This is a genomic window from Corynebacterium sp. 32222D000AT (assembly GCF_053546955.1).
In genome coordinates, this window is the sequence record NZ_JBPPVW010000003.1 from 170,627 (window position 1) to 218,627 (window position 48,001).

The window sequence follows — 48,001 nt, forward strand, 5'->3', positions numbered from 1 at the left end:
TCGAGACGACCCGTGGCAAAGGCCTGCATGGTCGCTTCCGGAAGGACCACCAACTGCGCGCCTTCCGCCGCCGCTTTGCGTATCTGACCTTCGGCTTTGGCGAGGTTCTCCGCCCAGTCAGGGCCCGTGGTTACCTGGACTGCTGCAATCTTCATGGTCTCCACAGTAGGGGGATATCCGCCCGGTTGCGAGAAAAATTCTGGCACTAGATCCGTGACAGCCCTAGCGCCCGCGGCGCAAAGGGGCCCAGACTAAAGGCATGAACCAGTTAACTATTAGTAGCTCTGCCCGTGAATTAGTACGCCAGCAATTAGCCACCACCTACCCCTACCCGGCGGCGGAGACCACCCCGCACCTAGGGCGCTACGGCGCCCGGACGGCGGCGGCCCTCCACCGCGCGCACGCCGCCTGGAGCGCCCGCACCACCGGCTGGGAGGCGCGCCGGAGGGCGCAATTAGCCGACCTGTCCTACTTCCTCGACCACGTGGCCGACACCGATGAGACACTGTCCGCCGCCTTCGAGAGAGGGCAGCACCGATGACGACCTCGCTCGCCCTGCGCCAGGCCGCCGGGACCCTAGACGCGGCCAGCGGAACGCTCGCCGGCCGCTCTGCACTACTTACCCATGATGGGGCCGCGCTATTGTGGGCTGGACTAAGCGGCGACGCACCGCTGGTGGCCAGCCAAAACCTGCGGCACTACGCCCGGCAGCTCGAGCCCGAAGCACAGCAGATGCGACTGGCGGCCGGGCTCCTGGAGGCCTACGCGGAGCTCCATGCTCGCCTCGAAGACTTGGAAGGCCGCGCCGTCCTAGCGCTGGGCGGGACCGCGGCCACGCCGCTGCTGCTGGCCCTGCGCGGCATCGGCGACGGGCTGGACTGGGCGTGCGCGCGCAGCATCGACGCGCTGTGCACGGGCACGCTGCCGGAGCCGCCGCAGCGGCTGGGCGATTTCGAGGACCTGAGCGTCGATGCCATCCACGAGCTCAACCTGGTGACCTCCTCCGAATTCGTCCAAGAACTGGCCCGGGCCAACCCGGATATCCGGCTCCTGGAGGTCTCGAAAGGCCGGATGGTGGCGATTGTCCCGCCGCCCGGGGAGCCGGTATCCACCGAGCCGGCCAGTGTTACCACCTTCATCGAGGGGGTCGGCTCGGCCGAGCCGGAGAAATGGCAACGCACCATCGACAGGACGCGCCAGATAGCCCAGGCCACGGGCGGGACGGCCGTCGCGTGGGCCGGTTACGCCGCCCCTCCCGGCCTCGCGCACGGGGTCCACGCGGAGCCCGCCCAGCGCGCCGGCCGCGACCTGGCCCGCTTCCAGCGCTCACTGCGGCAGCGTTACCCGGACGCGCGGCATACGGTGGTCGGCTACTCCTACGGCAGCGTCGTCGCCGGCTCCGCCGCCACCCAGCCGGAAGGCCTGGCGGCGGACGACCTGGTCCTGCTGGGCAGCCCCGGCGCGGTGGCCGAAAACGCGCAGGACTACCGCCTGCACGGCCACAACCCGCAGGTGCACGCGCTCACGGCGAAAGGGGATCCGATCGACGCGGTCGCCTCACCGTGGGGCGGGATCCACGGTCCCGATCCCACCAGCCGCGGTTTCGGGGCCCGGCCCTGGCCCGAGCCGGTGTACGGCGATCACGGCGCGTATTTCTCGGATCCCCGGTTCTTCGCCCACCTCGGCGACATCGCGCGAGGTAAGACAGGAGGTGCTTAGAACAGGCCCGTCGGCTTCTCGGAGTAGGACACGAGCATGTTCTTGGTCTCCTGGTAGTGGTCCAGCATCATCAGGTGGTTCTCGCGACCCAGGCCGGACTCCTTGTAACCGCCGAAGGCAGCGTGCGCCGGGTAGTTGTGGTACTGGTTAATCCACACGCGACCAGCCTGGATGGCGCGGCCAGCGCGGTAGCAGATGTTCTGGCTGCGCGACCACACGCCGGAGCCCAGGCCGAAGTTGGTGTCGTTGGCGATCTGGATGGCTTCGTCGAAGTCCTTGAAGGTCGCCACGGACAGCACCGGGCCGAAGATCTCCTCTTGGAAGATCCGCATGTCGTTGGTGCCCTTGAAGACAGTCGGCTCGATGTAGTAACCGTTTTCCAGGCCGTCGAGCTGGTTGACGTTTCCGCCGATGAGCGTCTCGGCGCCCTCTTCCGGGCCGATTTTCAGGTACTCGGTGATCTTGTCCATCTGCTCCTGGGAGGCCTGCGCGCCCATCATGGTCTCGGTGTCGAGCGGGTGTCCGATCTTGATCTTCTTCACGCGCTCGATGGCCAGCTCCAGGAACTTGTCCGCGATGTCCTCGTGGACCAGCGCGCGCGACGGGCAGGTGCAGACCTCACCCTGGTTCAGGGCAAACATGACGAAGCCCTCGACGCACTTTTCCAGGTAGGAGTCGTCCTCGTCCATGATGTCCGGGAAGAAGATCGACGGGGACTTGCCGCCGAGCTCCAGGGTGACCGGGATGACCTTGTCCGCGGCGGTCTTGTTGATGATCTTGCCGACCGGGGTGGAGCCGGTAAACGCAATCTTGGCGATCCGGTCGGAGCCGGACAGCGCGGCGCCGGCCTCGTCGCCTAGGCCGTTGACCACGTTGAGCACGCCCTCCGGCAGGAGATCGCCGATAAGATCGAGCAGGAAGAGGATGGAGGCCGGGGTCTGCTCGGCGGGCTTGAGGATAATGCAGTTGCCGGTGGCCAGGGCCGGGGCGATCTTCCACGCGGCCATCAGGAGCGGGAAGTTCCACGGGATGATCTGGCCCACGACGCCGAGCGGCTCGTGGAAGTGGTAGGCCACAGTGTTCTCGTCCAGCTGGGAGATGCCGCCCTCCTGGGCGCGGATCGCGCCGGCGAAGTAGCGGAAGTGGTCCACGGCCAGCGGGATATCCGCGGCGAGGGTCTCGCGCACGGCCTTGCCGTTTTCCCAGGTCTCGGCGACGGCGATCTTTTCGAGGTTTTCCTCGATGCGATCGGCGATGCGCAGCAGCACGAGGCTGCGCTTGGCCGGGGAGGTCTTGCCCCAGGTCTCGAAGGCCTTCTCGGCGGCATCGATAGCCAGGTTGATGTCCGCTTCCTTACCGCGGGCGACCTGGCAGAAGACCTCGCCGGTCACGGGCGTGATGTTGTCCATGTACTCGCCATCGACCGGCGGGACCCACTGCCCGCCGATGTAGTTGTCGTAGCGCTCGCGGAAGTTGGCGATTGCGTCCGGGGTGCCGGGGTTTGCGTACTGCGTCATGGTGTGGAGTCCTTCAACTGGTAGTCGGCATTGAGTGTGGTTTATGTGAAGACCTTCGCACCAAGCTCTACTTAGTGAGCCCAGTCACGAAATCTTGCACGCCATCATATCCAGTCGTTCCGGCTGCCGCTAGGGGGTGATCCTTTCCTGCTACGAACTACCAGTTGGGACAAGCAAAAATCCCTGCCCCCGGAGTCGGGGAACAGGGATTGACGTGGCCGCGCACAACGCACACGGCGCGGCCTAAACAACACGCAAACGGAGGCGCTTAGGCGGGGCGGTGTTTGCCGCCGCGGCGCGGGGACCACATGACCACGGAGGTCGAGCGCGGCACGTGGACCAGCTCGCCGCGCTGCGGCTGGCTTCCGCGCTTTTGTAATTCGGCGCGCAGCTGCGCGACCTCGTTTTCCAATTCGTCGCGCTCGGCGGCCAGCTTGTCGCGTTCCTCGGTGAGCTCGATGATTGCCTTGATGCCGGCCAGGTTGACCCCGTCCTCTTGGGACAGGTTCTGGATCTTGCGCAGCATCGAGATGTCGCGGTCCGAGTAACGGCGGCCGCCGCCGCTGGTGCGGGCCGGGGTGACCAGCCCGAGGCGGTCGTAGGTACGCAGCGTCTGGGCGTGCATACCGGACAGTTCCGCTGCCACGGAGATGACGTACATGCTAGAAAACTCGCTCATAGCTTTTCACCTCCTAGTTCCGCGTGGTGTCCCCGGCCCATCCGGCGCGGGGGTTGAACCCGGAGTCCTTCTCGGCCTGGGCGTAGGAGCGCAGCGCGCTGGAGGCGGCGGCGTCCAGGTTGTTCGGAACCTTGACTTGGACGGTGACCAGCAGGTCGCCGGACTTGCCGCCCCGGGCCGGGATGCCCCGGTTGCGTACGCGCAGCGTCCGGCCGTCCGGCGTGCCCGCCGGGACCTTGACGCGCACCGGGCTATCCAGGGTCGGCACCGTAATGGTGTCGCCCAACGCTAGTTCCGCGAAGGAGACCGGGACGGTGATTTCCAGGTCGTCGCCCTTGCGGGTAAAGACCGGGTCGGATTTCACGTGCACGGAGACGAACAAGTCGCCGGCCGGGGTGCCGTTGGGCCCGGCCTCGCCCTGGCCCGCCAGGCGCACCTTCTGGCCGTCGATAACGCCGGCCGGGATGCGCACGGTGATAGAGCGGGTGCGGTGGACGGTACCGGTGCCGTTGCAGGTCTCGCACGGATCGGTGACGGTCTGCCCGGTGCTGCCGCAGTTCTGACAGGGAGCGGAGAAGCCGAAGCTACCGCGGTTTTCCGAGGTAAAGCCCGTGCCGTTGCACTTCGTGCAGGTGGTGGTGTGGCCGGTCTTCGAGCCCGAGCCGTGGCAGGTGGTGCACGGGGCCTCGCCGCTGAGCTGCAGCGGGATGGTGCCGCCCTTGGCGGCCTCGCGGAATTCGAGGGTTATTTCCGTTTCGACGTCCGCCCCGCGCGTCGGCCGAGCTGCGTGGCCAGCACCACCGCCGCGGTTGAAAACGCCACTGAAGATATCCCCAAAACCACCGCCTCCAGTTTGTCCAGAGTTCCCGAAGAGGTCGGAGAGGTCGAAGTCTTGCGCCCCGTGCGTTTGGCGAAACCCGCCGGGAAATCCGGCGCCTCCTGCCCGGCCGAAGCCGCCGCCCCTGCGCAGCATGGCCTTAAAATCGTCGTACTCCTTGCGTTCCTTCTCATCGGAGAGGACGTCGTACGCCTCGGCGGCTTTCTTAAACTTCTCCAGCGCCTCCGGGTTGTCCGGGTTGGCGTCCGGGTGGTTTTCCCGGGCTAGCTTGCGGTAAGCGTGCTTAATCTCGCTAGCGCTCGCGGACGAGGAGACCCCCAGATCCGCGTAATAATCTTTGTCTGCCCATTCTGGTTTAGCGCTCACTGGGCATCTCCTCCTTTCGAGGTGAAATAGTGTTTCTCAGCCTCGCTATGTGTTTACTAAAAATTTTATCTAAGACTAAATAAAAGGGGCGCCGAGGATAACCTCCCCCGACGCCACCATTAGGAACTAGCTCTGCTCGGACCCGTGCGAGTCCGCGCCGCCTTCCGCCTCATCCGCGGATGCGGACGAATCACTGGGGTCGGCGATGATGACCATCGCGTTGCGTACCAGCCGGTCGCCGACGCGGTAGCCGCGTCGCAAGACGGTGCCCAGCACCTTCTCGTCACCGCTGGAGAGATCCTGAACTGCTTCGTGGATCTCCGGGTCGAAGGCGTCGCCCTCTTCGCCGAAGGCGGCGAGCTTTTGGCCCTGCAGCACGTTGTTGAGCTTGTCGGCCATCGACTTCAGCGGGCCTTCCTCCAAGTCCCCGTGCTGGCGGGCCAGCTCGAGGTCGTCGAGGATGGGCAGCAGCTGGGCGATGACCTGGGCCTTGGCGTTGTCAATAACGCCCTGGCGCTCACGCTCGGTCCGGCGGCGGTAGTTGGTGTACTCCGCGTTCAGACGCTGCAGGTCCTCGGTGCGCTCGGCCAGCTGTGCCTCGAGGTTCGGCTCGGCGGCCGCCTCCGGGTCGACGTCGCCCTCGACGTCGGCCAGGGCCTCGTCCACATCTGCCTCGAGCGTGGGATCCAGCACGGCCTCTTCGGCGGCGTCCGCTTCCGCGTCGGCCTGGGCGTCCGCGGCTTCGGCCGACTGGGCATCGGCAGCCTCGGCGGCAGCTTCCTCAGCACGGTCCGCCGAGGTAGCCTCCGGATCGGTGTTGTCCGGGTCGCCGGGGTTATCCGGCATTCCGTTGAACTGAGTCATTACTTGTCGCCATCCTTGTTGTCGGTGTTGTCGGTGTCCTCGTCCACGACCTCAGCGTCGACGACGTTCGGATCTCCCTGGGCGCCAGCGTCACCAGCCTGGCCTTCCTGGCCAGCCTCGGCAGCCTGTGCCTCGTAGATCTCCTTGCCCATCTCCTGGGAGACGGTGGACAGCTTCTCCACGGCGGACTTAATAGCCTCGATGTCGTCGCCCTTGAGGGCCTCGTCGACGGCGTCGGCAGCCTCGGTCACCTTGGTCTTGGACTCTTCGGAGACCTTGTCGGAGTTCTCGTCCAGGAACTTGCGGGTCTGGTAGGAGGTGGATTCCGCGTTGTTGCGGGTCTCCTGCTCCTCGCGGCGCTTCTTGTCCTCTTCGGCGTGCTGCTCGGCGTCCTTGACCATGCGGTCAATCTCCTCCTGGGACAGGCCGGAACCATCCTGAATCTTGATGGTGTTTTCCTTGCCGGTGCCCTTGTCCTTGGCGGACACGGAGACGATGCCGTTGGCGTCGATGTCGAAGGTGACCTCAATCTGCGGAACGCCACGCGGTGCCGGAGCGATGCCGCCCAGCTCGAAGGAACCCAGCAGCTTGTTGGCGGAAGCCATCTCGCGCTCACCCTGGAAGACCTGGATCTGGACGGAAGGCTGGTTGTCTTCCGCGGTGGTGAAGGTCTCGGACTTCTTGGTCGGGATGGTGGTGTTGCGCTCTATGAGCTTGGTCATCACGCCACCCTTGGTCTCAATACCCAGGGACAGCGGGGTGACGTCCAGCAGGAGGACGTCCTTCACCTCGCCACGCAGGACGCCGGCCTGCAGGGCAGCGCCCACGGCGACGACCTCGTCCGGGTTAACGCCCTTGTTCGGCTCGCGGCCGGTCAGTTCCTTGACCAGGTCAGACACGGCCGGCATACGGGTGGAGCCACCAACCAGGACGACGTGGTCGATATCGCCGACGGACATGTCAGCGTCCTTGATGACCTGGTTGAACGGAGCCTTGGTGCGGTCCAGCAGATCCTGGGTGATCTTCTGGAACTCGGTGCGGGTCAGGGTCTCGTCCAGGAACAGCGGGTTCTTGTCAGCATCCACCGTAATGTACGGCAGGTTGATGTTGGCCTGCTGGGAAGCGGACAGCTCAATCTTGGCCTTCTCCGCGGCCTCGCGCAGACGCTGCAGAGCCATCTTGTCCTTGGTCAGGTCGATGCCCTGGGCGCTCTTGAACTTCTCGACCAGCCAGTCAACGATGCGCTGGTCCCAGTCGTCGCCGCCCAGCGAGTTGTCACCGGCGGTGGCCATGACCTCGACGACGCCGTCGCCGATTTCCAGCAGGGAGACGTCGAAGGTGCCGCCGCCCAGGTCGAAGACCAGGATGGTCTGCTCCTGCTCGCCCTTCTCCAGGCCGTAAGCCAGTGCAGCCGCGGTCGGCTCGTTGACAATACGCAGGACGTTCAGGCCTGCAATCTGGCCGGCCTCCTTGGTGGCCTGGCGCTGCGCGTCCTCGAAGTAAGCCGGCACGGTGATGACCGCGTCGGTGACATCCTCACCCAGGTAGGACTCCGCGTCGCGCTTCAGCTTCATCAGCGTGCGGGCGGAGATCTCCTGCGGGGTGTACTTCTTGTCATCAATGTCGACGGTCCAGTCGGTGCCGATGTGGCGCTTGACGGAGCGAATGGTGCGGTCGACGTTGGTCACCGCCTGGTTCTTAGCGGACTGGCCGACCAGGATTTCCCCGTTCTTGGCGAAGGCCACGACGGACGGGGTGGTGCGGGAGCCTTCCGAGTTAGCGATAACGGTGGCCTCGCCACCTTCCAGTACGGAAACCACCGAGTTAGTGGTACCGAGGTCAATACCTACTGCGCGTCCCATAGTTCTTTACTCCTTCTAAGTGTTTGTTTCTCGTAAGTTGATTGCCTGTGGCTCAACTTCTGATGAGTACGTCAGCCACTCTAACAGAAGTTTGCTTCAAGTCGTTCCAAACCTGAGTGCTGGCCACTCAATCTACACAACGCACCACTCGTCAAAGTTGTTCCCACTCGACTCAACTTTTTAAATCTTTTTCGTTTTCCCAGTTCAGAACACGTCGTCCACCTTCGGTTCCGCGAGCGTGTCCGAAAGTTACCTCCAACAAGTATCCGAAAGAGGATAGGCAGCAGGCCCAAAACTCGGCAGACTGTAAAGCACAGCAGCCGGGAACGGTCGCAACAGCAACGGGACTGGCTGGTTTTCGACCACCCCGGGCTGCTCCTACTCGAGAGACTCAGATTCTTATACACCGAAAGGAACTTTCATGTTCGACTTCCTGACCGACCTCAGCTCCGCCATCGACTTCGAGCAGCTCATCAAGGGCATCTCCGGCCTGATCGACAGCTCCTCCGAGGGCTCCGAGGGCGAGGGCCTGTCCTCCGCTTTCGAGGGCCTGTCCTCCTCCGAGGACTCCGCTTCTGAGGCTGCCGAGTCCACCGAAGCTGCTTCCGAGTAAGCCTTAAACCTCCACTAAACAGAGGCACGAGACTCTTTCACTGAACTTCCCCCGCCGCCCGAGTTCGCGCCGCTCCCAAAAAGAGCGTCGCATGGGACAGACTCGGACGGCGGGGGTTCCTCTATCTTCAGCCCGACCACAGCCCACCGGCACACCAGCGCTAACGATGCCACCCGGCCCGCACCGGCCGCTCCGCCCCACCGCCCCAGCTCGGCCCATCCGACTCCGCATAGCTCGGACGATTCCTTTACGGACTAACGTTGAATAAAGAACTTTCATCAAGACCGCACCTCGTTCCGCTCGCCAAAGGAGTCCGCATGTCGGCACTACGACCCCTGCCCGCCCTGCGCAAGCTCCGATCCGTCATGACGCTCGAGCGGGCCGCGATCGTCGTGGGCGCCTTTTGCCTGCTACTTACCCTGCTCGGTGCCGCCATGGAGCCGCCGGAACTCCAACTGGTCTCCGTAGTATTGGGAATCGCGCTGAGCTGCGCGACCGTAGGGGCCTACCGCTATCCGCTGGCTATGACGACACTCTTCCTCATCGTCTGGTTGACCGCCTCGCTCAGCACGCACAACACGTATCTCAGCTGTATCTTTATCGTCCCAGTCTTGGCCGCCATCGTGGCCTACCACGGACGGGTGTGGCTCACCGCGGGCGCTGGGCTCACGCTGTGGGTGGCCGGGCTCATCGATCCGGTCTCAGACCAGAGCACCGTCAACCTCCCTACGGCTGCTACCTGGGGTATGTACGTCAGCCTGGGCATCGTCATCGGCAGCGCCTACGGCCACTCGGCGCGGCGCTACAAAGCGGCCATGGTGGAATGGGACCGTGACGTCCGGAGGCGGCAGAACGATCTCGCCGAGATGCTGCATAATTCGGCCGTGTCCAGCATGACGGTCAACACCATGCAGCTGGAGGCCTTGAGCTTGGAATACGCCAAGGACCCCAAGCTGGCCGAGCGCCTCGATGAGCTCAGTGACTCCATGCGCGCGACCATGTCGGAGATCCGCGCCTTGACTAGCGTGCTGCGCAGCTCCAACGACGATCCCCAGTCGGTCCTCGGCATCGGCGACAAGACCGGCAAGAAGCCCACCACGTTCGCGAAGCTGCTGACCGAAGAAGCCTCCCGACTCCAGAAGCTGAACCGCCAGCCTAAGACGACGGTCCAGCTGGACGATTTCGATCCCAGCTTCAGCCAGGACGTCCTCGACGCGGTCGCCGCCATCGTCAACGAGGCGTGCATCAACGCCGTCAAATACTCCCCGCCCGGCGCGGACATCGACCTACTTGTCCGGCCTTATCTGGGATGGATCAGCCTGACGATTTCCAACCCGATCGCCACGTCCCGAGTCGCTGACAACGCCATGTCTTCGGGCATCGGCCAGGCGTCCATGCACCGGATCGCCACCACTATCGACGCCAAGCTCAGCAGCACGGAAAACGACGGCAACTGGGAAGTCACGTTGTCTCTTCCACCACATAGCTATACACGTCGATGATCTCACATAACCTTGGCGGCTATCATTGAGCTAAGTTATGCTAACGCTTGCTACCATCTCGAACACTCTCTAGAGACATCCCTGGAAAGGACCCCAATGAACGCTCTCGCAGGTTTCCTCGCACCTTTGCTCCTCTCTTCGCAGCTGATCGGCGGCGCCCCCGCCCTTAGCTCCCAGGACGCACCGGTTACCGTCGCCCCGTACGAGTCCGCCGCTGAAAAGGCCTTCGGCTGCCCGTCCCCGTTTTGCCCGGGTCGGTAATTAACCTCCTGGTCGTCGACGACGACCCGCTGGTACTCGAAGCGCTAGGACACTACTTCGCTAGCGCGGACGACATGAAGGTGGGCGCTACCGCCGAAAATGGAAAAGCCGCCCTTGCTCTGCTCGGGGAGCAAGATTTTGACGTCATCGTGGCAGATATTCACATGCCGGAAATGGACGGCACGACACTGCTGCGCAAGGTCGGGGAGATGGACAATCCCCCGGTCTTTATCGCGATGACCGCCATGGACAATGACGACACCCTGTTGGACGTCATGTCCCACAAGGCGGCCGCCTATATCCTAAAAAGCTCGAAGCCCGCCTATATTTTGGAAACGGTGCGCGAAGCCGTGAAGGGCGGCACGGTGGTCACGCCGCAGTCGCTGACCCGCCTGGTTGAGCACCTGCCGGAGCTACAGAACACCACCACTATGCGGCCGACGGCGGCGCTCGACAATCACGATGTTCCCCCGGCGCAGCTGCGGGTACTGGAGCTGCTGTGCGAGGGCCAGTCGAACGCGGAGATCGCGGCATCGACGGGCTATGCCGACGGCACGATTAAGAAATACATCTCTTACCTGCTGGCCGAATTCCAGGCCAAGTCTCGTCTTGATCTCGCCATCAAGGCGCTCAAAGCCGGCTACGGCCAGTAAAAGCTGCCCAGCCCCGCCCTACCCCCTAGGTCGGAACTTCCTGCGGAAACAAATCAACCTTTCTACCCCCATCGGGCATTTTCGCCTACCCACTAGCGTCAGTTGTGTGGGTTTCTTATAATGACCGCAATAGCAAGCAGCATTACACCCACCCGCTTGTGGTTGCTTAGGTCACAAGGGGAGTAGGGTGGCTGCACAACATAACGGCCGTTCCGCCCGGGGCGTCCGCAACCACGAGTCTTAGTCTTAGCTCTAGTGCCTGTGTGCTAGCTCCAGACCTAGTTCTATCTCTTTGTCCTCTAGCCAGGTAAGGAAGGTGAGCGTTGAACGTCTTTCTGGCGCGGATTCGCCGCGCGAGTGACCGGCCTCCCGTATAGATAGCCGGCACACTCCGCCAAAAGATTGGTCCAACCTGCGGCACGCGCACCCGCGTGCACGGCAAGCGTATGGCTGCTTCCCCGCCAGAGACTTCTGCCCCAACCCTGTTGGGGCGACGTTTGGCGCGGCGGAAGCGTTAAACAACACTTTCCATTTCCACCCGGCCCGGGTAAGACCCGGGACGCTCGACTAACCCGCATGCCAGCTGGAGATAGCCGCAGCGGGCCACCATCACCGGCCCGGGTCTCACCGCACAAAGAGGTAGAACCACTATGACTTCTCCTGCCAACACCCGTTTGCCCGAATCCGACGACGTCGAAGCCATCGTCGAATCCGCCGTCCGCCAGGCCCGCACCTGGCTCGCCGCTAGCGCCAACGAGAAAGACCAGGCCACCGAGCAGCTCGCGGACCTGCTGCGCGACACCGACGGTGTGAAGTTCACCATGGACTTCGTCGACCGCGTTATGCGCCCGGAAGACGACAAGGTCGCAGCTCACGCGCTGAAGAAGATTAACGAAAACTTCGATCCGGCCTTCCTCGGCAAGATCAACGCCTCCCTGATCGGCTTGGGAGGTTTCTTCGGACCGATCCTGCCGAACCTCGTGATGCCGCTGGCCCGCATGCGCATGCGCCAAATGGTCGGCCACCTGGTCGTCGACGCCGAGTCCGACGCCCTGAACAAGACCCTGGACAAGGCCACCGAGTCCGGCGAGCAGCTCAACCTGAACCTGCTGGGCGAGGCCGTCCTCGGCGAGGACGAGGCCCGCTCCCGTGCCGAGCGCACCCTGGCGCTTATCCGCAACCCACGCGTGACCTACGTGTCCGTGAAGGCCTCCTCCATCGTGGCCCAGCTCAACCCGTGGGACATCGACGGCTCCGTCGAGCGCCTCAAGGAGCGCCTGCGCCCCCTCTACGAGGAGGCCGCCAAGCGCAGCCCGAACGTCTTCATCAACCTGGACATGGAGGAGTACCACGACCTCCACCTGACCATCCGCCTGTTCAAGGAACTGCTCAGCGAGCCGGAGTTCAAGGAGCTGGAAACCGGCATCGTCCTGCAGGCCTACCTGCCGGACACCTTCGCCGCCCTGCAGGAGCTGGCCGAGTTCGCCAAGCAGCGCGTGGCCGAAGGCGGCGCCAAGATCAAGATCCGCCTGGTCAAGGGCGCCAACCTGTCCATGGAGCACGTCCAGGGCGAGGTCCACGGCTGGCCGGTCGCCCCCTACATCACCAAGCCGGAGGTCGACGCCAACTACTTCCGCCTGCTGGACTACATCCTGCGCGAAGAATTCGCTGACTCCGTCCGGATTGGTGTAGCCACCCACAACCTCTACACCGCCGCCCTGGCCGCGGAGCTGGGCAAGAAGCGCGGCGTGATGGACATGATGGATTCCGAGATGCTGCAGGGCATGTCCCCGGCCCAGCAGGAGGCCGTCCGCAAGGTCTTCGGCGGCCGCCAGATCCTCTACACCCCGGTCGTGCACATGGAAGACTTCGACGTCGCCGTGTCCTACCTGGTCCGCCGTCTGGAGGAGAACTCCGCCCCGCAGAACTTCCTCTACGCCCTGTTCGCCCCGGACGAGGCCCGCAGCGATCACCTGACCCCGCTGCAGGATCAGGAAGCCCGCTTCCGCCGCGCCGTGGAAGACCGCTGGGACACCTTCGCCGGCGCCCGCCGCCAGCAGGACCGCACCGCCGAGGAGGGCCAGGGCCGCCAGGCTCCGGTCACCGGCCGCTTCGTCAACGAGCCGGACACCGACCCGGCGCTGCAGGCCAACCGCGAGTGGGCCCTGAAGTGGCTGTCCACCGACCCGGGCGAGCACACCGTCACCCAGGTCACCGATCCGGCCGAGGTGGAAACCGCCGTGGCCAAGGCCAAGACCCTGGCCGAGGACTGGGGCTCCAAGACCGGCCACGAGCGCGCTGAGGTCCTGGAGACCATCGGCGACCGCCTGGCCGATTACCGCGGCCGCCTGGTCAGCGTCATGGCTCACGAGGCCAACAAGACCGTGACGCAGTCCGACCCGGAGGTCTCCGAGGCCATCGACTTCGCCACCTACTACGCGCACTCCGCGCGCCTGCTGGACGAGGCCCGCTCCAAGTTCACCCCGAACCGCGTGACCGTGGTGACCCCGCCGTGGAACTTCCCCGTGGCCATCCCGGTCGGCGGTGTGCTGTCCTCCCTGGCGGCGGGCTCCACCGTCATCATCAAGCCGGCCCCGCAGGTGGTTCACTGTGCCCAGGTGGCCGTGGAGGCCATCCACGCCGGCCTGAAGGAGCATGGCCTGGACACCGACCTGGTCCAGCTGGTCTACACCGATGAAAGCGAAGCCGGCAAGACGCTCATCTCCCACGCGGACGTCGACGCCGTCATCCTGACCGGCGCTTCCGACACCGGTGCGCTCTTCCGCTCCTGGCGCCCGGACATGAACCTGATGGCGGAGACCTCCGGCAAGAACGCTCTCATCATCACCCCGGCCGCCGACCCGGATCTGGCCATCCAGGACCTGTACCTGTCCGCCTTCGGCCATTCCGGCCAGAAGTGCTCCGCCGCCTCCCTGGTGATCTTCGTCGGCGCCGCCGGCACCTCGGAGCGCCTGCGCAACCAGCTGCTGGACTCCGTGCGCACGCTCATCCCGGGCCCGGGCTACGAGGTCAAGACCACCATGAACGGCCTGGCTGAGCCGCCGAGCGAGAAGCTCTACCGCGGCCTGACCCAGCTGGAGCCGGGCGAGAAGTGGCTCATCAAGCCGGAAAAGCTCAACGAGGAGGGAACCCTGTGGTCCCCGGGCATCCGCGACGGCGTCCAGCCGGGCTCCTGGTACCACCTCAACGAGTGCTTCGGCCCGGTGCTGGGCATCATGCACGCCGAGACCCTGGAGGAGGCCATCGAGTGGCAGAACTCCACCGGCTACGGCCTGACCGGCGGCATCCACTCCCTGGATGACGAGGAGATCGACTACTGGATCGACCACGTCGAGGTCGGCAACGCCTACGTCAACCGCGGCATCACCGGCGCTATCGTCCAGCGCCAGTCCTTCGGCGGCTGGAAGAAGTCCGTCATGGGCCCGGGTGCCAAGGCCGGCGGCCCGAATTACGTGCCGCAGATGGGCACCTGGGAGGACGGCGAGCTGCGCGCCCGCGACGTGGACATCAAGGCCAACATCGCCGGCGAGCTGCGCCAGTGGACCGACCGCCTGGACTCCGTGCTGGACGAGGGCGACGCCGCCTGGCTGTTGCGCGCCGCGGAGCTGGACCAGCTGGCCTGGCAGGAAGAGTTCGGTCGCAACCACGACCGCACGGCCCTGATCTCGGAGGCCAATATCTTCCGCTACCGCCCACTGCTGTCGGCCCTGTCCGTCCGCGTCGGCGAGGGCTACAAGGTCCGCGACGTGGCCCGCCAGCTGCTGGCCACCGCCATCACCGGCACCCCGATCGACATCTCGGCCCCGGCGAATATCGCCGCGGACCTGCGCGACATGGGCTTCCGCGCCCGCACCGCCAGCGCCGAGGAGTTCGCCAACGAGGTCGCCGAGATGTCCTCGGCTCGCATCCGCGCCCTCGGTGCGGTGGAGCAGCCGGTCCAGGAGGCCGCGGTCAAGTCCAACTCGGTCGTCCTCGACCAGCCGGTCCTGGCCGACGGCCGCCGCGAGCTGCTGCCGTACCTGCTGGAGCAGGCCGTCTCCGTGACCATGCACCGCTTCGGCATCATCCGCGAAATCGGCGATATCCGCCGCTAGGGGCGGTACCAGCGTTTCCGCGGCCGCCGCTTGTATGGCATAGTTGGTTCCTATGGATAGCCAGCATGACGATATAAGCACCGGACAGGCGTCCGCCTCCCGCCAGGCGGACGCCCAACCGGCCAAGGAAAACGCTGAACAGGACGCTAAGAAGGACCAGACCACCACCCTGGTCAGCCAGGACGACCACGGCCTGGGCCGGGAGACCGCGCGCGATACGCCCGGCGACCCGGACAAGAAGGCCCAGGTCCTGCGCGCGGACTTGAAGTCCGCCTCGCTCACCTCGCTGCAGCTCATCGCTGTCATCGCGGGCGTGGCCGTGGTCGGCTACCTCCTGCGCTTTATCTGGGTCGGGCTCCTGCCGGTCATCCTGGCCATCCTGGTCAGCACCGTGCTCTTTCCCATCACGGCCTGGCTGCGCCACCACAAATTCCCGCGCGCTCTCGCCGCGGTGACCACTTTGCTGGCATTCTTGCTCATCTTCGTCGGCATCTTCTCCGCGATGGCCCCGGTGGTCTCCAACCAGGGCGCGACCCTGGTCAGCCAGGCCGAAAGCGGCATCAATGAGCTGGGCCGCCTGGTCGAAGAATCCCCCATCAACGTCGACGGGCAGCAGCTCGAATCCGTCATGGAAGACGCGGTCAACTTCCTCAAGGGCCAGGCCAGCAACATCGCCACCGGCGTGATGACCGGTGTCTCCGCGGCCAGCTCCATCCTGGTGGCCTTTGTCATCATGCTCTTCGTGACGTTCTTCATCATCAAGGACGGCGACAAGTTCCTGCCGTGGCTGCGCAAGTACACCGGCTCCGCCGCCGGCTGGCACATCACGGAGCTGGGCTCCCGCATCTGGGCCACCCTGGCCGGGTTCATCCAGGCGCAGGCCGCCGTGGCCTTCGTGGACGCCGCGCTCATCGGCCTAGGCCTGTGGGCCCTGCAGGTGCCGCTGGCCTTCGTCATCGCCGTGGTAACCTTCTTCGCCAGCTTCATCCCGATCATCGGTGCGGTGACCGCCGGCGCCCTGGCCGTCATCATCGCGCTGGTCTCCAACGGCCTGACCAACGCCCTGCTGGCGCTGGCGCTTATCGTCATCGTGCAGCAGGTCGAGGGCAACCTGCTGCAGCCGCTGCTGCAGTCCAAGGCCATGGGCCTGCACGCCGCCGTCGTCCTGCTGTCGGTGACCATCGGTTCTACCCTCTCCGGCATCATCGGCGCCTTCCTGGCCGTGCCGGTGGCCGCGACCATCACCGTCATGCTGCGCTACTACGCCGAGATGACCGGCCTGCGCTCCGGCGAGATCGCCCCGGACGAGCTGGACATCTCCACCGGCGAGAAGCAAAAGGATAAAGACTCCGACAGCGACGCCCCCACCCCGCGCCAGAAGGTCGCCGAGCTCTTCCAGTCCATGAGTCCACAGCGCTAAGCACCTGGCCGCCCCAGCCCAGCTGCGCGCGCACTAATACCCGGGTCGGTTTAGACCGGCCCGGGCATTGTTGTGTTTTAGGCGGCTAGGCTAGCGCGGCAGCAGGCCCAAGTCGGTGACGGCGGACATCAGCTGGCGGGCGCCGCGGTCCAGCACGCCGGCCCAGGTGCCCACGGAGGACTCGTCGGCCGGGTCGGAGACCTGCTTGAGCAGGGTGCAGGGCACCTCGAAGCGCTGGCAGACCGCGGCCACGGAGTAGCCCTCCATGTCACACAGCGCGGACTCCTGGGCCAGGCGGTTGCGGGTCTGGGTATCAGAGACGAATAGGTCGCCGGTGGCCAGCGAACGCACCGGCAGGCGCCCGGAGGTAGGCAGCTCAATGCGCTCGGGCAAAAGGTACTTGCCGAGGTCGGACAGGACCTCCAGCTTGAAATCATGCTTGGTAACCGCGTCCACCTCGAAGACGCCGGCCAGGCCGTCGTGTAGGGCGCCGGCGGTGCCGATATTGACCACCCGGGAGGGCATCTCGTCACGCAGGCGGGCCTCGGTCAGAACCTCCGTCAGGGAGATTGCGGCCGGCAGCGTCCCAATGCCGGTAATCAGCAGTGCGGCGTCGTCAGGGACGTGCGCCGCTTCAGCGTCGACGGCAGCCACAAACAGCGGTTTATCAGCAATGCATCTCATACTTTCGATCTTACTTGGACGCCAAGTGACTTAGCACGGCGGCTCGGGTTTAGCCCGCATCCGCGCCTCCACAATCACGCCGCGGCCTCAGCCCTGGTGGGCGAATTGCCACAGGGTGGCTGCCTGGTGCGGATCCACGTCGATGTCGAAATGCTGCTGCAGCGCGCCGCGCAGATCCTCTGGGTCGCTCAGCTCTCGGGTCTCCTGCGCGGTTTTCAGCTTGGCATTGAAGATGGACTCGGTGCCCTCGCCGCGGCGCACCACGACGAGGTTCCCGGTAAACATCTCGCCCTCCCGGGTGGCCGCATACCAGCAGGCCATGTCCAGATCCGCCGGCTTAGGGTGCCAGTTGCAGATCCCGTAGACGTCCTTGTAGCCCGTGGGATGTTTCTCGGAGACCTCGGTGCGTGACTGCAGGATGTAGTCGACCGCGCGCGGGTCGTCGTCGGCCGCGGGCACTAGGCGGAAGCCGGCGCGTTCCGTGCCGTCGAAGGGAACCGCCACGGTGGGCGTTCCCCCGCCGAAGCCGGGATCGATGAGGTAGCGCTCCCCACCAAAATGCGCGATATTGCCGCAGTGGGTGGCCGCGCCCGGCTCCTGGCTGCCGCTGAGCAGCACCCGGGCCAGGAAGCGGTGGTGGTTTACTCCTAGCTCGTCCAAGGCCTGGTGGATGATTTCCGCGTGCTCGAAGCAGAAGCCGCCGCGGCCCTGATCCAGTAGCTTGCGGCGCACGTCGGCGGGCTTAATACTCACCCCGCGGCCCAAGGCCACGTCCACGTTGTCGAAGGCAATCGTCTTGGTGTGGCGGTCTACGACCTCGTCGAAGAAGGCGACGCCGTGGTCCGCTGCGGCATCGACAAGCGCCGCCGGACCTCCGATCCGATCGCGGTAGTTTTCCAGCATTATTCCTCCTCACTCTGGCCCGTCCGGGCGCTATCCGCGAGCTTAAGCAGGTTTGCGGCGTTGGACCACAGAATCTGTTCCTTTTCCTCCTCGCTGAAGCGGGAGTTACGCACGTAGTCGAAGGCGCGGACGTATTTTTCCTGCTGGAAATACGGGAAATCGGAGCCGCCCATCAGCTGCGAGAGTCCGAAGGTTTCCGCGGCGAGCGCTAGCGAGGGCTCGTGGAAGTTGGCGGCGTCGAAATAGAACTGCCGCAAGGTCGCGTTCGGCGATGCCGGGAACGCGTCCCAGTCCTCGTAGTTGTCCTCAATCCGCTGCGCCAGCATAGGCAGGTCGCCGCCCAGATGCGCAACGTGGAACGTAATCTTCGGGAAGCGGCGGGGGATATCGGCTTTCAGCAGCTCCAACGTGGCGGTGGCGTCCTCGACCGGTGCGCCGTTCACCCACTCCAGGTGCTGATCAAGCAGCCACTTCGAGTTCACGCCGCAGCCGGTCGGGTGGATATTGACCACCGCGCCCTTTTCGTTGAGGAAGTCCCAGACTGGGTCGAGGTAGCTTTCCGACAGGTAAGGACGCTGCGCCAGCAGGGTCGGCAGCCCGATGCCGCAGAACTGGCCGGAGCTTTCAATCCACTCCAGTTCCTTTAAGGTCGCGTCGACGTGCGGGAGTGGCAGGGCCGCGTAGTTATAGAAGCGGCCCGGGTACTGGTCCGCGATGTCGATATAGCGCTGATTAATCATGCGCGCGGCATAAGCGGCGTGTTCGGCTTCGGGCAGCGCGGGGCTTTGCGGAGTCACCGCGAGCACCTGGGCCTTGACCCCGGCTTTATCCATCCATTCGATCCGCGCCTGCATGTCCTCGCTACCGGAATCAGCGCCCATGCCCTTGGCGATCTCGGTGCTGCCTTCCGGGGCGCCGTGCGCGCCGAGGTAATCCAGGTAATCGTCCGGGTAGACGTGCGCGTGCGTATCGATGGCGTCGAGAACTCGTTCGTGCTGCATCAACTTCCGTCCTAACTGTCGGTGTTTATTGGCCTATTCCTGCCCACGAGCGCCGCGGGGAGTGCGCGCTGCGGCGGCGAAGGCAACTGCGGCTGCCCCCAAGACTATGCCGATTACTGCGAGCAGGTTGAGGGCGGCTGCGCTCGGGCTGTGTTCTGCCATGAGCGCGGCGGTGACGGCGGAGACCAGCGCGGAGGAAATCGACATGCCGATGGAGCGCATCAGGGCGTTCAAGGCGTTAGCCGAGCCGATCTCCGCCGCCCGGACATGATCGACCAGCATCATCGGCAGGCCGGCGTAGCCGATGCCCACGCCGATGGAAATCACGGTCGCCCAGACAAGGATCCACCCGCCGTTGAAGTCAATAACCAGGCGGCAGAGGTAGCCCAGCGCGGTGATGACGGAACCGATGGTGATGACCATCCGCGCCCCCAGCGCCTGCGCGAGCCGGGCGCTGACCGGGGCGACGAGCAACATGGCGGCGGCGGACGGCAGCATCACGAGGCCGGCCGCGGCGGCGCTCCACTCGTGCCCGCCCTCCGTAGTGGGGTTCTGCAGCTCCAGGGTGGTCAGCAGCAGGTTTGTGAACATGAGGATGCCCAGCAGGATCGAGGCGAGGTTGGTCAGCAGCACCGGCCGGTAGGTGGTAGTGCGCAGGTTGACCAGCGGGAACTCCTGGCGGACCTCCCAGCGGATCCAGGCGGCGAAGAACACCACCGCCAGGATGAAAAGGGCGACGGTCGGCAGGCTGGCCCAGCCCCACGCCGCGCCCTGGGAAAGCGCGGTCAAAAAGGCGCTCAGCCCCAGCGCCAGCCACACCGCACCGCCGTAGTCGAATCGGCCGGCCACGCCGCGGGAAGAGGGAACGAAAACCCCCACTGCCACGAAAGAAATGACCGATATGGCGGCGGCGATCCAGAACATGGACTGCCAGCCGAAGGAGTTAAAAAGCACTCCGCCCAGCGGGATGCCCACGCAGCCGCCGATGCCCAGGGTGGCGCTCAAGATGGCCAGGGCGGAGCCAATCTTTTCGCGTGGCAGGCTATAGCGCATCTCGGCCATCGCCACCGGGATGAGCGCCGAGCCGATGCCCTGCAGAGCACGACCAATGATGAGGGTCGCGATGTTGCCGAGCGGCGCGATGATGGAGCCCGCGACAACGGCCGCGATGGTCACCAGCATGACCGTCTTGCGCGAGTACATATCGGCCAGCCGGCCGATGATTGGGGTTGCCACGGCGCCGGCCAGCAGCGTCGCCGTGACCGCCCAGGACACCGCCGTGCCGGAGGTGCCGAGGATGCCCGGCAAGTTCGGGATCGCCGGAACGACGATCGACTGCAGCAGGGTGACCACGAGGCAAGAAAAGCCGGCGACGGCAATCAAGATCCCCGGCACCGCGCTGACCCCCGCCTGCGGCCTTTCCTGGTGCTTTTGTCCTTCCATAAGTCTGCTCCCATCCTTAGTGGCTCGATTGGGTTAAATGATCTGGAAGCGACACTAAGGAACCGGTGCATAAAGATGCTTATTAAGGCATAGTTTGAGCCATTTTTCTTTCATGCAGCATATATCCGTTACTTTTTCACTCGATGCTGCCTAGTTCCGCCACGGGAACCGGACTACGCTGGAAGCTACGGGGATAATCACCCCGAATGGCATCTGTACACACCTACGAGGAGCCGCCGTGCGCATATCCCCGTCCGCCCTGGACGACTTCGATCATCGCCTCTTATCTGCCCTGCGGCGCGCCCCCACCGCTTCTTTCGCGGACTTGGCGGCGCAGCTGGACTCGGCACCGCGGACCGTCGCGCGGCGCTACCACCGGCTCACCTCCAACGGGATTCTCAGGGTGGTGGGCCGAACCGCGGCAGCGTCGCCGGCCTCCATCGCCTGGTTGGCGCGGCTTTATGGCTCTCCCCAAGAATTGGAAAAGCTGGGGTCGCAGCTCGTGGAGCGCAAAAACACCCGGTGGATCCGTATGGCCATCCACCGCGGGGAGCTCATGTGCGGCTTCGCCACGCCCGCCCAGAGCAAGGAACCGCTCCTCGACCAGCTGCGGACCTCGCTACCCTTCGACCAGGTCGAGACTTTCCAGCTGCTGAAGATCTGGGGAATCCCGGTCGCGAACTCCGGCGCCTTCGCCGCCCTCGATGCCACCGATAAACGCATTCTCGCTGCTCTAGCCGTTAACGGTCGCGCCAGCTCCGTGGAGCTCGCCGAGGCCGCCCACGTGGATCAGGCAACCGCCTACCGGCGCCGGAAAAAGCTGGTGGAGTCCGGGATACTCTATTTCGAGGCGGACATCCCCCGCCAGGCCACCACCCATATCGCGGATGCCATGGCCTGGTTCAAAGTCGCCCCCGGGCACATCGCCGCGCTCGGCGATGCCCTCTCCGCCTCGGGCTCCACACAATTCGTAGCCGCCACGACAGGGCGCTTCCAGCTGGTGGCCAACCTCTGGGCCGACTCGCAGACGGAGCTTTTCAGCTTCCTCGACTCCCTGGCCGGGTTTCACATTGTGGACACCGAGCTCGTGCCGATGGGCCCCTCGTTTAAACAGGTGCCCTTCTGACCCGGGGACGCCGGCCGGCTAGCGCAGGCGCCGGCCCACGAAGCCGGCGGCCAGGGTGTTGCCGGTGCTCGGGTCCACCAGCAGGAAGTTGCCCACCGCGCCGCGGGCGGCGTAGTCCTCGACCGGCAGCTCGACCGGGGTCTGGACCACGACGTGCGCGATCTCGTTGAGGGTGACCGCCTCCGGATCTTCCTGGTCGGCCACGCCGTCTAAATCCAAGATGCGCTCGACCTGGGTGATGCGGGCCTTGACCACGGCGGTGCCGTAGCGCAGCTTGACCATCGGGCCGGGCTTTAGGTCCTTTTCCGTCAGCGCGACGACGGTGGCGGCGAACTCGCGGGTGGCCTCCGGCCGGTCGGTGCCGGCGATGAGGTCGCCGCGGGCCAGGTCCACGTCGTCAGCCAGGCGCAGCACGACCGATTCGCCGGCGCGGGTGGCCTCTACCTCCCCATCGGTGGTGTCGATGTGGGTGACGGTGCTGGTGCGGCCCTCCGGCAGGGTCACCGTGTCGCCGACGGCGATGGAACCCGCCTGCACGCGGCCGGCGTAGCCGCGGTAGTCGCTGGCGTGCTCGCGGATGACGTACTGGATGGGGAAACGGAAGTCCAGATCCTCGGCGCGGCCGCCGGCCACCGGCACGTCCTCGAGCGCCTGCAAGACGGTCGGGCCGGAGTACCAGTCCATCTGGGTGGAGGGCTCGACCACGTTGTCGCCCTTGAGCGCGGAGATCGGCACGACCTGGGTATCGGTCAGGCCCAAGCGTTCGGCCAGGGTGCCGAATTCTTCCTCGATGGCGCGGAAGGTCGCCTCGTCGTAGTCGACCAGGTCGATCTTGTTGACGGCCAGGATGACGTGGCGCACGCCCAGCAGGGCCGCGACGTTGGCGTGCCGGCGGGTTTGCTCGACCACACCGTGGCGGGCATCGATAAGCAGCACCACGACCTGGGAGGTCGACATGCCGGTGACGGTGTTGCGGGTGTACTGCACGTGGCCCGGGGTGTCCGCCAGAATGAAGGTGCGCTTGTCCGTGGCGAAGTAGCGGTAGGCCACGTCGATGGTAATGCCCTGCTCACGCTCGGCGCGCAGGCCGTCGACCAGCAGGGACAGGTCCATGCCGTCGAAGCCACGGTCGGCGCTGCTGCGCTCCATGGACTCCATCTGATCGGCCAGCACGGACTTGGTGTCGTGCAGCAGGCGGCCGACGAAGGTGGACTTGCCGTCGTCGACGGAACCGGCGGTGCACAGGCGCAGCGTCTCGCGCTCTTTGAGCTGATCCACTCCCTGGACCGGGGACGGGCTTTGGGTGGTAGGCATCAGAAATAGCCCTCCTTCTTGCGATCTTCCATGGCGGACTCGGATAGCTTGTCGTCCGCGCGGGTCGCGCCCCGCTCGGACAGGGTGGAAATGGAAATCTCGGCCAGCACCTCGTCCGGGGTGGAGGCGGTGGACTCAACAGCACCGGTGCAGGACATGTCGCCGACGGTGCGGTAGCGCACGGTCTTGGTCACCAGCTCCTCGCCCTCGGCCGGCCCGCCCCACTCGCCCGGGGCCAGCCACATGCCGTTGCGGTTGAACAGCTCGCGCTGGTGGGAGTAGTAGATATCCGGCAGCTGCAAACCGCGGGCGCCGATGTATTCCCAGATATCGGACTCGGTCCAGTTGGAGATGGGGAAAACGCGGATGTTCTCCCCGGCCATCTTGGCGCCGTTGTAGAGGTTCCACAGCTCCGGGCGCTGGCGGCGCGGGTCCCAGCCGCCGAAGGAGTCGCGCACGGAGAAGATGCGTTCCTTGGCGCGGGCGCGCTCCTCGTCGCGGCGCGCCCCGCCCAGCACGGCGTCGTAGCCGCGCTCGGCGATGGTCTCGACCAGCGGGACGGACTGCAGCGGGTTGCGGGTGCCGTCGGGGCGCTCCTGCAGGTCGCCGCGGTCGATCCAGTCCTGGACCTTGGCCACGTGCAGGCGGGCGCCGGATTCCTCGACCAGGCGGTCGCGGAACTCGATGACCTCCGGGAAGTTGTGCCCGGTGTCCACGTGAAGCAGCTCGAAGGGCACGGTGGCCGGGGCGAAGGCCCGGCGCGCCAGCTCGAAGACCACCACGGAGTCCTTGCCGCCGGAAAAGAGCAGCCCGACCTTGTCGAACTGGCCGGCTACCTCGCGCAGGATATGGAGGGATTCGTTTTCTAGATCTTTCAGGTGTGGGGAAAGTGCAGTCATTATTCGTGTAACCCGCATTCTGTCTTGCCGTCAGCGAATACTCGTCCCGAGCGGGCGTCGTCGCCCTCTGCCACGGGGAAGGTCAGGGGCGCGCACCCGATGGAGCGGTACCCCTGCAGGGTAAGGGGGTGGATGATGAGATCGTGGTCTCGGATGTAGGCGTCCGTGCCATCCAGGTCCCAGGTAATCATCGGCGAAATCTTGAGCCGGCCCGTGCGGTCCAGGCTGAGCGCCGGGGCCTCCGCGCGGTGCTCGGAGTCCGCCCGGCGCAGGCCGGTAATCCAGCCCACGTAGTCGTCCATCGCCATGTTCAGCGGCTCCACCTTGCGCATGCGGTTGTAGGAGGCCACGTCCCAGGAGTACATGCGCGGGCCGTAGATTTCGTCCTGCTCCTCCGGGGTCAGCAGGGGCCGGATGCGGCGCAGCGGCAGGTCCGGGTAGCGCTTTTCGACGGCGTCGGCGGTCTCCAGGGTCTCCGGGAAGTGGAAGCCGGTGTCGATGAAGAGCAGATCCCCGTCGAGCCCGGCCTGGTGGGCCAGCTCGGCGAGCACGGTGTTTTCCATGGACATGGTCACCGCCACGCGGCCCGGCGCGTGGTTCACGGTGAAGTCCATGATCTCTTCCGCGCTGGCGTTATACAGCTTGTCCGCCCAGCGCTCCACCAGCTCCTCGTTGGCGGCGGCTACCGCGGGCGACAACGGCGCGGTGTCCCGGGTTCCTTCCGGACTCTGGCTGGCGTCGCGATAATTCTTACCACCACCCAGCAAGTTCACGTTTGTTGTCATTATTTTAAGTGCGCTCCTTTGGGGTCAGTGCACCTTACTCTAGGTAATGCGGGCGGTTCGTGCAGCAGAAATTCCAGCTCCGGACGGCCGTGGGGGCGCTGTACTTGGGGAACGGGCAGAATATAATTGTCCCCATACTGAACCGCTCGGACTATATTTACAGACAGTACGGTCTAGACGAATTGCACTAAGGAGGTCATCATGCCTAGCGCCCTCGGCTCGCGCGTCGCTGTCATCGGCGACGGCCCCGCCGCGCTTTCCGCCACGGAACGACTCATCGGGGCCGGCATGTGTGTCGACCTCATCTCCTCCCGGCCCGCCCCCTTCGGGTTCCTGCGCCACTTCGCCGCCTCGGGCACGGCCACTGACGGCACGCCGCACCTGCGGCTTATCGGCAACGTGCGTGTGGGGGTCGACGGCGACATCACCCACCGCGAGCTGCACGCCCTGAGCAACCACCCCGACCCCGACCTGCTGGTCCTTGAGCTCCACGCCCGCGGCCTGGCGATTACCACCTGGGAGGGCTGCTTCCACCCCGCCGCGACGACCGCGGAACCCACGACGCCCACCGACTGGGACGCCGTCATCAACCGCGCCAGCCTGGCGCCGCTGTGCTTCTAGGATCCCCGGCTTTTAGACTCCCCACCGGCCCGGACCACTTGAGACATTAGCGCTGCACAGGCAGTAAATCCCCGGCGACTTGCACCCACCCAGTCGGGTGTCCCGCCTTAGGCTACTATTGCCTGCGTGGAACTTATCCGAATTATTATGAGCCGCTCGAAGCCCTACGTGGGCTTCGTCATCGCGGTGCTCGTGCTGCAGTCGGCCTCGACTGCGGCGACGCTCTATCTGCCCTCGCTGAACGCCAGCATCATCGATGAGGGCGTCTCCCGCGGCGACGTGCCCTTTATCTGGCGCACCGGCTCCATCATGCTGGGTGTGGCCTTAGTCCAGGTGCTCACCGCCGTCGCCGCGGTCTGGTTCGGCTCCCGCACCGCCATGGGGCTGGGCCGGGACCTGCGCCGGGAGGTCTTTGCGAAGGTCACCAGATTTTCCTCCGAGGACCTGCACCACTTCGGCACGCCGACGCTGATCACCCGGGCGACCAACGACGTGCAGCAGGTGCAGATGGTCTACCTGATGGCGCTCAACTTCATCATCACCGCGCCGATCATGTCCGTCGGCGGCGTCATCATGGCCATCCGCGAGGACGCCGGGCTGTCCTGGCTGGTCTGGGTCTCGGTGGGCGTGCTGCTGGTGGTCATCGGACTCCTGATCGCCAAGCTGGTGCCGCTGTTTGGCCGCATGCAGCTGCAGCTGGACGCGCTGAACGGCACGGTCCGCGAACAGATCGCCGGCATTCGCGTGGTGCGCGCCTTCGTGCGCGAGCGCTTCGAGACCGAGCGCTTTACCGAGGACAACCGCCGGCTGACCCAGCTGTCGCTGCGCATCGGCCAGCTCTTCGTGCTGATGTTTCCCATCATCACGGTCATCCTCAACGTCGCCACCGGTGCGGTGTTGTGGTTCGGCGGCCACCGCGTCGAGGCCGGCGACGTCGCCGTCGGCTCCCTGACCGCGTTCCTGCAGTACCTGCTGCAGATCCTCGCCGCGGTCATGATGGGCTCGTTCATGGCCGTGATGTTCCCCCGCGCGATGGTCTGCGCCCGGCGCATCACCCAGGTGCTGGCCCACTCGCCCAGCATCGACGAGCCGGCCACCCCGCAGGACCCGCCGGCCGCGGGTTCCGGCTGCACCGTCGAGATGCGCAACGTGAGCTTTAGCTACGCCGGCGCCGAGGAGCCCGTGCTCAGCGACATCAGCTTCACCGCGCACCCCGGCCGCACGACCGCGATCATCGGCTCGACCGGCGCGGGCAAGACCACGCTGCTCTCGCTCATCCCGCGGCTCTACCTGCCGGCTTCCGGACAAGTGCTCATCGACGGCGCGGACGCCGCGCTGATGTCGCAGGCCGCCCTGGTCGAGCGCGTCAGCATGGTCCCGCAGAAGCCCTACCTGTTCAGCGGCACTGTGGCCAGCAACCTGCGGATGGGCGACCCGGAAGCTAGCGATGCCGACCTGTGGGACGCCCTGCGCATCGCCCAGGCCGACTTCGTCGACGACCTCGACATGCCGATCGCCCAGGGCGGCACGAACGTCTCCGGCGGCCAGCGCCAGCGCCTGTGCATCGCCCGCATGCTGGTCGCCCGCCCCAAGGTCTATCTCTTCGATGATTCCTTCTCGGCCCTGGACGTGCTCACCGATGCCCGCGTGCGCGAGGCCATGCAGGAACGCACGCGGGAGGCGACCACCATCATCGTCGCCCAGCGCGTGGCCTTCATCCAGGACGCGGACCAGATCCTCGTGCTCGAGGCCGGGCGGATCGTCGCCCGCGGCACCCACGAAGAATTGCTCACCACCTCCCCGACGTACCAAGAAATCGTCGAATCCCAAGAGACTGCGAGGGCCTAAACCATGGCTGATACTCCTTCCACCTCCCAGCCCACCGATTCCCAGCCCACCGACGCGGAGCTGGCGGCCCTCGAGTCCCAGGTCTCCGGCGACGACTGGTCCGGGGCCGCGCCCCGCCAGGCCAAGCACTTCTGGCCCTCGGCCACGCGGCTGGTCGGTCTGCTCGCGCCGTACAAGTGGCAGCTCGCCTTCGTGGGGCTTTTGACCGTCGGCTGCGTCTTCCTCACTGTCTACGCGCCCCGGGTGCTCGGGCGCGCGATGGACGTCATCTTCTCCGGCGTCGTCTCGCGCCAGCTGCCCGCCGGCCTCAGCACCGAGCAGGCCGTCGAGGGCCTGCGCCAGACCGGTCACGACCGGATGGCCGACATGGCGGCCGCGATGGATCTGGTGCCTGGCAGCGGGATCGACTTCACCAAGCTCGGCCAGCTCATCCTCATCGTCATCGGCATGTACGTCGTCTCCTCCGCCTTCCAGCTCTGGCAGGGTCTGGTGCTCAACCGCCTGGTGATGGACACAGTCTTCAAGCTGCGCCAGGACGTCGAGGCCAAGATCCACGCACTTCCGCTGAGCTACTTCGACACCACCCAGCGTGGCGACCTCCTCTCGCGCACCACCAACGACCTGGACAACGTCCAGCAGGCCCTGCAGCAGGCGCTGTCCCAGCTGTTCTACAACCTCCTGCTCGTGGCAGGTATTACCGTCATGATGTTCACGGTCTCCTGGCAGCTCGCGCTCGTCGCGCTACTGGCCATCCCGCTGACCGGCGTCATCATGGCGGTCATCGGCACCCGCTCGCAGCGCCAGTTCGTTTCCCAGTGGCGCTCGACCGGCCAGCTCAACGGGCAGGTCGAGGAGTCCTTCACCGGCCAGGAGCTGTCCCTGATTTTTGGGCGCACCCAGGCCATGCGGGAGGAATTCGATAACCGCAATACCGCGCTCTACGAGGCCAGCGCCTCCGCGCAGTTCCTGTCCGGGATGATGATGCCCATCATGCAGTTCGTCTCCTACCTGTCGTACGTGGCCATCGCCGTCCTCGGCGGCCTGCGCGTGGCCCACGGGCAGATGACGCTGGGTGATGGCACCGCGTTCGTCCAGTACTCCCGCGAGTTCAACCAACCGCTGGGCCAGCTCGGCGGCATGATGCAGCAGATCCAGTCCGGCGTCGCCTCGGCCGAGCGCGTCTTCGAGTTCTTGGACGCCGACGAGCAATCCCCGGAGCCGGCGCCGGCCGAGGGGCGCTCGCCGCAGCGCGCCCGCGGCTTGGTCGAGTTCCGCGACGTCAGCTTCTCCTACGACGAGGACACCCCGCTCATCGAGGGCCTCAACCTGCGCGTCGAGCCCGGCCAGACGGCCGCCATCGTCGGCCCCACCGGGGCGGGCAAGACCACGCTGGTCAACCTCATCATGCGCTTTTACGACATCGACTCCGGGCGGATTCTCCTCGACGGCACGGACACCGCCGAGCTCTCCCGCGGGCAGCTGCGCAGCCAGGTCGGCATGGTGCTCCAGGACGCGGTCCTGTTCAAGGGGACCATCGCGGACAATATCCGCTACGGGCGCCTGGACGCCACCGACGAGGAGGTCATCGAGGCGGCCCAGGCCACCTTCGTGGACCGCTTCGTGCACTCGCTGCCGGATGGCTACGACACCGTCATCGACCAGGACGGCGGCTCGGTCTCGGCCGGCGAGCGCCAGCTCATCACCAGCGCCCGCGCCTTCCTGGCCCAGCCCGCGCTGCTCATCCTGGACGAGGCGACATCCTCGGTCGATACCCGCACCGAGATGCTGGTCCAGGACGCCATGAACGCCCTGCGCGCCAACCGCACCTCGTTCATCATCGCGCACCGGCTCTCTACTATCCGGGACGCGGACGTCATCATCGTGATGGACAACGGGCGCATCGTCGAGCAAGGCAGCCACTTCGAGCTGCTCGCCCGGCGCGGCGCCTACTGGCGGATGAATATGAAATCTTGATTCCACGCCCTACCCTTTAGGCTAGGTTAGGTACTTCCCCCTTGACTTATCCGCAGCCAATGAAGGAGCCCGCCCATGCTTGCCGGCTGGATCGCCGTTGTCCTCTCGTTGCCCGTCTGGGCGTATTTCGGCTACCGCGCCTGGGGCATGTTTACCTTCATCCGCTCCGGCGGGCCCACCCAGCTCAACCGCTTCGACCAGCCGCTGCGCCGCCTGGGCCGCGTGCTGGTGGAGGTCTTCGGGCACGCCCACTTCAAGGGGCGCCCGCTAGTCAACGCCGCGCACTGGCTGGTCATGATCGGCTTCCTCTTCGGCATCCTGGTCTGGTTTGAGGCCTATATCCAGGCCTTCAACCCGGCCGGCGGCTGGCCGCTGTTGAGCGACTGGCCGGTCTACCACTTCCTCGAAGAGGTCCTGGCGCTCGGCACCGTCTTGGGCATCGGCTTCCTCGTCGCCGTCCGCCTGAAGTTGGGCCATACTGAGCGGGGCAGCCGCTTCTATAATTCGCAGACCACCAGCGCCTACCTGGTCGAGGCCATCGTCTTTTCCGAGGGACTCGGCATGCTGCTGGTCAAGGCCTCCAAGCGCGCTACCTACGGCGGTGGGAGCTGGGCTACCGACTTTGTCAGCCTCCCGCTTTCGCAGTTGCTGCCGGCCTCCCCGGGCCTTATCCAGGCCTTCGCGCTGTTCAAGCTGCTGACCGGCCTGGCGTTTATCGTGTTCATCTCCCGCCAGTTCACCTGGGGCGTGATGTGGCACCGCTTCCTGGCGTTTTTCAACATCTTCTTCCAGCGCAACCCGGATGGGGAGAAGGCCCTGGGCAAGCTGCCGACCCCGGATCTGGAAGAAGACCTCACCCCGGGCAGCTGGAAGCTGCTGCTGGACACCGGCACCTGCACCGAGTGCGGGCGCTGCCAGGACCTGTGCCCGGCCTGGAATACCGACAAGCCCCTGTCGCCGAAGAAGCTGGTCATGGACCTCGGCTCGGCCGCGGTGGATAACTACAACCCGCACGCGGGCGTGGACGTGCTGTCCATGGCCGGGGTCATCGATGACGATGTCCTGTGGTCGTGCACCAACTGCGGCGCCTGCGTGGACCAGTGCCCGGTCGACATTGAGCACCTCGACCACGTCGCGGATCTGCGCCGCTTCAAGGTGTTGGCCGAGTCCGATTTCCCCTCGGAGCTGACCGGCCTGTTCAAGAACCTGGAGACTAAAGGCAACCCGTGGGGCCGCAACAATTCTGAGCGCCGCACCTGGGTGGACCAGGCCCGCGCCGACGGCATTGAGGTCCCCATCATCGGTGAGGACGAGACCGATTTCGCGGACCTGGAGTACCTGTTCTGGGTCGGCTGCGCCGGCGCCTACGACGACGCCGCCAAGGTCACCACCCGCGCCGTCGTCGATCTGCTGCACACCGCCGGCGTGAAATTCGGCGTGCTCGCCACCGGGGAGACCTGCACGGGTGATCCCGCCCGCCGCGCCGGCAACGAGTTCCTGTTCCAGATGCTGGCCCAGGAAAACGTCGCCACCCTCAACGAGACCTTCGAGGGCGTGCCCGCCGGGCAGCGCAAGATCATCACCACCTGCCCGCACTGCTTCAACACCCTGCGCAACGAGTACCCGGACTTCGACGGCCACTTCGACGTCTTCCACCACACGCAGCTGCTCAACCGCCTGGTGCGCGACGGGCTGCTCAAGCCGGTGCCCCGCACGGCGGAAAACCGCAAGCCCATCACCTACCACGACCCCTGCTTCCTGGGCCGCCACAACAAGGTCTACGACCCGCCCCGGGAGCTCCTGGAGGCCACCGGCGTCAAGGTCAACGAGATGGACGCCAACCGCGACTCCGCCTTCTGCTGCGGCGCCGGCGGCGCCCGCATGTTCATGGAAGAAAAGCTCGGCACCCGCGTCAACGAGTTCCGCACCGAGCAAGCACTGTCCACCGGCGCCGAGGAAATCGCCACCGGCTGCCCCTTCTGCAACGTCATGCTCACCGGCGGCGTCAAGACCCTCAACGAGGGCAAGACCCCCGTCACCGACGTCGCCCAGATGCTGCGCAGCTCCATCGCTACCGATGCCGACGGCACCCTGCCGCCAGCCCGCCCCAAGGCCTTCCTGGGCGAGCCCATCCGCCTGACCCGCAAGACCGACCAGCCCACCGAAAACACGACCGACACCGCCCCCGCCAAGCCGGCAGAACCAGCAACCCCCGCTGCACCTCAGGCTCCGGCACAGCCGGCAGCCCCAGCGGCGCCTGCTTCCCAGGCCCCGGCAGCACCTAGCGCGCCCGCGGCACCCAGTGCCCCCACTGCCCCGAGCGCTCCAACCGCGCCGGCCGCACCAGCCGCTGCTCCAAGCGCTCCAACCGCACCTTCTGCACCCAAGGCACCGGCTGCCCCAAGCACTCCTTCCGCGCCGGCTGCGCCTTCTGTACCCAAGGCACCTGCTGCCCCGGCATCGCCTGCGGCTTCTGCTCCAGGAGCACCTAGCGCTCCCGCTGCACCAAGTGCGCCGAGCGCTCCTGCCGCCCCGGCAAGCCCCGCGTCTCCGGCTCCCGCAGCTCCCCAGGCACCTTCCGCGCCGGCCGCACCCAGCGCGCCCACTGCCCCTGCGGCACCTGCTTCGTCAGCCCCGGAAGCACCGAGCTCACGCACTGTGCCTTCGGCACCCAAGGCACCAGCAGCGCCTGCAGCACCGGTCGCACCTTCTGCCCCGGCTGCACCAAATGCACCAAATGCGCCTGCAGCCCCGGCCGCTCCTAGTGCTCCCGCAGCACCCCAGGCACCTGCCGCGCCTAGTGCCCCGAGCGCGCCCTCCGCTCCCGCAGCCCCGGCAGCACCTGCACCATCGGCCCCGACCGCGCCGCAGGCCCCAAGTGCACCAGCCGCGCCAAGCGCTCCTGCCGCCCCGGCAGCACCGAAGGCTCCTTCTGCACCCGCTGCTCCCCAGGCACCTGCCGCACCTTCCGCGCCGGCAGCGCCGAGCGCACCCAAGGCGCCCAGTGCTCCTAGCGCACCCGCAGCGCCCGCTGCTCCTTCGGCCCCGGCTGCTCCCCAACCGCCGGCTGCTGGCTCGGCATCGGATGCTGACTCGGACGCTGAGGCAGACGCCGACCAGGACGACTAAGGCGGGCGTCGGCTGCGGCGGCATCGTTAGTGAGCTGCGTGACGCTGCTTGAGTTCTGGGAAAAAGGCCTGTTCCGGCTAAGGTATAGCAGGTGTTCAATAGCGACTCCGGCGCCGCCCTGATTCTGGCGGCGAGTGACGAAGGAATTACGAATTCGCTGGTCTCCTTCGCGTGGATTATGGCCGCTGCGCTGGCCGCACCCCTGGTTTCCTTCATGACTGTGCGGCGGCTGCCGGCCGTGCCGTTGCTGCTGATTTTCGGCATGATTATCGGCCCGTCGGTGCTGGATCTGGCGCACGAGGACCCCGGCATCGAGATGCTCAGCGAGATTGGCGTCGGTGCACTGTTCTTGCTGGCCGGCTTCGAAATCAACATCGCCTCGCTGAAGTCCAAGGAAGCCCGCACGGCGGCCTCCACCTGGGCGCTGTGCCTGGCGGCGAGTCTGCTGGGTGCGTGGGCGATCTTCCGCTTCGATAACCTGCCGCTGGCCATCGTCATCGCCATTGCGGTGACCTCAACGGCGCTGGGCACCATCACGCCTATGCTCAAGCAGAACGGCATGATGGGCACCCAGGTGGGGCGCTCAGTTATGATCCACGGCGCCATCGGTGAGGTCGGCCCCATCCTGGCGATGGCGCTGCTGCTGTCCACGCGTTCTACCTGGCAGACCGGGCTAATCCTGCTGGGCTTTTTCGCCATCGCGGTGGCCCTGGCGATGGTGCCAGGCCTGGTCGCCAAGGCCATGCCGCTGGTGCGCAACGCCTTTCTGCAGGGCGCCGGTTCGACGAACCAGACCATCCTGCGGCTCATCATGCTGGTGCTCGCCGTGCTGATGGCGGTGGCCGCGGTCTTCGAGCTCGACATCGTGCTGGGCGCGTTCGCCGCGGGCATGATTTTCCACCAGATCATCCCCAACGAGTTCCACCAGCGCCTCGAGCACCGCCTGGACGTGCTGTGTTATTCCATGCTCATCCCCATCTTCTTCGTGGTCTCCGGCATGTCGATCGACTGGAACGTCATCACCAGCCGCCCACTGCTCGTAGTAAGCATCCCGCTGCTCATCCTCATCACCCGCGGCCTGCCAGTCTTCCTGCGCGAGAACCTCCACCACACCGGCTCCGAAATCGAGACTGTCCGCGAGCGCCTCCAAGTCGCCTTCTACGCGGCCACCGGCCTGCCGATCATCGTGGCGGTGACCTCCATCGCGGTCAGCTCCGGGATCATGGACAACGAGCAATCCTCGCTCTTTATCGCCGGCGGCGCGCTGACCGTGCTCATCTTCCCCATCCTGGCCAGCCTGTGCCAGGAAAAGGACCCGGTCACCGGCAAGCGTTCCACCTACCGTGCGCGCGTCGTGGAACAGACCCCGGCGCATGATTCCGAACCGACCTCCCTGGCCGAGCTGCGCGACCGCGACAACGCCGAACACGAGAACCTCAAGCGCCACGAGGCCAGCCACAACGGACAGGGGTCCGAGGCGGATAGGTCTGAGTCCTCTGGAGCTGAGGCTACTGGGGATGGTGTCGCACAGGATGGCGACGGCGGCGGCAAGAACGGATAGACTTTTGGGTATGAGCTACGACGATTCCCTGCGCCTGTCTGATGCCGAACGCAACGACGCCCTGACCGCTTTGGCCAAGGCCGTCGGCGAGGGCCGCCTCAGCGTGGACGAATTCGAGGAACGCTCCGATTCCGTCATGGGCGCACGCACCCGCCGCGACATCGTCCCCCTGTTTACCGACATCCCGGACCAGCCCATCGCCGAGCCGAAGATCTATTCCCGCGCCGACGTCGAGCGCGCCTGGGAGGCCGGCCGCAAACCCAAGCTGGCCACCGGGCTCATCGGCAGCCTGCTGCTGACCATCGGCGGGACCTCCGCATTCATCGGCGCCTTCGGCGCGGCCGGGGTCGGCGCCGCGGTGGGGTTGGTGTCTGCCTCCGTCGCTGCCTTCCTGCTCATCCCGGTGCTGTGGATCGCGCTCTACGTGCTCAAGGTAGGCCCCAGCTCCTGGCACGCGCCCAGCCCGCGCCAGGTAGAGCGCCAAAAGCGCAAGGAAATCCTGGCCACCCAGGCCGAGCAGCGCGCCCTGATGTGGGCCCATAACAAGCAGACCGCGGGCGAGCTGACCGGCCAGGCCCTCGACTTCGCCAAGCGCCGCGTGGACAACTGGAGCCAGCCCAAGGACACCAAGAAGCACAGCAATTAGGGCACTTCCCGGCCCAAATTTCGTCACCACGGTCCAAAAGATGGCACAATTGCGGCATGACTACCACGCCGAACCGCCGAATTTTTGACCAATCCGACAAACTCAAGGGTGTCGCCTACGACATCCGTGGGGAGGTCTCGGCCGAGGCAGAGCGCATGGAGCTCGACGGCCACAACATCCTGAAGCTCAACACGGGCAACCCGGCGGTCTTCGGCTTCGACGCCCCGGACGTCATCATGCGCGACATGATCGCCGCCCTGCCCACCTCCCAGGGCTATTCCACTTCCAAGGGCATCATCCCCGCCCGCCGCGCCATCGTCACCCGCTACGAGCTGGAGGACTTCCCGCACTTCGACGTCGGGGATGTCTACCTGGGCAACGGTGTCTCCGAGCTGATTTCCATGACCACCCAAGCGCTGCTCAACGACGGCGACGAGGTCCTCATCCCGGTCCCGGACTACCCGCTGTGGACGGCGGCCACCTCCTTGGCCGGTGGTACCCCGGTGCACTACCTGTGCGACGAGGAGGACGACTGGAACCCGTCTATCGAGGACATCAAGTCCAAGGTGACGGAGAAGACCAAGGCCATCGTGGTCATCAACCCGAACAACCCGACGGGCGCGGTCTACTCCCGGCAGACGCTGCAGCAGATCGTGGAGATCGCCCGCGAGCACAACCTGCTCATCCTGGCTGATGAAATCTACGACCGCATCCTCTACGACGGCGCGAAGCACACCTCCATCGCTTCCCTGGCCCCGGACCTGCTGTGTATTACCTACAACGGCCTGTCGAAGGCCTACCGCGTGGCCGGCTACCGCGCCGGCTGGATGGTGCTCACCGGCCCGAAGAACCACGCCTCCGGCTTCATCGAAGGCCTGGAGCTGCTCGCCGGCACCCGCCTGTGCCCCAACGTTCCGGCCCAGCACGCCATCCAGGTCGCGCTCGGCGGGCGCCAGTCCATCTACGAGCTGACCGGCACGGACGGCCGCCTGCTCAAGCAGCGCAACATCGCCTACGAAAAGCTCAATGAGATCCCCGGCGTCAGCTGCGTGAAGCCGATGGGCGCGCTTTATGCCTTCCCGCGGCTGGACCCGAACGTCTACGAGATCCACGACGACTCCAAGCTGATGCTGGACATCCTGCGCTCGGAAAAGATCCTCATGGTGCAGGGCACCGGCTTCAATTGGCCGGACCCGGACCACTTCCGCGTGGTCACCCTGCCGTGGGCGTCCCAGCTGGACAACGCCATCGAGCGCCTGGGCAACTTCCTGGCCAGCTACCGCCAGTAGCCGCGGTAAGCACGGTCCCAGCCCCGGAGTGATTTTTCGCTGCCGGGGCTACTTTGTGCGCGCACAGAATTGAAAACATTTACTATTAGTGGCTATGGCACGACACTCAGTAAAGCCGGCCGGTCTGAACCTGTGGCAGCGCCTCCTCTTAGGTCTGCTGGGGCTGGTAGTAGCCGCCACCGCCGTGGGGCTCGTCTGGCTCTGGCCTAGCACCGGCCCGGACACGAGCGAAGACTTCGACCGCGCGTACTCGCTGAACCAGCAGCGGGTGACCGGCACCGTCACCCAGGTCGATTCCAACGCCTGCGCTTCCCCGGCTACCGGCACGGCCTTTGATACCCCGCCGCGCACTACCGCCGCGGAGGCCGCCGGGGCCCACGATGATTCTTGCCGCCGCGCCCTGGTGGACCTGGAAGACGGGCCGGATGCAGGGAAGATGACTCAGCTGGTGCACTACGGCGTGGCCGGCGAGCCGGTACTTGAGGTAGGTGACCACATCACCATGACCCTGTCGGAAAACCCCGCCGACGGGCAGGCTCAGTACGCTTTCGCCGACTACGAGCGCAGCTCCGCCCTGTGGGCCTGGGGCCTGGTCATCGTCGCCGCCATCCTCATCTTCGCCGCCTGGCACGGGTTGCGTTCGCTCATCGGCCTGGCCTTCAGCCTGGCCATCGTCTTTTTCTTCCTCCTGCCGGCCATCACCGCGGGCCAGCCCATCATCCCCGTCACGATTATCGCCTGCGCGGCCATCCTGGTGGTGGCCATCCCCTTGGTCCACGGCTGGAACTTCAAGTCCGCCTCGGCGCTGGCCGGCAGCCTGGTCGCCCTGGCCGTGGCCACGGTCGTGGCCATCATCGCCATCCGGACGTCCCACCTGCAGGGCCTGTCCTCCGAGGACAACCTCAAGCTGCTGCTCTACCTCCCGCAGCTGTCCGTGGTCGGCGTGCTGCTGGCCGGGTTCATCGTCGGCGCGCTGGGCGGGCTCAACGATGTCTCCATCGGGCAGGCCTCCACCGTCCACGAGCTGGCGGCCATCGACCCGACGATGCCGCGGTGGCGGCTGTTCGTCTCCGCCATGAAGGTCGGGCGCGACCACATCGCGTCCATGGTCTACACCATCGTGCTGTCGTATACGGGTGCGGCGCTGCCACTATTGCTGCTCATCTCCGCGGCCGATGCCTCCGCCGGCCAGGTCTTGAGCAGCGACGTCATCGCCACCGAGCTACTGCGCTCCGGGGTGGGCGCGCTTTCCCTGGTCAGCGCCGTGCCGGTCACGACGCTGATTGCGGCGTTTACACACTCCGACCCAGGGCCACGAGATCCCAACCGGCCGCCTGCCATTCACGCACATTAAGCACGTTGCGCCCGTCGATGATGTGTTGGCGGGCGACCAGCTTGCCGGCGGCGACCGGGTCGAGCTCGCGGAACTGCTTCCACTCCGTAGCCAGGATGACCAGCTCGGTACCCTTAAGAGCCGTATCCACGTCGGGGGCGTAGTCCAGCGTCGGGAAGACCTTCTTGGCGTTGTCCATGCCTTGCGGGTCGTAGACCGTCACCGCCGCACCCGCCAGGGACAGCGAGCCGGCCACGGATAGCGCCGGCGAGTCGCGCACGTCGTCCGAGTTCGGCTTGAAGGAGCAGCCCAGCACCGTCACGCGGTGGCCCAGCAGGGAGCCGGCGAAAGACTCCTTGGCCAGGTCCACCACGCGGTCACGGCGGCGCATGTTGATGGCGTCGACCTCGCGCAGGAAGGTCAGTGCCTGGTCCGCGCCGAGCTCGCCCGCCCGCGCCATGAACGCGCGGATATCCTTCGGCAGGCAGCCGCCGCCGAAGCCCAGGCCGGCGCCCAAGAACTTGCGGCCGATGCGCTCGTCCAGCCCGATGGCATCCGCCAGGGCCACGACGTCGGCGCCGGCGATCTCACAGATCTCCGACACGGCGTTGATGAACGAAATCTTGGTGGCCAGAAACGCGTTCGCCGAGACCTTGACCAGCTCCGCGGTCTGCAGGTCCGTCACGATGAAGGGAGTGTCCTGGCGCAGCGGCTCGGCGTAAATCTCGCGGGCAATCTCCTCCGCGCGGGACTCGCCCTCCCGGCAGCCGATGACGATGCGATCCGGGGTGATGGTGTCCTTGACCGCGTAGCCCTCCCGCAGGAACTCCGGGTTCCAGGCGATCTCCACCTCGGTGCCCTCCGGGGCCAGCTCGTTAGCCATCTGCTGCAGCTCCGCGGCGGTGCCCACCGGCACGGTGGACTTGCCCAGGATAAGATGCTGGCCTTTGAGCAGCGGGACCAGCTTTTCGATGACCGCGCGGACATAGGTCATGTCCGCCGCGTAGGAACCGTGGCGCTGCGGGGTGCCCACGCCCAAAAAGTGGACGTTGGCGAACTCGGCGGCCGCGGCGTAATCCGTGCTAAAGCTCAGCGTCCCGCCGCCTAAGTTGCGCTCGAGTACCTCCGGCAGGCCCGGCTCGTAGAAGGGAACCTTGCCCGCTGCCAGGGAGTCGATTTTTGCTTGGTCCACGTCCACGCCGAGAACCTCGTGGCCGAGCTCGGCCATGCAAGCGGCGTGCGTCGCACCCAGGTATCCGGTGCCAATCACAGTCATGCGCATAAGCGGTTATCTTAAGCGCCCGAGTTGAACACAGGATTAAATCTGGGTGCCGGATCCTAAAACCTTAGCGAAAGTTCAGGTAGGACTTCGACGGGGTCGGCCCGCGCTGGCCCTGGTACTTCGAGCCCAGCGCCCCACTGCCATAGGGATCCTGCGCCGGCGAGGTCATCTTGAAGATCGCCAGCTGGCCGACCTTCATGTTCGGCCACAGGACGATCGGCAGGTTCGCCGTGTTCGACAACTCCAGGGTGATGTGCCCGGAAAAGCCGGGGTCAATAAAGCCCGCGGTGGAGTGCGTGAGCAGGCCCAACCGCCCCAGGGAGGACTTACCCTCCAGGCGGCCGGCCAGGTGCGGCGGCAGCGTGAACTTCTCCAGCGTGGCCCCCAGGACGAACTCGCCCGGGTGCAGCACGAAGGCGTCTCCGTCGGCCACCTCGACCAGGCTGGTCAGATCCGGCATCTCTTCCTTCGGATCAATATGGGTGTACCGGGAGTTGTTGAACACGCGGAAGTACTTATCCAAGCGCACGTCCACGGACGAAGGCTGGATAAGGTTGGCATCGAAGGGCTCGATCTGCAGCGATTCATCCTCGATGGCGGCCCGGATATCTCGATCTGATAAAAGCACGTGTCCGAGTCTACTAGCAGCTAGGCGACCCGGTTTTCACCCGGGGTCAGCGAGGGTGTAGAGTGTTTCCCAGCGCTTGATGTATGCCCAGCAATGGGCGCACAATTCAGGCTCTGCCGGCGTAGTTTAATGGTAGAACATCAGCTTCCCAAGCTGAGAGCGCGAGTTCGATTCTCGTCGCCGGCTCCACACATGAGCTACACCTTTTGGTGTGGCTTATTTTTTATAGGACGGCAGGTAGGCCCAAACTATCCAACTTTCCCTAGGTCTTCCCACACCGCGTGCGTAGCCGCCGACGGCACCCACCCCTCATGCGTCGTATGCTCCACTCCGGCGGACTTGACCCTTTAGAACAATTATGGATCTTGAAAGCAATGCAGAATACCCTGTTACTTAACCGCAATCATCCACAAGCAAGGACAATCCTGAAACACCGTCTCCTCTCAATCCCCCCTTGCCACGCTCACTGCACTCAGCTTGACAACCGGGACAGCCCACGCCACCGAGACCCCAAGGAAGAGAAGCTAGCGAATCAAGTAATGAACGCTGCTGATCCCAACGAGGAGTACAGCAAGCTCACCAACGAGGAGAAATCCATCTTCTTGAGGGCAATGAATCCCGTCGCAGTCGAACAGAAGGTTACTCAACCGAAACAGACAACCACATCGATTCGATCGGCAGGAAACGAAGTAACAAGCGTGGAGATCACCAACCAAGGTGGAGAAACCAAGACCCCGGGTTACACATACACCGGAGTGCTCAACAGTGGTGCACGACCGGCCGGTCCAGTCGGCCGAGCATATTCAGAGGTTGGCCTCAAACTGGGCGAGAACATTCCAGTAGTCAATCAGCTGCCGGCGCTCACACCGTGCATCAAGCTCACCGGCCATGCCGACGGCCACTCCGAATCGATGGCGGATGTAGGAGCCGGAAACGGATGTAGGGATATCTAATGGAGATACCAGTTACTTATGACGCACTATGGGTAGGAATTCCTCTCTTGTGCATTATCCTCGCTAGCATCGTTGCCATTTGGGAGAAGCAGCGCGGAAGTTCTACCACCCGAATATTCCTGTGGTGTCTTGCCCAATTCGTGATTCCCCTTGCAGGTTTCTTGATTTGGATCGTGTTCCACAGGTTTTCCTCTAAGAGGCAAACCTAAGTAATAAACTGTTTCCCGGTAGCCAACGAGGAATTGATGCCCTGACTTGCCCCGATCGTTAATGCCATCATCCAGCGGGCGCGGATCATGAGCGGCCCGTCCTCGATGACACGTAGTAGCCCGGCGAATTCGGCACGAGAAAAGGCTTGCCCCTCTGTGCTGTTGGCGCGGGACGCATCCATTCGGTCGCGAGGGTTGTGCGGAATTTTGCCCTCTCGTACCGAGTCCTTAAGCGCTCCGCTTAGCGTGAAGAATGTGGCTTAGCAGATGCGGCCGCTAAGTCCGTTCTTCTTCATTGCTTGCAGCATGCAGCAGATGTGATCAGGGGTGATTGTGTTGATGCGGTTTTTGCCGATATGGACGATATGCCCGCGGGTCAAGTCCGCCGGAGTGGTGAATCTACCCGGGCGGTTCTGGCTACGACAAAATATGCCCCTAAAATAATATGCCCCTAAAATAAAGAATTTTGGCAACCGGTATGAATACAGATTGCCGATGGATCACATTTCTTGCAAAGGCTGGGAACCGCTGAGAAAGTGCCGAAAGCTTGAAACTAAAAATGTTTTGACGGTAGTTGGTTTCAATAAGATACAGGATGGTAAACTTTACGGAGTGGTTACCACACGGAGTGGTTACCACCTATTGCGAAGGATTCGACGGCCGTTGCCCCCAGTGGATTATTAACTCTCCACAGATTAAATAACATGTATAAAGCAATGCCTATTTCACGGTCTACTGATTTGGCCGGCAAAGACATTTCTGGAAGAGATATGTCTAATTATGACCTAACTGATATCAACCTTGAAGGAAGCGTGTGCCGGGGATGCTCATTCCGAGGCTCCATGTTGGCATGGGCTAATTTGAAATCAGCAGATTTCACCGGCGCAGATTTTACGGATGCAATCCTTAGTGAATCAGATTTTCGTGGAGCGACGCTAACCCATGCTGACTTAACAGGCGCATATCTAGTTCCCATTATTGCTGATGAGGAACAATTTTCCGACTGCATAGGGGTTGAGGAATCTGCGATTGAGTTTCCCAGTTCTTGATCTGGTTTGTGCTCCCAAAACTCGGCTACAAACTCCGCTGACGCACAACATCGTCGCCGGCTCCATGCGTAAAGGCAGGACACCACTCGGTGCCCTGCCTTTTCTCATGCGGTCTTTAGACCGCGCTGTGGTTGATTCTTGCCTAGCTGCAGGTGACGATCGGCTGCGGGTCGTAGACCGTGGTGGTGGTCTCCCGGGAGATTTCCTGTCCGCTCAGGTTGCGGATGACGCGCGTGTCCGAGGTGGTAAAGCCCGGCGCGCCTGACGACGGCGAGCAGTCCTCGGCATCGACCTGCTTGGGCTGCGGCTGGGTCTGGGCCCACCGGCCGTTGTTGATGGATTCGACCTCGACGGTCTTGGTGCCCTTGAGCTGCACGGTGATTTCGCTGTTGCTGTAGCTAGTCGAAATCATCACTGGGTGCTCGGAGTTGTTGGTGAACTGCAGGTCGATAGCGCCCTCGTACACGGTGGCCTCGCGGCCGGCCGGGTAGCGCGAGATGTAGTAGGAGTGCGGGGTGTGGGCGGTATCTTCCATGCCTGCGAAGTAGGCGGCGTTGTACAAGGTGGTGGCGAACTGGGAGATACCGCCGCCGACGGCCTCGCCCGCGCGGCCGTCGATGATGATGCCGGACTCGACATAGCCCTGCGCGGTGCCGCGCGGGCCGGTGTAGCCGTTGAGCGAGAAGGTCTCGCCCGGGGCGAGGAAGGCACCGTTGACCTGGTCGGCCACGCGCTTGATGTTCTGCCCCGACGCGCCGGAGAAGCCGCCGGTGGTGAACTCCCCGATGACGTCGTCGAAACTGGCGTTTTCGGCCTGCTCGGTGGTGAACGTGGCGGGCTCGTCGCGGTACTCGGCGTCCCACTCGCGGTCCTTGTTGTCCTTGACGCGCTCGTCAAAGCCATCCATGGTCTTGTCCCAGTCGATGACCACGCCGTCGCGGTGCGGGGTGACCTGCTTGGAACCGCCGGCAAAGGAGATGGTGGCGTTCTGCTTGACCTGGACCGAAGGCTTGAGGGCCTCCCCGATCATCTCCTGGGCGCGCTCGTTGTTGATCTTCAGCTCCAGCTTGCCGTCGTGGGGCTCAATCGTGACGAACTGTTCGATCTCGTCCGGGGTGATGCGGGACTCGACGTCGTCGCGGCCGCGGGTGACCAGATCGCCAGCCACGGCATCGGCGGCGTCGCCCTCGGCCATCTTTTCCACCTCGTCCTGGGTGATGGCGGGCTCGGTTTCCTCCGCGTCCACCTCGACGCCCTCGGGGTTGACCCACCCCTCGGAGACCTCCGTGGCCAGCTCCTCGCGGTCGACGGACTGGCCGGTCACGGCGTCAGTGACGTTGACCTTGCCGCCGGCGAGATTAATCGCACCGTCCTTGGGCTCGACGGTCAAGTCTTGGTTGAGGCGATCGACGGTCGGCTGGAACGCAGCCTCGTCAACATCGGTGTCCACGTCGTATTCGCGCTGGGGCGCGAAGAAGCTGTAAACGCGGGCGAACGGGTTGAGGGAAGCGTTCTCGATGCCGTCCACGGCCTTCTTAAAGTCCATCCGCAGGCCGGCCTCGTGGGGGATGAACTCCGTGGTCTTTTCCCCGGCGGTGACCGTCACGGGCTGGTTTTCCACGTCCCCGAGCTCGTCCTCCAGTTTCGCCACGGCATCGCGGCGTTCCATGTTGGAAATATCTACTCCACCGACGGAGACGGCCCGGGGCGTCTTGCCTTGGTTCGCCACGACATCCATGGCGTAGGCAACGCCCGCGATGACGAAAAGGCCGACCAAGATGCCCAGGGCAATGGCCCAACCCTTCACTCCGCGTTTTCCGTTCGCTTTACTCACACGCACTACAGTAATGGCTTACCGGCCCTAATTCCTAGTCAGGAGGCCTAAAGTATTATCAAGACAACCGCGCCGGGGCGGGTAAAGAGGACACCGGGGGTGACATATGTAGCGGCCTCGGCGGCTACTCCGCGGGTGGAGCCGTCCCGGGATCCGCGCCTGGGGCGGGCTCGGGTTCCGTGTGAGATTCGGCCACGCGCAGGGCGGATTCAGCCACCCGCGCGGGCGGGAGTTGGCCGCCATCCACGGCCGCTTCCAGGTGGTTTAGGACGCTCTGGAAATCCACGGCGGTCGACCATAGCGCCTGGTCCGCGCCGGCGGCCAGGGAGGCGGTGACGGCTTCCTCTGGGGACATCTGGTCCGTAATCGCCTTCATGCCGGTGAGATCGTCGGTATAGGTCAGGCCGCGGAAACCGGCGTGCTCGCGCAGCAGCCCGTAGGCGTGGTTGTTGAGACTGGCCGGGGTGACCCCGTCGCCCAGCCCCGGCACCACCAGGTGCCCCACCATGACCCCGGCGCCCGGCGATTGGGGCAGCGCGACGTCGAAGGGCACCAGGTCGTAGCCCACCAGCTGGTCCAGCGGCGGGGTGGTTGCCATTCCCTGGTGCGTGTCCCCGCTGGCGCGGCCGTGCCCCGGGTAGTGCTTGAACACCGGCCGCACCCCGGCGTTGTGCAGGCCCCGGGCAAAAGCGGCGCCGAGCTCACCCGCGGCGGCCGGATCCGGGGAGAAGGAACGGTCGCCCACCACGTTCAGGCCACCGCCGTCGACGTCGATAACCGGAGCGAAGTCCACGGTAACACCGTGGGCGGACAGGGTCTGGCCCACCGCGAAGCCCTGGCGCTCGGCCTCTGCGGTCCCGCCGGCGACCATGTCCCGCGGGGTCGGGAAATCCCCCAGGATTTCCGAGAAACGCTGGACCCGTCCTCCCTCAAAGTCGATGGAGACATCAAAGTCGCGACCGACCGCCGCGCGCAGAGCGTGGATATCCCGCCCCGGGGTCTGCAACAACTCCGGGTCCGCCCAGCTGGTGATGAAGATACCGCCGGCCCCGGCCTTGAGCTTCGCCAGCGCGTCGTCGTAGTTGACCACGCCCGGCATCAGCAACGAGGCGAGCTGCTCGCGCCGGGTGGCCGGCAGCTGCACCGCCGGTGCCGGTTCCGGCTGGCTCGTGGAAGAGCTCGTCTGCGGGGCCGAAGAACTCGTTTTAGTTTCGCTGCTGACCACACCAGCCGGGGGCGCGGCCTGCTCTGCCTCGTCCGACGAGCAGGCGCTGAGCGCGCCACCACCGGCCACGAGGGTTACCACGGCAACCAGCGCGACCCGTGCACACGGGGTACCAATGCGGGTGGCAGCGAGCAGGCGACGACGCCACTGCGCGGGCCGGGGAAACGGAATCATGGCATATAGTCTGCCATTAGTCAGCCACATCACGCCCGAATGCCTACTAAGATGGCGGGCATGAGTAACGGCCAAACCATGTTAATTGCGTTCGACGGCTCGGAGCGCGCCGCCCGCGCCATGCAGCAAGCCGCTCAGCTGCTGCGCCCCAGCACGGTGGAGATCCTCACCGCCTGGGAGCCGGCCGCCCGCCAGGCCGCCCGTGCGGTTAGCCGCACCGGCCTGCACCAGTCGACGGTCTCCCCGGAGGCCACCGAGGAAGACCCGGCCTACGAGGAGGCGCTGGCCATCTGCCGCCGCGGCGTCGAGGTGGCCGAGGGGCTCGGCCTAGCGGGACGCGCCCACCTGGTCGAATCCGCCACGACTATCGCCTCCGCCATCGTGGATGCCGCCCAAGAGCTGGACGTGGACGTCATCGTCACCGGTACCCGCGCGCTGACGGGCTTCCGCTCCTGGTGGACTAACTCCACCGCGGACCAGATCGTGCGCAACGCCGGCATCCCGGTCTTTATTGTCCCGCCGGAAAACGACGAGGACGAAGAAGATGCCCCGGAATACTTCGAGTAGCTGCTAGGATTTGGTCCCATGGCAGTAGAATCCGACTCTTTGACAAAGCGCACGCTGGGCCCGGCCGTCGGCAGCGCCGTGGTCGGCCTGGTGCTCGGCGTGGTCACCATCGTGGGGATCGCCCAGTTCAGCGACGCTGATACGGTGCCTTCCGGCCACGCGGTGCCGGCCGATGACGCCGTGCTGGGCGGGCCTGAGTACGGCTCCCGCCAGTAGGCGTGCCCCGGCTGTCTACTAAACTCCGCCCCCACCTCGCCGGGTGGGGGCTTTTGGCGATCGTCGTCTTTGTCCTGCAGTTCGGGCACAACACCCAGGTCGCGGCCGACACCAAGCACGACCTGCTGGTCGACCCGGCGGGTTTTCTGCGCGGGGCGCTGACCCCCTGGACGGATGTGTTTACCCTGGGGCAGCTGCAAAACCAGGCCTACGGTTATCTCTTCCCGCACGGGCTCTTCTTCCTAGCCGCCGATCCCCTGCCGGAGTGGGTGGCGCTGCGGCTGTGGTGGCTGCTGGTGACCGGCGTGGGCTTTTCCGGGGCCTTCCTGCTGGCCCGGCGCGCCACCGACGCGGGCCCGGGCTGGTCGTTTATCGCGGCGCTGGCCTACGCGCTTTCCCCGCGCGTTATGACCACGCTGACCACGATCTCCTCGGAGACCTGGCCGGTCATGCTGGCCCCCTGGGTCCTGGTGGCTTGCCTCGCCCCGCGGTCGGGGCGCTGGCAGTGGGCGGCCGCGGTCATCCCGGTCGCGCTGATGGGCGCGGTCAATGCCACCGCCACCCTGGCCGCCTGCGTGCCGGCGGCGGTGGTCTTGCTCTGCCAGCGGCGCTGGCGTTTCTTCGGCGCCTGGCTGGCCGGCTGCGCGCTGGTCAGCGCCTGGTGGATCGTCCCGCTGCTGGTGCTGGGGCGCTTTGCGGCGCCCTTTACGGAATTCATCGAGTCGGCATTCGTCACCACGCGCTGGCTCAACCTGGCCGAGATCCTGCGTGGAACTACCAGCTGGTCCCCCTTCGTGGACACCGAGCGCACCGCCGGCGTGCTGCTGGTGGCCGAACCCGTCTTCGTCCTGGCGACCGTAGCCGTGGCCGCCGCCGGGCTGGTGGGACTGTGCCGCCTGCCGCGGACGTGGTCGGTGGTGCTGATAGTGGGCATCGCGGTGCTGGGTACCAGCCTGCCGGCTTACCGGGAGCTGCTCGACGGGCCGCTGGCCGCGCTGCGCAACCTGCACAAATTCGATCCGCTGGTCCGCCTGCCGCTGGTACTCGGCCTGGCGCAGCTAGGCGCGCGCCTCGGCTGGCCGCGGACCTTGCGCCCCGACCGCCGGCAGACCGCCGGGCTGCTGCTGGCCGTGGTGGTCGCGGCCAGCGCGTTCCCGGCCCTGTCCGGGCGCCTGCTGCCGCGCGGGGCCTACGATAAGGTACCAAGCTACTGGACCGCTGCCACTGATTTTCTGAACGAACACGCCGCCGGCACCCGCACGCTCATCTACCCGCCCGCGTCCTTTGCCCGGCAGGACTGGGGCTGGACCCGCGACGAGCCGGCGCAGCCGCTGCTTGAAGTCCCCTGGGCCGTCCGCGACGCCATCCCGCTTATCCCGCCGGAGGCCATCCGCGGCTTGGACGGGATTACCGCGGCCTTGGAACACGACCCGGCCGCGGGGGCGAAGGCCCTACAGCGCCTGGGCATCGGCGCGGTGCTGCAGCGCCACGACCTGGACGAGCCGGCGGCCAGCGATAGCTCGGTGCGCGCGGAAGACCTGCCGGGCACGGTCCACACCTTCGGCGAGGTGGACGTGGTGCTGCTCGACCCGCAGCAGGACCTGCAGATGGCTGACGGCGCCCCGGTGCGCGTGGCCGGCGGCGGCGAGGTCCTCGCCCTACTGGACATGGTGGATGCGCCCGGCGCGCGCGAGCTCGTAGACGCGGACGCCGACATCGTGACCGATACCCCGCTGCTGGTGGACCGCAACTACGGCACGCTAGACGGCCCGGTCTCCGCCCCGCTGGCCAAGGGCGATAGCTCCCGGGTCCACAACCGGCTGCGCGACTACCCCTCGGCAGGACAAACGGTGGCGGTCGAAGAACACGGCGGCCGCGTGGTGGCGGAGTCCTCGGCCGCCGATGCCGACTCCTTCGGCGGCGCCGATCCCGCCCGCTCCGTGACCGCCGCGGTCGACGGGCAGGACGACACCGCCTGGTGGCCGGCCCCGGGGCAGACCGGCTGGCTGGAGCTCCAGGCCCCGCAGGGCGAGGTCTTTGCCTCCCCGGTGCTCAGGCTCACCGCCACCGACGACACCCGCGCGACTGTCTCGTCCGGCTCCGCCTCCGTCGAGGTGGAGCTTAGCGCCGGCGAGGAGTCCACGGTGCGCGTGCCCGGCGGCGACAGCGCCGCGGTGCGCATCACCCCGCACGAGCGCGTCGGCATCACCGCCGCCGAGGTCGCCGGCCACCCCATCGAACGCGTCGTGACGGTGCCGGATACCTCACCTAACGTGGAGGCCTTCTTCTTCCAGCGGCTGACCGTGGACACGGGTGCCATCATCCGGGACTTCACCGCGCCGCGGGAGATGGAGCTTCCCCTGCGCGCAGGCGCTGAATCCGACGCCGACAAAGACGCCGAGGCGCCGGGGGTGCGCATCGACGGCCGCGACTACCGCCCGGGCGAGACGGTGCGGCTGCCGGCCGGCCCGCACCGGCTGGAAACCGCGGCGGCCTGGGTCCAGCTGGGCGAGCTGCCGCGCACTCCCCTTGAGCCCACCGGGGAGGCTATCGCCCCGGCAGACCACGAGCGCCTGCTGATTACCGGGCGAGCGTATAACGCCGGGCTCAACGGCTGGCTGGACTATGCCCCGCTGCAGGCCCGACAGGTGGACGCGGCCACCCAGGCTTTTGTCATTCCGGCGGGCGCGAGCGGCACCTTCCGCCTGACCTTCGCCGCAACGGGCGCGTACCAGGCCGGCCTTCTCGGCGGCGGGGCGCTGGGGCTGCTGACGGTTATCGCCTGCGCGGTGGTCTGTTGGCGCCGGCGCGGCGAGCACGTGCCGCGCTCCTTCCCGGAGCCGCCCCGGGCGCTGTGCCTGGCACTGGCCGCGGGCGGGCTCGCGCTGGTGGGCTGGCC

At 65.6% G+C, this 48,001-nt stretch carries 40 protein-coding genes and 1 tRNA gene (1 of these 41 only partly in view); 24 read left to right on the forward strand and 17 right to left on the reverse strand.

The features are described from left to right. Nucleotides 1-155, reverse strand: the start of a protein-coding gene (locus tag ACEE23_RS02935) for a carbon-nitrogen hydrolase family protein (RefSeq protein ID WP_368519945.1). The gene continues 661 nt to the left of window position 1, outside the view; 155 of the gene's 816 nt are visible here — the first part of the coding sequence; the start codon lies at nucleotides 153-155; its stop codon lies beyond the left edge, outside the window. Between the two features lie 104 nt (nucleotides 156-259). Here ACEE23_RS02935 and ACEE23_RS02940 point away from each other — a divergent pair, with 104 nt between their 5' ends. Together ACEE23_RS02940 and ACEE23_RS02945 are read left to right on the forward strand one after the other, a co-directional pair. Further along, the gene (locus tag ACEE23_RS02940; RefSeq protein WP_368519946.1) at nucleotides 260-541 is read left to right on the forward strand and encodes a hypothetical protein; all 282 of its coding nucleotides are present in this window, start codon (nucleotides 260-262) and stop codon (nucleotides 539-541) included. Further along, nucleotides 538-1,719, forward strand: a complete 1,182-nt coding sequence (locus ACEE23_RS02945; RefSeq protein ID WP_368519947.1) for an alpha/beta hydrolase — start codon at nucleotides 538-540, stop codon at nucleotides 1,717-1,719. Before ACEE23_RS02940 ends, ACEE23_RS02945 begins: the two co-directional genes overlap by 4 nt. On the opposite strand, the gene exaC is transcribed toward ACEE23_RS02945, so the two are convergent. From exaC to dnaK, 5 genes are all read right to left on the reverse strand, one after another. After that, on the reverse strand, nucleotides 1,716-3,236 hold the full coding sequence (gene exaC / locus ACEE23_RS02950) for an acetaldehyde dehydrogenase ExaC (protein ID WP_448872163.1): 1,521 nt from the start codon (nucleotides 3,234-3,236) through the stop codon (nucleotides 1,716-1,718). The genes ACEE23_RS02945 and exaC overlap by 4 nt on opposite strands. Before the next feature lie 268 nt (nucleotides 3,237-3,504). Next, complete coding sequence (locus ACEE23_RS02955; RefSeq protein ID WP_368521290.1) at nucleotides 3,505-3,915, reverse strand: heat shock protein transcriptional repressor HspR; 411 nt, start codon at nucleotides 3,913-3,915, stop codon at nucleotides 3,505-3,507. 13 nt (nucleotides 3,916-3,928) lie between these two features. Beyond that, nucleotides 3,929-5,119 carry a molecular chaperone DnaJ gene (gene dnaJ / locus ACEE23_RS02960; RefSeq protein WP_368521291.1) on the reverse strand — a complete coding sequence of 397 codons (1,191 nt, stop codon included), beginning with the start codon at nucleotides 5,117-5,119 and terminating at the stop codon, nucleotides 3,929-3,931. 126 nt (nucleotides 5,120-5,245) lie between these two features. Further along, nucleotides 5,246-5,983 carry a nucleotide exchange factor GrpE gene (gene grpE / locus ACEE23_RS02965; protein ID WP_368521292.1) on the reverse strand — a complete coding sequence of 246 codons (738 nt, stop codon included), beginning with the start codon at nucleotides 5,981-5,983 and terminating at the stop codon, nucleotides 5,246-5,248. Then, nucleotides 5,983-7,845 carry a molecular chaperone DnaK gene (dnaK, locus tag ACEE23_RS02970; protein WP_368534186.1) on the reverse strand — a complete coding sequence of 621 codons (1,863 nt, stop codon included), beginning with the start codon at nucleotides 7,843-7,845 and terminating at the stop codon, nucleotides 5,983-5,985. Before dnaK ends, grpE begins: the two co-directional genes overlap by 1 nt. Nucleotides 7,846-8,266: 421 nt before the next feature. Here dnaK and ACEE23_RS02975 point away from each other — a divergent pair, with 421 nt between their 5' ends. From ACEE23_RS02975 to ACEE23_RS03000, 6 genes are all read left to right on the forward strand, one after another. Continuing rightward, the gene (locus tag ACEE23_RS02975; RefSeq protein ID WP_368519953.1) at nucleotides 8,267-8,458 is read left to right on the forward strand and encodes a hypothetical protein; all 192 of its coding nucleotides are present in this window, start codon (nucleotides 8,267-8,269) and stop codon (nucleotides 8,456-8,458) included. 317 nt (nucleotides 8,459-8,775) lie between these two features. Then, nucleotides 8,776-9,960 carry a sensor histidine kinase gene (locus ACEE23_RS02980; RefSeq protein ID WP_368519954.1) on the forward strand — a complete coding sequence of 395 codons (1,185 nt, stop codon included), beginning with the start codon at nucleotides 8,776-8,778 and terminating at the stop codon, nucleotides 9,958-9,960. A gap of 96 nt (nucleotides 9,961-10,056) precedes the next feature. Next, a complete protein-coding gene (locus tag ACEE23_RS02985; RefSeq protein WP_168166941.1) occupies nucleotides 10,057-10,221 on the forward strand; it encodes a hypothetical protein in 165 nt (54 codons plus the stop codon). Continuing rightward, nucleotides 10,206-10,874, forward strand: coding sequence for a response regulator (locus tag ACEE23_RS02990; RefSeq protein ID WP_368519955.1), 669 nt, complete (start codon nucleotides 10,206-10,208; stop codon nucleotides 10,872-10,874). The genes ACEE23_RS02985 and ACEE23_RS02990 overlap by 16 nt, the downstream gene beginning before the upstream one ends. 650 nt (nucleotides 10,875-11,524) lie before the next feature. Continuing rightward, entirely contained in the window at nucleotides 11,525-14,989 is a 3,465-nt protein-coding gene (locus ACEE23_RS02995) for a proline dehydrogenase family protein (protein WP_448872158.1), read from the forward strand. 52 nt (nucleotides 14,990-15,041) lie between these two features. Next, entirely contained in the window at nucleotides 15,042-16,409 is a 1,368-nt protein-coding gene (locus tag ACEE23_RS03000) for an AI-2E family transporter (RefSeq protein WP_368519957.1), read from the forward strand. A 90-nt stretch (nucleotides 16,410-16,499) separates the two neighbouring features. Here ACEE23_RS03000 and ACEE23_RS03005 read toward each other — a convergent pair whose 3' ends face one another. The 4 genes from ACEE23_RS03005 to ACEE23_RS03020 all read right to left on the reverse strand — a co-directional run bounded on the left by ACEE23_RS03005 (nucleotide 16,500) and on the right by ACEE23_RS03020 (nucleotide 20,440). Continuing rightward, nucleotides 16,500-17,093 carry a nucleosidase gene (locus ACEE23_RS03005; protein WP_368519958.1) on the reverse strand — a complete coding sequence of 198 codons (594 nt, stop codon included), beginning with the start codon at nucleotides 17,091-17,093 and terminating at the stop codon, nucleotides 16,500-16,502. A gap of 87 nt (nucleotides 17,094-17,180) precedes the next feature. Then, nucleotides 17,181-17,996, reverse strand: coding sequence for an arylamine N-acetyltransferase family protein (locus ACEE23_RS03010; protein ID WP_368519959.1), 816 nt, complete (start codon nucleotides 17,994-17,996; stop codon nucleotides 17,181-17,183). Beyond that, entirely contained in the window at nucleotides 17,996-18,997 is a 1,002-nt protein-coding gene (locus ACEE23_RS03015; protein ID WP_368521295.1) for an amidohydrolase family protein, read from the reverse strand. The genes ACEE23_RS03010 and ACEE23_RS03015 overlap by 1 nt, the downstream gene beginning before the upstream one ends. 33 nt (nucleotides 18,998-19,030) lie before the next feature. Then, nucleotides 19,031-20,440, reverse strand: coding sequence for an MFS transporter (locus tag ACEE23_RS03020; protein WP_448872155.1), 1,410 nt, complete (start codon nucleotides 20,438-20,440; stop codon nucleotides 19,031-19,033). Between the two features lie 238 nt (nucleotides 20,441-20,678). Here ACEE23_RS03020 and ACEE23_RS03025 point away from each other — a divergent pair, with 238 nt between their 5' ends. After that, nucleotides 20,679-21,566 carry an Lrp/AsnC family transcriptional regulator gene (locus tag ACEE23_RS03025; RefSeq protein WP_368519961.1) on the forward strand — a complete coding sequence of 296 codons (888 nt, stop codon included), beginning with the start codon at nucleotides 20,679-20,681 and terminating at the stop codon, nucleotides 21,564-21,566. An 18-nt stretch (nucleotides 21,567-21,584) separates the two neighbouring features. On the opposite strand, the gene ACEE23_RS03030 is transcribed toward ACEE23_RS03025, so the two are convergent. The 3 genes from ACEE23_RS03030 to ACEE23_RS03040 are packed head-to-tail and all read right to left on the reverse strand — an operon-like array spanning nucleotide 21,585 to nucleotide 24,564. Continuing rightward, the gene (locus ACEE23_RS03030) at nucleotides 21,585-22,880 is read right to left on the reverse strand and encodes a sulfate adenylyltransferase subunit 1 (RefSeq protein WP_368521296.1); all 1,296 of its coding nucleotides are present in this window, start codon (nucleotides 22,878-22,880) and stop codon (nucleotides 21,585-21,587) included. Beyond that, entirely contained in the window at nucleotides 22,880-23,779 is a 900-nt protein-coding gene (gene cysD, locus ACEE23_RS03035) for a sulfate adenylyltransferase subunit CysD (RefSeq protein WP_368519963.1), read from the reverse strand. The genes ACEE23_RS03030 and cysD overlap by 1 nt, the downstream gene beginning before the upstream one ends. Continuing rightward, nucleotides 23,779-24,564, reverse strand: a complete 786-nt coding sequence (locus ACEE23_RS03040) for a phosphoadenylyl-sulfate reductase (RefSeq protein ID WP_448872152.1) — start codon at nucleotides 24,562-24,564, stop codon at nucleotides 23,779-23,781. Before ACEE23_RS03040 ends, cysD begins: the two co-directional genes overlap by 1 nt. A gap of 201 nt (nucleotides 24,565-24,765) precedes the next feature. Here ACEE23_RS03040 and ACEE23_RS03045 point away from each other — a divergent pair, with 201 nt between their 5' ends. From ACEE23_RS03045 to ACEE23_RS03080, 8 genes are all read left to right on the forward strand, one after another. Beyond that, nucleotides 24,766-25,185, forward strand: a complete 420-nt coding sequence (locus ACEE23_RS03045; RefSeq protein ID WP_368519965.1) for a methylenetetrahydrofolate--tRNA-(uracil-5-)-methyltransferase — start codon at nucleotides 24,766-24,768, stop codon at nucleotides 25,183-25,185. A 126-nt stretch (nucleotides 25,186-25,311) separates the two neighbouring features. Then, nucleotides 25,312-27,033, forward strand: coding sequence for an ABC transporter ATP-binding protein (locus ACEE23_RS03050; protein WP_448872150.1), 1,722 nt, complete (start codon nucleotides 25,312-25,314; stop codon nucleotides 27,031-27,033). Nucleotides 27,034-27,036: 3 nt separating this feature from the next. Then, on the forward strand, nucleotides 27,037-29,007 hold the full coding sequence (locus ACEE23_RS03055) for an ABC transporter ATP-binding protein (RefSeq protein ID WP_448872148.1): 1,971 nt from the start codon (nucleotides 27,037-27,039) through the stop codon (nucleotides 29,005-29,007). 75 nt (nucleotides 29,008-29,082) lie between these two features. Continuing rightward, nucleotides 29,083-32,136 carry a (Fe-S)-binding protein gene (locus ACEE23_RS03060; RefSeq protein WP_368519968.1) on the forward strand — a complete coding sequence of 1,018 codons (3,054 nt, stop codon included), beginning with the start codon at nucleotides 29,083-29,085 and terminating at the stop codon, nucleotides 32,134-32,136. A gap of 91 nt (nucleotides 32,137-32,227) precedes the next feature. Then, nucleotides 32,228-33,697 carry a cation:proton antiporter gene (locus ACEE23_RS03065; protein ID WP_448872146.1) on the forward strand — a complete coding sequence of 490 codons (1,470 nt, stop codon included), beginning with the start codon at nucleotides 32,228-32,230 and terminating at the stop codon, nucleotides 33,695-33,697. Nucleotides 33,698-33,707: 10 nt separating this feature from the next. After that, nucleotides 33,708-34,343, forward strand: a complete 636-nt coding sequence (locus ACEE23_RS03070) for a DUF1707 SHOCT-like domain-containing protein (RefSeq protein WP_368519970.1) — start codon at nucleotides 33,708-33,710, stop codon at nucleotides 34,341-34,343. A gap of 56 nt (nucleotides 34,344-34,399) precedes the next feature. Beyond that, nucleotides 34,400-35,632 (forward strand): pyridoxal phosphate-dependent aminotransferase, encoded by a 1,233-nt coding sequence (locus ACEE23_RS03075; protein WP_368519971.1) that lies wholly within the window; start codon nucleotides 34,400-34,402, stop codon nucleotides 35,630-35,632. A 94-nt stretch (nucleotides 35,633-35,726) separates the two neighbouring features. Further along, a complete protein-coding gene (locus ACEE23_RS03080; protein ID WP_368519972.1) occupies nucleotides 35,727-36,986 on the forward strand; it encodes a YibE/F family protein in 1,260 nt (419 codons plus the stop codon). Here ACEE23_RS03080 and ACEE23_RS03085 read toward each other — a convergent pair. Beyond that, entirely contained in the window at nucleotides 36,925-38,241 is a 1,317-nt protein-coding gene (locus ACEE23_RS03085) for a UDP-glucose dehydrogenase family protein (protein WP_368520043.1), read from the reverse strand. The genes ACEE23_RS03080 and ACEE23_RS03085 overlap by 62 nt on opposite strands. 70 nt (nucleotides 38,242-38,311) lie before the next feature. After that, nucleotides 38,312-38,875, reverse strand: a complete 564-nt coding sequence (gene dcd, locus ACEE23_RS03090; RefSeq protein ID WP_296203483.1) for a dCTP deaminase — start codon at nucleotides 38,873-38,875, stop codon at nucleotides 38,312-38,314. 115 nt (nucleotides 38,876-38,990) lie between these two features. Here dcd and ACEE23_RS03095 point away from each other — a divergent pair. From ACEE23_RS03095 to ACEE23_RS03110, 4 genes are all read left to right on the forward strand, one after another. Further along, nucleotides 38,991-39,064, forward strand: a tRNA-Gly gene (locus ACEE23_RS03095). Nucleotides 39,065-39,414: 350 nt separating this feature from the next. Beyond that, the gene (locus tag ACEE23_RS03100) at nucleotides 39,415-39,828 is read left to right on the forward strand and encodes a hypothetical protein (RefSeq protein ID WP_368519973.1); all 414 of its coding nucleotides are present in this window, start codon (nucleotides 39,415-39,417) and stop codon (nucleotides 39,826-39,828) included. After that, on the forward strand, nucleotides 39,828-40,037 hold the full coding sequence (locus ACEE23_RS03105) for a PLDc N-terminal domain-containing protein (RefSeq protein ID WP_368519974.1): 210 nt from the start codon (nucleotides 39,828-39,830) through the stop codon (nucleotides 40,035-40,037). The genes ACEE23_RS03100 and ACEE23_RS03105 overlap by 1 nt, the downstream gene beginning before the upstream one ends. Before the next feature lie 704 nt (nucleotides 40,038-40,741). Beyond that, entirely contained in the window at nucleotides 40,742-41,086 is a 345-nt protein-coding gene (locus tag ACEE23_RS03110; RefSeq protein WP_368519975.1) for a pentapeptide repeat-containing protein, read from the forward strand. Between the two features lie 142 nt (nucleotides 41,087-41,228). On the opposite strand, the gene ACEE23_RS03115 is transcribed toward ACEE23_RS03110, so the two are convergent. Both ACEE23_RS03115 and ACEE23_RS03120 read right to left on the reverse strand, forming a co-directional pair. Further along, the gene (locus ACEE23_RS03115; protein ID WP_368519976.1) at nucleotides 41,229-42,920 is read right to left on the reverse strand and encodes a VanW family protein; all 1,692 of its coding nucleotides are present in this window, start codon (nucleotides 42,918-42,920) and stop codon (nucleotides 41,229-41,231) included. A 124-nt stretch (nucleotides 42,921-43,044) separates the two neighbouring features. Then, the gene (locus ACEE23_RS03120; protein ID WP_368519977.1) at nucleotides 43,045-44,319 is read right to left on the reverse strand and encodes a glycoside hydrolase family 3 N-terminal domain-containing protein; all 1,275 of its coding nucleotides are present in this window, start codon (nucleotides 44,317-44,319) and stop codon (nucleotides 43,045-43,047) included. A 60-nt stretch (nucleotides 44,320-44,379) separates the two neighbouring features. On the opposite strand from ACEE23_RS03120, the gene ACEE23_RS03125 reads away from it, so the two are divergent. From ACEE23_RS03125 to ACEE23_RS03135, 3 genes are all read left to right on the forward strand, one after another. Further along, complete coding sequence (locus ACEE23_RS03125; RefSeq protein WP_368519978.1) at nucleotides 44,380-44,886, forward strand: universal stress protein; 507 nt, start codon at nucleotides 44,380-44,382, stop codon at nucleotides 44,884-44,886. An 18-nt stretch (nucleotides 44,887-44,904) separates the two neighbouring features. After that, nucleotides 44,905-45,102 (forward strand): DUF2613 domain-containing protein, encoded by a 198-nt coding sequence (locus ACEE23_RS03130; RefSeq protein WP_070768425.1) that lies wholly within the window; start codon nucleotides 44,905-44,907, stop codon nucleotides 45,100-45,102. A gap of 53 nt (nucleotides 45,103-45,155) precedes the next feature. Continuing rightward, nucleotides 45,156-48,001 (forward strand): alpha-(1->3)-arabinofuranosyltransferase domain-containing protein (locus tag ACEE23_RS03135; protein WP_448873525.1); only part of this gene is annotated, 2,846 nt, incomplete at its 3' end.

Bases quoted from the DNA above. Each gene is read 5' to 3' on its own strand.
- cysD (WP_368519963.1), bottom strand. From the start codon at position 23,779: ATGACTGCACTTTCCCCACACCTGAAAGATCTAGAAAACGAATCCCTC.
- ACEE23_RS03100 (WP_368519973.1), top strand. From the start codon at position 39,415: ATGAACGCTGCTGATCCCAACGAGGAGTACAGCAAGCTCACCAACGAG.
- ACEE23_RS02995 (WP_448872158.1), top strand. From the start codon at position 11,525: ATGACTTCTCCTGCCAACACCCGTTTGCCCGAATCCGACGACGTCGAA.
- exaC (WP_448872163.1), bottom strand. From the start codon at position 3,236: ATGACGCAGTACGCAAACCCCGGCACCCCGGACGCAATCGCCAACTTC.
- ACEE23_RS03055 (WP_448872148.1), top strand. From the start codon at position 27,037: ATGGCTGATACTCCTTCCACCTCCCAGCCCACCGATTCCCAGCCCACC.
- ACEE23_RS02980 (WP_368519954.1), top strand. From the start codon at position 8,776: ATGTCGGCACTACGACCCCTGCCCGCCCTGCGCAAGCTCCGATCCGTC.
- ACEE23_RS03130 (WP_070768425.1), top strand. From the start codon at position 44,905: ATGGCAGTAGAATCCGACTCTTTGACAAAGCGCACGCTGGGCCCGGCC.
- ACEE23_RS03040 (WP_448872152.1), bottom strand. From the start codon at position 24,564: ATGACAACAAACGTGAACTTGCTGGGTGGTGGTAAGAATTATCGCGAC.
- ACEE23_RS02940 (WP_368519946.1), top strand. From the start codon at position 260: ATGAACCAGTTAACTATTAGTAGCTCTGCCCGTGAATTAGTACGCCAG.
- ACEE23_RS03080 (WP_368519972.1), top strand. From the start codon at position 35,727: ATGGCACGACACTCAGTAAAGCCGGCCGGTCTGAACCTGTGGCAGCGC.
- ACEE23_RS02975 (WP_368519953.1), top strand. From the start codon at position 8,267: ATGTTCGACTTCCTGACCGACCTCAGCTCCGCCATCGACTTCGAGCAG.
- ACEE23_RS02955 (WP_368521290.1), bottom strand. From the start codon at position 3,915: ATGAGCGAGTTTTCTAGCATGTACGTCATCTCCGTGGCAGCGGAACTG.
- ACEE23_RS03020 (WP_448872155.1), bottom strand. From the start codon at position 20,440: ATGGAAGGACAAAAGCACCAGGAAAGGCCGCAGGCGGGGGTCAGCGCG.
- ACEE23_RS03030 (WP_368521296.1), bottom strand. From the start codon at position 22,880: ATGCCTACCACCCAAAGCCCGTCCCCGGTCCAGGGAGTGGATCAGCTC.
- ACEE23_RS03005 (WP_368519958.1), bottom strand. From the start codon at position 17,093: ATGAGATGCATTGCTGATAAACCGCTGTTTGTGGCTGCCGTCGACGCT.
- ACEE23_RS03105 (WP_368519974.1), top strand. From the start codon at position 39,828: ATGGAGATACCAGTTACTTATGACGCACTATGGGTAGGAATTCCTCTC.
- ACEE23_RS03070 (WP_368519970.1), top strand. From the start codon at position 33,708: ATGAGCTACGACGATTCCCTGCGCCTGTCTGATGCCGAACGCAACGAC.
- ACEE23_RS03015 (WP_368521295.1), bottom strand. From the start codon at position 18,997: ATGCAGCACGAACGAGTTCTCGACGCCATCGATACGCACGCGCACGTC.
- ACEE23_RS03010 (WP_368519959.1), bottom strand. From the start codon at position 17,996: ATGCTGGAAAACTACCGCGATCGGATCGGAGGTCCGGCGGCGCTTGTC.
- ACEE23_RS03000 (WP_368519957.1), top strand. From the start codon at position 15,042: ATGGATAGCCAGCATGACGATATAAGCACCGGACAGGCGTCCGCCTCC.
- ACEE23_RS03060 (WP_368519968.1), top strand. From the start codon at position 29,083: ATGCTTGCCGGCTGGATCGCCGTTGTCCTCTCGTTGCCCGTCTGGGCG.
- grpE (WP_368521292.1), bottom strand. From the start codon at position 5,983: ATGACTCAGTTCAACGGAATGCCGGATAACCCCGGCGACCCGGACAAC.
- ACEE23_RS03085 (WP_368520043.1), bottom strand. From the start codon at position 38,241: ATGACTGTGATTGGCACCGGATACCTGGGTGCGACGCACGCCGCTTGC.
- ACEE23_RS03045 (WP_368519965.1), top strand. From the start codon at position 24,766: ATGCCTAGCGCCCTCGGCTCGCGCGTCGCTGTCATCGGCGACGGCCCC.
- ACEE23_RS02985 (WP_168166941.1), top strand. From the start codon at position 10,057: ATGAACGCTCTCGCAGGTTTCCTCGCACCTTTGCTCCTCTCTTCGCAG.
- ACEE23_RS03120 (WP_368519977.1), bottom strand. From the start codon at position 44,319: ATGATTCCGTTTCCCCGGCCCGCGCAGTGGCGTCGTCGCCTGCTCGCT.
- dnaK (WP_368534186.1), bottom strand. From the start codon at position 7,845: ATGGGACGCGCAGTAGGTATTGACCTCGGTACCACTAACTCGGTGGTT.
- ACEE23_RS03110 (WP_368519975.1), top strand. From the start codon at position 40,742: ATGTATAAAGCAATGCCTATTTCACGGTCTACTGATTTGGCCGGCAAA.
- ACEE23_RS03075 (WP_368519971.1), top strand. From the start codon at position 34,400: ATGACTACCACGCCGAACCGCCGAATTTTTGACCAATCCGACAAACTC.
- ACEE23_RS03125 (WP_368519978.1), top strand. From the start codon at position 44,380: ATGAGTAACGGCCAAACCATGTTAATTGCGTTCGACGGCTCGGAGCGC.
- ACEE23_RS02945 (WP_368519947.1), top strand. From the start codon at position 538: ATGACGACCTCGCTCGCCCTGCGCCAGGCCGCCGGGACCCTAGACGCG.